Origin of the sequence: Bacillus sp. LK2, from assembly GCF_001043575.1 — a bacterium.
In the GTDB taxonomy this organism is placed as follows: domain Bacteria; phylum Bacillota; class Bacilli; order Bacillales; family Bacillaceae_G; genus Bacillus_A; species Bacillus_A paramycoides.
In genome coordinates this window covers 115,343-173,013 of sequence record NZ_LDUK01000004.1, presented here as the reverse complement: position 1 = coordinate 173,013, position 57,671 = coordinate 115,343, and the positions used below count along the sequence as shown (strand labels likewise).

Genomic DNA, 57,671 nt, shown 5'->3' with positions numbered 1-57,671 from the left:
GTTGTACCATTACAAATTGGTGCTCGTGACGTTGCATATCCGTTCTTAAATGCTTTAAGTTTCTGGTTATTCTTTATCGGAGCAATGTTATTCAACATCGCTTTCGTTATCGGTGGTTCACCAGACGCTGGGTGGACTTCTTACTTCCCAATGGCGGGTACAGAGTTTACTCCTGGTGTAGGAAATAACTTCTACGCAATTGCATTACAGATTTCAGGTATCGGTACGCTAATGACAGGTATTAACTTCCTTGTTACGATTTTAAAAATGCGTACACCTGGCATGAAATTAATGAAAATGCCAATGTTTACATGGTCTATTTTAATTACATGTGTAATCATTATTTTCGCTTTCCCAGTATTAACAGTAGCTCTTGCATTAATGACATTTGACCGTCTATTTGATGCTCACTTCTTTACGATGGCGAGCGGCGGTATGCCAATGCTCTGGGCCAACCTATTCTGGGTATGGGGTCACCCTGAAGTATATATCGTTATTTTACCAGCATTCGGTATTTTCTCTGAAATCATTAGTACATTCTCACGTAAACGTCTATTCGGTTACAGTGCGATGGTGTACTCAATGGTCGCAATTTCTTTACTAAGTTTCGTCGTATGGCTTCACCACTTCTTCACAATGGGTGCAGGTCCAGCGGTTAACTCATTCTTCTCGATTTCGACAATGGCGATTTCGATTCCAACCGGTGTTAAAATATTTAACTGGTTGTTTACGCTGTATAAAGGACGTATTCGTTTTACAGTTCCAATGCTTTGGTCATTGGCATTTATTCCAAACTTCGTAGTTGGTGGAGTTACAGGGGTTATGCTTGGAATGGCAGCAGCTGATTATCAATACCATAACAGCTACTTCCTAGTTGCTCACTTCCACTACGTATTAATCGCAGGTACAGTATTTGCTATGCTTGCTGGATTCACATTCTGGTATCCAAAAATGACAGGTCATATGCTAAATGAACGCCTAGGTAAATGGACATTCTGGATCTTTATGAGCGGATTTAACATCTGTTTCTTCCCAATGTACTTCTTAGGTTTAGACGGTATGACTCGTCGTATGTACACTTACTCTGAAAGTCTTGGATGGGGTTGGTTAAACCAAATCGCATCTGTCGGCGCAGTAATGATGGGTATCGGATTCGTACTTCTTTGTTACAACGTAATTTGGAGTGCACGTCACGGTGAACGTGACGTTACTGGAGATCCATGGGATGGTCGTACACTTGAATGGGCTACTCAATCTCCTGTACAACATTACAACTTCGCGAAACTTCCTGAAATTAAAGAAGCTGATGCTTTCTGGTATATGAAACAACGCGGAGAAACAGTTACACCAGCTGCAGAAGAATTAAAACCAATTCACATGCCAAGTAACTCTGGTGTGCCTATTATTGCGTCTGCATTCTTCGGTCTTGCAGGTTTTGCATTAGTATTTAGTTGGTTCTGGCTTGCAGCAATCGGCGGCGTTGGTATTTTAGCTTGCTTAATCTATCGTTCATTCGATTACGATGACGGTTACTACGTAAGTGTTGATGAAATCAAAAAAACAGAACATGTAGCATGAGAGGTGAAATGATATGGCGGCTTTAGATAAAAGCTTACCTTTGGAATATCAATCCGAGCAAAGCAGATTGAATATCCTAGGATTCTGGATTTTTCTTGGGGCTGAAATTATGCTGTTCGCAACACTTTTCGCCTCTTATCTAGTACTTGCTGGTCGTACGGCAGATGGCCCAACACCAGCACAACTGTTTGAAGTTAAAACACTTTTAATTCAAACACTACTACTTTTAACAAGTAGTTTCACATGTGGTATCGCAATTCATGAAATGCGTAAACACAACCAAAAAGCAATGCTTGGATGGTTCATCTTTACATTACTTTTAGGTGCAGGTTTCCTATTCTTCGAGATCGAAGAGTTCATTATGTACGTTGGTGAAGGCGCAACAATTCAAACAAGTGCTTTCTTATCTGGATTCTTCGTTCTTCTTGGAACGCACGGAGCCCACGTAACAGGTGGTATCATTTGGGCAACTTGTGTTATCATCCAAATTTTAAAACGAGGTTTAACACCAGTTACAGCTCGTAAAGTATTCATTATCAGCTTATACTGGCATTTCCTTGATCTTGTTTGGGTCTTTATTTACACACTAGTTTACTTGAACGGGATGGTGGCGTAAATGGCTCAAAATAACAATCAAGCAAACGGGCATGCGCATAGCGGATTCCCATGGTCACACGTTTTCGGATTTATTTTATCGCTTGCACTAACGTTTCTAGCGTTATACGTGGCACTTTACACAAGTCTGCCTCTTTCAACGATATTAACAACTATCATCATAATGGCAGTTGCGCAAGCATTATTACAATTAATTATGTTCATGCACTTAAAAGAAGGAGAAGGAAGAGTTCAAATTCTTACAATGATATACAGTTTCTTCGTTGCAACAGCAACAGTTGGTCTTACTGTATGGATTTTCTTCTCAATGTAATTTGCATGAAAAAGACTGCTGAGGAATCTCAGCAGTCTTTTTTTATTCCCTCCCCTATTGCATCCACATTACGGAATTAACAACAGAATCATGAAAAATATACTTATTATGACAAATGTTAAGAAAACTCTTTCTTTATGAAATCGAACCCATATGCGTTGATTTTCTACCTATAGTATGGCTAAATAGGTACTATATTTATTTGAAGGGAGAGAACGCAATGGAACATCATTCTTCTGTTCTATCACTTATGGTTGTCGTTGCAATCGCGTTTTTCGTTCCCCTTTTGTTACAACGCTTTAAATTAAAAGCACTTCCTGTCGTTGTCGCAGAAATTATCGCAGGAATCTTTGTAGGTAAAAGTGGATTTAACATCATTGAGCCAGATCATTGAGCCAGATATGTGGCTTCAAGTCTTATCAACACTAGGTTTTATCTTCCTAATGTTTTTAAGTGGTTTAGAAATTGACTTTTCTATCTTTAAACAAAAAGGGAAAAAGAATACGACAAACGAACCGAACACATTCCAAGCAGCAAGCATTATCTTCTTATTTATTTTCATTTTATCTTATGCCCTATCGTTAATATTCGTATGGCTAGGATTCGTAGACAATGCAATGTTCATGACTTTAATTATCTCAACTATTTCCTTAGGTGTTGTCGTACCAACATTAAAAGAAAATAACTTAGGAAAAACCGCAATCGGGCAAATCATTTTATTAGTCGCTGTTATTGCAGACTTAGTTACAATGATTTTACTCGCTGTATTCGTCGGATTAAATTCCGAAAGTGGCCAAAGTATGTGGCTTCTACTTCTTCTATTCGGCGCTGGTATTATAATTTACTTTATCGCAAGACGCTTTAAAAATATTCCATACCTAGAAAGCTTAAAAGCCGGTAGTGTACAAATTGATACACGAGCTGTTTTTGCACTCATCTTAATATTAGTTGGATTATCTGAATCCGTTGGAGCAGAAAACATTTTAGGAGCCTTCTTAGCAGGTGTACTCGTATCTTTATTATCACCAAATGACGATATGGTTGAAAAACTCGATTCCATCGGATATGGTTTCTTCATCCCTATTTTCTTCGTAATGGTTGGTGTAAATTTAGAAGTATGGTCTATTTTTAAAGAGCCTTCTAGTATGCTAATGATTCCAATTTTAATTGTGGGACTCTTTATTTCAAAACTATTGCCATCACTCGTCTTACGAAAATGGTACCCACGCAATATCGTACTCGGAAGTGCTATTTTGTTAACATCAACACTTTCTTTAGTTATTGCGGCTGCACAAATCGGTGAAAAGCTAGGTATCATTAGCCCAAGTTTATCAGCATCCCTTATTTTAAGTGCAGTTATTACTTGTATTTTTGCACCTATATTATTTAAAAAGATGTTTCCAAAAGTGGAAACACCAAAACCGAAAGTATCTATTATTGGCGCGAGCAGAATTACCCTTCCGTTATCACTTGATTTGAAGCGCGAAGATTATGACGTAACGCTATATATGATACGCCAGAATAAAATAAATGATGAGGAAGTAAAATCTCATGACTTCCCTATCGTGAAACTAGATGAAATCACAATCGAATCATTAACTGAACAAACAGCATTTGATGCAGACCGTGTTGTTGTTGCGACAAGTGATGATGACCAAAACTTATTATTAGCAGAACACGCAAAAGAATTAGGTGTTGAACACGTCATCGCAAGTGTAGAAGATCCCCTTCTACAAGAAAAAGCAACGCAAGAACATATCGCTGTATTCTCAACTATTAACTCTACACGTATTTTATTACGTGCACTTATTGATAAACCAAGTCTCGTCCGCTTAATTACAACAGCGAATGAAACAGTGCGTGAGGTTGAACTACGTAGCAATAAATATAATGGCTTAGCACTTCGTCGCCTTCCGTTTTTAGGTGATGTACTTGTCATTCAAATTTACCGTGGTAATAAAGCATTAATACCACATGGTGATACGAAATTACAACACGGTGACATTTTACTTGTAACAGGTTCAAAAGAGCATATTGATACAATGAAAAACATACTAGAGTAGAAAAATGCCCCTCACATAATTGAGGGGCATTTTTCCAATTTCATATGGTAAAATGTTACTATCACATATTATGGGGATGAATCACATTATGTCTATTTCAACTTTAGCTCTCTTATTATTAGCGGAAGTACTCGTCGCCATTATTCTCATCGGTATTAGCATTGAAATTTGTAGTTACGGATGGAAAAAATCAAATGGAGTCAAATACACTTGTCTCTTGCTTTCACTCCTTCTTGGAACCGCTAGCATACTCGGACTTTTCGCTGCACCTGCCTATTTCTTTATACAGCTAACAGAAAAAGGCTTATAAGAAAGGATGTTAATATGATTACCGTGAAAAATATTGATGGATCTGAAACTTACGTATTACGTCAAAAAATTTTGCGCCCTAATCAGCTATTAGCAGATTGTAAATATTCTTCCGACTACGAAGTAGACACCTTCCACTTGGGTGCCTTTGTAAACGATGAACTGATTAGTATCGCTTCCTTCTCAAAAGAAATATATCCTGACTTACCAACAGGTGTTCATTATCGACTACGTGGAATGGCAACATTACCAAACTTTCGAAACAAACACGCTGGAAGCTCCTTAATCCATAAAGCCGAGCAAATCTTACAAAAGCGTAACGCAAACATTTTATGGTGTAATGGCCGAATTACTGTAGCTGACTATTACAAACGATTAGGTTTCCACGAACATGGTGAAATCTTTGAAATTGAACCGATTGGCCTTCATAAAGTTCTGTATAAAAAGATATAAGAAAAGCTTTCCTCAATACCGGAAAGCTTTTCTTATATTTCAATCTTCATTTTTTATCTTTTTCATATATATGTATATAAACAAGCTAGGAACTAAAAAACAAGCAAATATAATAAGTCCTGTTATACTAATTTTCTTTATCGAAATATCTGGTGTTACAATGATACAAATAGCTAAAATCCCAATAACAATCCCAACTGGAATGAATAATAATTTCATGAAATAACTACGAGATACTCCCCCTGTATGCTCATACACTTCCACTGAATTTTTTAAGTTTAAAAAGTTAATAACTACTATCCCGCTGATAAATATCATTAATAAATCCGAAATACTTTCATATCCTGCCCCTTGCAAAACGTAGCGATAAAAAACAATACCTAGTATGACAATATTCTGTAAGATGAAAGCCAATCTAACATGTTTTAACCCTTCAATCATTAAACGTTCATCTTTCACGATTTTCACCCTATCACTCCTTTTCCTCCCAAAACAAATCATTCAATGTTTTATTTACCGCATAACAAATTTTTAAACATAAATCGAGAGACGGATTATACTTCCCCTTCTCAATTAAACTAATCGTTTGCCTTGTAACGCCTACTTTTTCTGCTAATTGTTGCTGTGTTAAATCTAACTGAACACGCGCGACTTTTATTTTACTTACAGCCATTCATGTTCCTCCTTCACCCTTATTGAAACATATATATTCCATTTAGTAATTTATAATTTACAAAACAAATTTGAATTTTACCTTATCCCGCATTAACGCCCGATTGGTTCAACTAATAATAAGTGGGGGATGCCCCCCTCACTTATTATAGTTTCACTTTATTATACACAAAAAAGGAGCCTCTCATAAGAAGCCCCCTTTCCTATCTCTATATTATAAGAATAAATGACATCCAAATAAAATTGTAAATAAGTATAGTAACGGATGTACTTCCATCCCTTTCCCCTTCACGATTTTTAAGATTGGATACACTAAAAATCCGATTGCAATTCCATTCGCAATACTAGATGTTAACGGAATACCTACGAAAATTAAAAATGCTGGTAATGCATCTTCAAATTCATTCCAATTAATATCACGAATGCTTTGTGCCATTAAGCTACCTACTATAATTAATGAAGGAGCTGTAATAGCTGCTACACTTGATAAAGAGGCAACAACAGGGCTAAAGAATGCCGTTATAATCGTTAAACAAACGACTACAATACCTGTCAATCCAGTTTTACCACCTGCCGCAATTCCGGCTGATGATTCAATTGTCGCTGCTGTAGGGCTTGTCCCAAAGATGGAACCTGTCGTTCCGCCAATTGCATCTGCAATGAACGCCTTACCAAAGCGCTTTTCAGTGTTATCTGTATTTAAACCTGCCTGTTTAATTAAACCAAGCAAAGCCCCTGTTGTATCAAATAAAAGTACAAGTAAGAATGAAAAAATAACTCCATATAACCCGTATTGAATTACATCTGAAAATGCATTGATAGGGTTTGAAACAATAATTCCTTCTGGTAAATGTGGCATTGCCACAATCTTATCCTCAAACTTCAATTGCCCCGTAAAGAAAGCAATAATCCCTGTCACAATCATACTAATAAACAACGCACCACTAATGCGTAATACCATTAATACCGCCGCTAACACTAAACCAACTAATGTTAAAATAACAGCCGGTGAATGAAAGTCTCCGATTGTAACTAAGTTAGATGGATGGTCAACGATAATACCTGAAAGTCGCAATCCGATAAAAGCAATAAATAATCCGATTCCACCTGCAATTGCATGTTTTAAACTGTCAGGAATTGCGACAATTAGCTTTTGCCTAAACGAGGTGAAAGATAATAAAAGAAAAATAATACCTGTTACAAATACTGCCGAAAACGCAATGACATATGTAATCCCCTCTGCCTGTTGAACAACAGAATAAGCAAAATATGCATTCATTCCCATAGCTGGAGCAATAACAATTGGATAGTTAGCTAAAAACGCCATACATAGCGTCCCAACAACTGTCGCAATAATAGTTGCCGTAAATGCTTGATCAAATGGTACACCTGCATCAGATAATATTTTCGGATTGATGACAAGAATATACGCAAATGTAAAAAAAGTTGTGATGCCAGCTAAAATTTCTTGCTTCACAGAAGTGTTATACTTTTGTAATTGAAACATACTTATGTACCCTTCCTACACCTGAATTATTATCACACATTCTTTTCTTATTAGTATGTGAGAAAATGTAACACTTAATCTTAACAATCAATAAAAAGAAGCGTCAATATATTCCCTAATAGTTAGAATTTTAAGTTTAAGTCTGACAAATGCAGATGTAGTACAGTGTATTATGATTATTTTTGTAGCATAACAGATATAAATGTTTTATAATTTGAAATAGTTAAATATTTAGTAAACACATTTAATTATTGTTCACTCTACAGGGGGGGATTCTTCTTATGCAGCAAACAAACAAATCTGGATCTTTAAACCGTGGCTTAAAAGAACGACATATTACTTTAATGTCTCTCGGTTCAGCTATTGGCGTTGGACTATTTTTAGGATCAGCTTCCGCTATTAAACTAGCTGGCCCATCCATTTTACTAGGCTATATGATCGCCGGACTCGTTATTTTTTTCATTATGCGTGCACTCGGAGAAATGGCAATTGAACAACCGGTTGCTGGCTCTTTTAGTAAATATGCAAATGATTACATCAGCCCACTAGCTGGGTATATTACAGGCTGGAATTACTGGTTTTTATGGGTTGTTACTTGTATGGCGGAAATTACAGCTGCAGGAATTTACATGCAGTATTGGTTCCCAGATATCCCGCGCTGGATTTGGGCATTACTAGCTCTTTTATTAATGAGTGCTTTCAACTTCTTATCTGTAAAAGTATTTGGAGAACTTGAGTTTTGGTTTGCTCTCATTAAAATTGTCACAATTATCTGTATGATAGTGATCGGTGCTGGTATTATTCTATTCGGATTTGGAAATGGTGGCGTTGCAACTGGTATTTCAAATCTTTGGGAACATGGCGGCTGGTTCCCAAATGGATTCTCTGGATTACTACTTTCCTTACAAATGGTATTATTCGCTTATTTAGGAGTCGAACTTATCGGTGTCACAGCTGGTGAAGCTCAAAATCCAAAAAAGACACTCGCAAAAGCAATTGATAACGTATTTTGGAGAATTTTACTGTTCTACGTTGGAGCTCTATTCGTTATGATGGCAATTTTCCCGTGGAACGAATTTGGCGAGAAAGGAAGTCCGTTTGTCTTAACGTTCCAACAAATCGGTATCGCAAAGGCAGCGGGTATTATTAACTTCGTTGTGTTAACAGCGGCTCTTTCATCTTGTAACGGTGGTTTGTTTAGTACAGGCCGTATGCTATTTACATTAGCACAACAAAAGAAAGCACCTGAACGATTCGGGCGTTTAAATAAAAATGGCATTCCGAGTCAAGGGATTATAGCAACTGCGATTGTTTTACTCGTTGGCGTTATATTAAACTATCTCGTTCCTGCAAAAGTATTTACTTGGTTAACTAGTATTTCAACTTTCGGTGCAATTTGGACTTGGGGGATTATATTAGTCGCTCAAATTAAATTCCGCAAAGGATTACCAGCACAAAGCAAGCAAAAGTTAACGTATAAAATGCCACTATACCCATTAAGTTCATATTTCTCACTCGGCTTCCTTGTGCTTGTACTAGGTATCATGGCCTATTCAGAAGATACACGAATCGCATTAATCGTCGGTCCAATTTGGCTTATCGGCTTAGCTATCGTGTATTATATGAAAGGTTTTCATAAGATTGATGAATCATCTAATTCAAAAATTAGTTAACTACGAAATCCCTTCCTTATTGATTGGAAGGGATTTTTTATTGTCTATACAAATATTTCTCAACAAAATTCACGGTATTTTTACAATTTTTTAATATATTTTATATTTTCCGCCTTTATTTTTACAGAAAAATAAATTACATTATTAAGGCACATATATTTATTATTAGGGGGATTCTTCTATGAAGAATAAAAAATGGATTCAATTTTCTTTAGCAACAGCAATCACAATCAGTTTAGGAAGCGCCTATGTTCCATCTACTTATGCCGAGAGCTCAGTAGATCCTGCTCCTGAAATTGCAGCGAAAGTTGTAAATCAAAACAATGGGAAAAAAGTATTATTCGATAATACTCACGGTCAAACAGCTGGGACAGCTGACTGGGTTATTGACGGAGGATTTTCTGATTTCGGAAACGGCATTGCCCAAAACGGATATCATGTAAAAGAACTTCGTAAATCAACACCTATTACATACGACGATTTAAAAAATTACAATGTTTTTATCATCCCTGAAGCAAATATTCCTTATAAAAAATCTGAACAAGACGCGATGTTACAATACGTAAAAAATGGCGGCAGTATTTTCTTCATTGCCGATCATTATAATGCAGATCGTAATAAAAACCGCTGGGACTCTTCAGAAGTATTTAATGGATATAGACGCGGGGCATGGGATAATCCAGCGAAAGGAATGTCTAGTGACGAAACAAATTCACAAGCTATGCAAGGGGTAGAAAGCTCTGATTGGCTATCCGATAATTTCGGTATTCGCTTCCGTTACAATGCACTTGGTGATGTTTCTGCTAAAAATATTGTCTCTCCTGAGCAATCATTTGGAATTACAAATGGAGTTTCATCTGTAGCAATGCATGCCGGTTCTACTCTTGCGATTACAAATCCAAAACTAGCAAAAGGGCTTGTATACCTTCCAGAAAACCCATCAAAATGGAATAACGCTGTTGATAGCGGCGTTTATAACGGCGGTGGTGTTGCAGAGGGGCCTTATGCTGCCATTGCAAAAGTTGGTCTTGGAAAAGCAGCCTTTATTGGCGACTCTTCTCCTGTTGAAGATGCATCGCCAAAATATGTTCGTGAAGATTCAGGTCAATCCAAGAAAACTTATGATGGTTATAAAGAAGAAAACGATGCTGTTCTATTAGAAAACATCGTGAATTGGTTAGCGAAGCAAGAAACATTTACAAGCTTAGATCAAGTGAATGGTTTACAGCTTGATGCACCTACAGCTTTACAAACATTTGAACAACCAAGTTTATCAACAGAACCACAACCAGAACCTTGGAGCGCGCCAGATCAAGGTTACCAATGGTTTAATACCAATACTTTTAAACCAGGTTCATACGGATACAACGGCGCAGTGACAGCGCGTGATTACGTAATTACACACCCTAGCATTCTACCAAACAATGAAGTGTTCCAAATAAAAATTCAAGTAAATAACTTATTACCAAATACAACATATAATAATTATTCTTTAGGTATATTCACTTCTGGCGGGACACAAGTGGCAAAAGTTCAAAATACAAACGGCACTTGGCCATCTACTTTCGGATATAGTAGTGCATTCTCTTTCACAACAAATAGCTTAGGTTCTGCTGAAAAAATTGTAAATGTGCAACTTGATTCAAATACAACTGGACAAGCAACACTTCGTCTACGTCAAAATACAACAGCGAAATATAATGAAACTGTAACGATTAATAAGAAGTAAAAGAAAAGGCAATCCGTATACGGATTGCCTTCTCTTCACTTCTCTTCTTTTGAGAAAAACATTCTTGAAATAACGATACCTATACTACCAACGATTAAGAATAACACCGCTCTGATCATCATAGACACCTCTGGTAAGTCGAGAAGGAACAACTTCCCTACTGTTACTACTAATACGACTAAACCAGCATATAATATTTCATTCATATGTCTATTCCGGCCAAACCAAACTGCAAATAATGCATATACCATCCATAATAATGATACATATACGCTAATTATACTTCCATCGGTAGAAAGAACTTCACCGATTCTAGTAATTGTAATAAATACAATTATCATTAGCCAATAGAGCGCTATAGAATAAATATATTTTCCAAAACTCGCTAACATATGTTTCGCTTTTATCATGCCATAATAAAATGTCACTATTAAAATAATATGAGCTACAAAACCTGCTGAAATGAACTGATCAAACGGACTAAAGATTGTCTGTATCATCCCGATTGCATAAATTGTTGCACTTATATACAATTTCATGTTCTGTTTTACTTTAATAGAAGTAGCCACTCCTAGGAAACCTTGTAACAATAATACGATTGCTGCATTCACTAAACTGTACTCGTATAAAATCGCTAAACTAAATGATCCCATTGCAAAACCAAATAAAAGATTTGTAAATACAGAATGTCTATTCTTCCTATATTCAAGTACGAACATAGCGGTATGCACAAATGCACTAATAACTAGCCCCCACGTTGTAAATTCAGGTATTTTTGAAATGGCTAATATAAAGAAAACTGCGTTAGTACTAAATATTGCCAAGCGTGGTTCTTGTATAAAGTTTCTCTCCGTAAACGTATGCCAAAATAATAGTAAATGAATTATTCCGTATACAACCGTTAACTGCACTTGCAAATTCCCTACTAATATTGACATAACAGCAAAGAAAACAAATAGGACAATTGCAGCAACAACATAAGAAATCATATATAAGTACTTATAACGGTTTCTCAATGCATACCATAATAAACTGATTGTTAATATCGTCTCATAGCTAAAGAAAACATACGTATTAGGAGTCGTACTATTTAACAAGAAAGGAACGAAAAATGCCCCTACCGCTACGAAAATAGCAAGGTATTCCGATCTATATCTTTTCGCTAAATAAATCCCTAAAATGACCCATATAATGTTGCAGATAAACGCAATACTTGCGGGAATAAACTCATATAAATAATGTGCTGCAAACGTCGTTAAAACAATACCTGTAATACTTCCACCAGCTAATACTAACCCTAATGCTTGCCGCTCTCTTTTAATTTGTATATCTCCTACATAATACAAACCGATAGATAGTGCTATACCAAACACAATCCGTATCGCTGGTGTTAACAACCCAGCATCTACTCCCGCTTTAAACAACCAAATAACCCCAAGTAACATAATACCGACAAATATGCGTGGTAACCATGTTTGGCAAAACTTTATAATATTAAATGGTTCTGGTTTAAATACAGATATATCTACTTGTTTTACCTCAAGTTCTTGTACTGGCTCCCTTATCGTAACTGCATCCTCTTGTAGCTTTTCATCCGTTACCGTTTCAATATATTCTTGCTTTTCCTCACTAACATTTTGTTGAACTTTATCTACTTCTATTTTTCTTTGCTGCGCTTTCAATTCAGAAAGTGTCTCTTGAATTGTTTCAATTGCTATTTCAAGTGCTTCTATTTTCTTATTTAAATCCTCCTTCATACACTCCCACCTCATCATTCATTTTAAACCTATATATTTCCAATTACCTTTATCATACTCTTAGTCTATTCATTTTCAATACTATTTTTTCCAAAAAGAAAGGTGTTTTCCTGAATTGGAAAACACCTTGTCACTTATTTATCCCGATTGGTAAGGGATAATAATCAGTGGGGGATGGACAAAACCCACATTGATTAAAGTTTCACTTTATTCTTATTTATAGCAATACTAACGATTATACCGAGGCAAACACCTACAAACGCTGGAATAATCCAACCTACACCTTCTGTATAAAACGGAAGATTTTCTAGTAACGGTGTCCACTTATTCATCAATACACTTTTATTTAAAATATCCATTGCACTAAATAACGCTACAATCCCAATTGTTACCGAATATACGTAGACATACTTCCCCATATATTTATGAAACAACCCTAAAATAATGAGCGTTAATGCGATCGGATATATGAATCCAAGAATCGGTACCGATACTTTTAAAATTTGTGTTAATCCTAAATTAGCTAAAACCATACTAACAAAACTTAATATAAATGCCCAAACTTTATAAGATACTTTTGGAAATACACTAGCGAAAAACTGACTACAAGACGTAACAAGTCCAATTGAAACAGAAAGACAAGCGACAGTAAAAATAAGACCTAATAAAACTACCCCGCTCTGTCCAAATAATGTCGTCATAACTTGTGCTAACACTTTCGCACCGTTATCAAATGTACCTAATGAACCACTTATTGAACCAACATATCCAAGAATGACATAAATAATAGATAATAAAAGGCCTGCTCCAATACCAGCAATACTCATGTATTTCGCTATACCTTTATCATCTTCTACACCTTTTGCACGCAAAGCATTTGCAATAACAATCCCAAAGATTAAAGCCGCTAACGCATCCATCGTTAAATATCCATCTAAAAATCCTTGGAACATAGGAGCTTGTCCATAATTTCCAGCAGGCTCTTTTACACTACCTACCGGCGTAAACATACTCTTTATAAATATAAGGGCAATCATACATAATAATAAAGGCGTTAAAACCTTTCCAAACAAACCCATTAATTTAGATGGTGATAAACTTAACCAATAAACAACACCAAAGAAAATAACCGTATAAAATAATAAAACTACGCTACCCGCTTCAGGGAACAACTGACCTGGTCCCATTTCAAAAGCTAAACTTCCTGCACGTGGTATACCAAGCCCAGGTCCAATAAATAAATACACAATACATGGAAAAATAATTGCAAATGAAGAATGAACTCTACCTGCTAACGTTTGAAAGCTTCCTGCTTTCGCAATAGCAATAACACCTAATATCGGAAGACCTGTTGCTGATATAATAAAGCCTAACAACGCAATCCACACATGTTCTCCCCCTTCGTATCCAAGGAAAGGCGGAAATATAAGATTACCCGCTCCAAAGAACATAGAGAATAACATAAGACTAATAAGTAAAATTTCTTTTTTCTGTAACAATTTCATTTCTTTCTCCTTCTTCAATTTCATCTTGCGTGAAATCAATTCCACACATAAGAAAAACGCAATAATCCGCTTCCTTACAAAGAAAACATAGTCCATAGTCTACCACAAAAGAAACACCCATTCTATAGCTACTTCCCTTTTCCAAGTTCTTCTGAAAAATCAACCTTAATTGACTTTCAATAGTTAATAAAGTAAAATATTAAACAAATAAAACTATTAACTTTGTTTTTGTTTGTGTCAGGAGGAAAATAACATGGAATCAGCGATACAACTAGAAAAAGAACAACAAAGAAAAAAGAAACATCCTCCCGGTTTATACTTACTCTTCTTTACAGAAATGTGGGAAAGATTTAGTTACTATGGATTACGAGGATTATTAACATTATATTTAACAACAGCTTTAGTAAGTGGTGGTCTTGGGTTTAGTCCAGCGTGGGCACTCTCTATTTACGGATTTTATACTGGAGCTTGTTATTTCACTCCATTAATCGGTGGATACTTAACAGACCGTTTTCTAGGTAGACGAAAAGCCATCACAATTGGTGGTATAACAATGGCAATCGGTAACCTTACACTATTTGCCCTGCAAAACCAAGTCGGCCTATACCTCGGATTAGCGCTTATTATTATCGGTAATGGATTCTTCAAACCGAATATCTCTACACTTGTTGGAGAATTATACGAAGAGCACGATCCAAAACGTGATAGTGCATTTACAATTTTCTATATGGGTATTAACGTCGGTTCGTTTTTAGCTCCACTCGTTTGTGGATTTTTGTCAGAAAATTTATTCAAAACAACAGTTGATGGTGTTGTTCATTACGGATTCCGTTACGGTTTCTTAGCAGCTTCAATCGGAATGATTATTGGACAAATCTTATTTACAACACTATCTAATCGCTTCCTTGGTGATATCGGTAAAAAACCAACTCGCGATTTACAAACAACAGATGGGCAACCAACAGTAGGAAATACACCATTAACAAAAAAAGAAAAACAACATACAGCAGTTATCGTCATTTTAACGTGCTTCGTTGTCTTCTTCTGGGCTGGTTTTGAACAAGCTGGTAGTTCGTTAACATTATATACAAATAAGTTCGTTGACCGCTCCATATTCGGATGGGAAGTACCAACGTCTTGGTTCCAATCGGTCAATCCATTATTTATTATTTTACTTGCACCAGCCATTTCAGCATTATGGGCAAAACTTGCAACTAGAAAAAGTGGTGACTTAAAAATCCCAACAAAAATGGGACTTGGTATGATCTTACTCGGTATCGGTTATATCATTCTCGTTATCGCTACATTAAAAACAGGCAGTGATGAACATAACATCACAGAAAAAGCAAACTTACTATTTATCGTCTTTACGTATCTTTTCCATACGTTAGGTGAGCTATTCTTATCACCTGTCGGGCTATCAATGGTTAGTGCTCTCGCTCCAGTAAAACTTGCTTCTCTACTAATGGGCGTATGGCTAGCAAGCTCAGGAATCGCCAACATTTTAGGTGGACAGCTTGCAAGCTTTACAACTTCACTTGGATATGCTGAAGTATTCACAGTTATCGGCGCTGTGGCGATCGTTTTAGGTTGTGTTTTATTATCGATTTCTAAAAAATTAGTAAAGTGGATGGATTAAAAAAAGATGAGGGATTTCCCCTCATCTTTTTTTATTTCTTCGCCTTTGTTCCGACCAAATCGCCTGTAACAACAAAACGCTTAGAATTATCCTTAACAGATACACATGTAATAAGCGTTATCTCATCTTTCCCATGATCCTCTACAACTTCCCACTTATCAGGAGTTACTTCAGATACACCTGTAACAGCATACTCATACTCATTTTCATTGTCATATAAATAAATTTTATCATTCTTCTTTACAGTTGATACATCACTAAATAAAACACCCTTTTTTGACATATTATGTCCTGCTAATGCATAGTTTCCTTTTCCCATCACTTGATTCTCTTTTACAGTTGCCGCACCTGACAGTAAATTTTTCTCAGTAGATGATTTTAAAACAGGAAGCTCTAGCGAAAGGCTCGGAATAGAGATTCGACCAATTACTTGTTTCTTATCTAATGATGCATTCGCTACTTCTGCCAAGTCTGGTTGATTAATTTTCGAAGCATCTACAAATTCCGTATCATGCTTTTCATAATTCATCTTTTGAACAGCTTGCACATTTTCAGTCTGTTTCTTTTCCGCCTGATATCCATCATAAAATGGCTTTCCGATTAAAACACCACCTACAACAAATAGAAGGATTGCTACTATACTATAAATTCTTTGCTTGTTCATATACAATTCCTTTCCCTTACAAAATCTTACTCTATATAAAATGATAAAATAATATCGCTATATGTACAAGTATAAGCTGAAAAGAAACCTTCTTGTTTGTGCAAGAAGGCTTCTTTTTAAGCTAATTTATTTCTGTATAGTGATACGTGGAAGACTGTCATTTGAATAAAGAAAATAGAAAATATAATATACAGTGGGTATTCAGGAAGATATTCATTAATAATAGGCGAAAAAGTTAAAAATCCAACTGCACAAGGTAACACATACCATAACGAAACAAAAGTTGTTCGACAAGCTTTCTCCGTAATCGCTTTTTCACGTTCATCTTCTAGTGGAAATAGTAATGGATACATCCAAAAAGATAAATTCTTATATTTCTTCTTTTGAATTCTATAAAAAATAGTAACTATAATAGCTCCAATAAATAATAAAACAAATGGTACTCCATTAAACCATACTTCAAATGGGAACTTCTCGTTTTTTATTATATCTGCTAGCTCTGTAGTAACACTATAAAATTCAACAAATGTCCAGCATGCTAATGCAGTATAAAGTACGTTTACGATATAAGAAAAACCAATTCTATTCATCCTCTTCCCCCTCCTTATTTAAAACAAACACATCTTCCATCTTTAACTCAAACACATCACAAATCGTCAAGGCTAATAGCAACGAAGGAACGTAATCCCCTTTTTCAATTGCTGCAATTGTTTGTCTTGTCACTCCAACTTTTTCTGCTAATACACTTTGCGTAAAATTAAAGCGAGCTCTTAATTCCTTCACTCTATTTAAAATGGTCAAATTTACCACCTCTCATCATCATTGTATGCTATCCTTAACAAAATGTAAACTCAACTTAACATTATTTTCACAAAAAAATCCAACTTCACTTATTGTAAAGTTGGATTTTGATTTAATTTAAAATTGTAACTTTAACTGTTCTTCTGCCCCAATTATTAGCTGTTGCTGAATCTGGCATTAATAAATCGATAATATGACCTTTAATCGCACTACCAGTATCTCCAGCAATCGCTGTTCCATATCCTTCTACATATACAGTAGAACCTAACGGTATAACAGCTGGATCTACAGCAATTAATTTCATGTTTGGATTTGCAGTTAAATCATGTCCTAACTTAGATTTTACAGTTTCACCCGATTTATAGCCATTTTCAGATGGATCAGCTGTATACGCAGTTGCTGTTACATAAAATTCTTTTCCACCTTGAGCTGGTTTAGGGTCTGGCTTAGATTCTGGTGCTGTATTTTTTGCTACAGGCTCTGCCGGCTTAGCTGTCTTTTCCTCTTTTTGCTTAGCTGCTGCCTTCGCTTTTGCTAACTCTTCTTGCTCAGCCTTTGCAGCTGCTTCAGCTTTTGCACGCTCTTCTGCTGCAATTCTTGCTGCTTCTTGTTCACGAGCAATTGTTTCTTGTACTGCTTTCATATTTGCTTCAACTTTTGCTTTTTCTTCTGCTGCTAAATTAATTTGGTTTGCAATCTCATTATATTTAGCTTGAACTGTTTGCAAGTTATCTTGACGCTTTTTCAAGTTATCTTGCAAATCAGCTTGTGCTTTTGCAAATTTTTGCTTATCTACTACTAAAGATGCTTCTTTTTCGTCGATCACTTTTTTATCTTCTTCAATTTGACGAAGATCTTGTTCTTGTAGACGTAAAATTTCTTTATCTGCATCTAAAATGGTAGATACTGCATTCATACGTTGTATGAAATCAGCAAAGTTTTTTGATTCCACAACAACTTCTACTACTAAACTCGTATTTGAGCTATTTTGAACAGAAACCATACGTTTTTTCATAATATCCTTACGAGCAAGGACTTTATCTTCTAAAACGACAATATCTGCTTTTTTTTGTTCAATCTGCTTATGTGTTTCATCGATTTTACGTTGAATAGCAGCTTGATCCTCTTTATTTTTTGCAATTGTATTATTTAAATTATGTAGTTCATTTTCGATACCTTGAATTTCTTTACTAACAGCTTGCTTCTCTTGCTCTTTCTTCTGCATATCTGCATTGTTTTGTTGCAATTGCTGTTGCATGTTGTTAAGTTTCTCGTCGTTTGACTCTGCTTTTACAGCGACTGTACTAGAAAGACCGATAATTCCTGCTAATACAAGACTACTGATTCGCTTAAAATAGTTCATAATCCGACTCCCTTCTTATACAGTTATACATGATTTATTTTACAGTTTGTTTACAAAACCATTAAATACAGTTTATATTTCATGACAAAAAAAGGGAATTACGGATGAAATGTAATAGATTCTTAAATATTTAACAATTACTATATTTAAAAATTATAAAAAATGCTAAAATCCAAATATAGAGAAATTAAAAATCTTAAAGGCGGTTGAATGAAATAAAATGTTTACTCAAAAGAAATCACTCCAACATAAAATCGATCAACTAGAAACTCGTATACATGAACTAGAAACAGAATTAAAACAAAAAGATGTGGAAAAACAAGAAATTATATCTTCTATCCATAATCGTGTACAAAGCGTTATGCAAGAGCATGAAGTTGTAAATAACCAACACCATACACTCCAAAACTTAATTCAACAATTAAATGCATGCTTTGAGAATGTTTCGACTCGTACTACACATTCCAATGAATTAAATAACGAAATGCTACAAAAAGAACAAAGCTTAATTCAATCTATTGAAGAAATTATTGATTGCTCTAATGAGGGAAAAGAATCCGTTCATCGCTTACTCATTGTAATTAATAAATTAGGGGAACAATCTCAACGCACTTCTAATAGTATGAATCATTTAAGCGAACGCTCTAAAGAAATTGAACAAATAGTAGAAGTAATTCAAAACATTGTAGCACAAACAAATTTATTAGCGTTAAATGCAAGTATTGAAGCTGCACGTGCTGGAGAGCATGGGAAAGGATTCGCTGTTGTTGCCAATGAAGTAAGAAAACTAGCAGAAAGCACAGCAGAGAGTACAAAAAATATTGGCAACTTAACGAAAAAAATTCAAGAAGAAATTGAAAAAGCGTACGAAAATACAAAAGATAATTTACATTTAGTTGATGAAGGTGTGGAAATGAGCGCCGATACTAACGCTAGAATTGAAAATATTTTAATGATGATTCAAACATTACAAAGTGGCGCTACAAATGTTATTAAAGCTATCGAGAACCAAAAATCTTGTAATGATGATATATTACGAGAATTTACAAATACACAGCAAATGTTCCAAAAGTTAAATACTACTATTATGAACCACATTCATGATGCGGAAAAAGTCGATGTCCAATTATCGAAAAGTATTCAAGAAATAGTAGTTTCTCAGTAGTGTTAAAAATCTCCTATAACGCAATAGGGGATTTTTATTATATTTCGAATATTATTTTCTTCTCAATATTCGTCCTTTCTTTTGTTATAATAAAACAATTGTTTCTTTCGACTAATAAACAAGGAGGATGTTATGGAACAATTTTATTACATTTTAAAATATTTAATTCTTGGCCTGTTCCAAGGACTAACAGAACCAATTCCGATTTCTTCGAGCGGTCACCTCGTTTTAGCACAACATTTGCTAGGACTAGAAATAGAAGGGTTTAGCTTTGAGCTACTTGTTAATTCAGCTTCATTATTAGCTGTATTACTTATTTATAGAAATGACTTAGTTCGTCTAACAAAAAATGGTCTATCTTATATATTTACAAGAGCAGAAGATGCAAAGTCAGATTTCTTCTTTATTATTTACCTTATTATTGCAACCATTCCTGCAGGCGTAATTGGAGTTTTATTCAAAGATTATATCGATCAGTACTTAAAAGGTGTTAAAATGGTTGGAATTTCTCTCCTCATTACTGCTATCGGTCTTTGGATTATTAGAAACTTGCGTGGACGTAAAAATGATGGCGATCTTTCTATGAAAGATGCAATCATTGTCGGTCTAGCACAAGCTTGCGCACTAATTCCTGGCATAAGCCGATCTGGTGCTACAATCGTAGCAGCAATGTTACTTGGTATGAAGCAAGAAACCGCTCTTCGCTTCTCATTCTTACTATATATTCCTGTTAGCTTAGGTGGTTTATTGCTAAGTATTACAGATATTGCAAAAGATCCAAATTTAGATACATTATTTGTACCTTATCTTGTTGCGTTCATCGCGACATTTATCATGACATATATTTCATTAAAATGGTTTATGAACATTATGGCAAAAGGCAATTTAAAATATTTCTCTTTCTACTGTATTATCGTAGGTGTACTCACTATCATTTTCTTATAAAGTGAAACTTACACTCTTTAAAGCAAGTCATTCTATTAAAATAGGATGACTTGCTTTTTATATTTCAAATTAAAATAAGTTTCATTATTTACTTTGAATTTTCTGAATAGTATAATTTTAATTATCCTCACTACTTTCCCTTACATGTATAAAGAAAATTAAAGCTCTCTCTTCTCTCTTGTTTTTTATTATTATCGAAAAAGAGGTGTTCGTATGTTTATTGTTACTAAACTTATTCATATTAAATATGGCTATGAAAATGAAATATTTCATTCGCTTAGACAGCATTATCCATCGTCTGGCACACAAGGTTTTATTAACATAGAATTTTCGCACATGCATCGTACAGATGCTGGCGCTGAATATATGGTTCGTATGTTATGGAAAACACAACAAGATTATCATGAGTGGCTGCCTCAAAGAAAGAGCGGTGAAACGTGGAAGCACCAAGTGCAAAATTATATCCTTTCTTCAAAATCCAATGCTTCCTATATGAAATAGAAAACCTCTTACTGCCCTCATACAGTAAGAGGTTTCTCCTTATGCATAAACTTTCTTTTCCTGACAATACAAGCGAATAACATGTGTATTTTTTTGAAATAAATCATGTGTTAAGCGAATAATAATAAAGTTTCGTTTTGTATTATCATCATGGACAAAAATCTGTTCCCCCTCCTGAAAACGCCATGCGCTTTCAAAAGTCGTAATATGATCCCCACTTATAGAAAAAAGCTCATATTGCATATCATGTACCCTCTCTCGATTTATATTATCATAATATACTTATATTAAAGTTATTATAACTTAATATGAGTTTAATTTGTAATTTTTTCTATTTCAAACTATTTTAACTTTGTTACAAACTCCTTTTAGCGCTATAATGATAGACGGATTTTAATTGAAAGGAGTTTCATTTTGACGACATATTTATTCCCAATCAAAACAGCATTTATTTTATTCCCTATTTTAGCAATGTTTCTCTTAATCCCCTTTTTAATATTTAATTATCGAAAATACGGTTACTTAAATAAATGGCGCTCATTTATTTTATACTCTTTATTACTCTATTTATTAAATACCTATTTTCTTGTTATTCTGCCATTACCACAAACGTATGATACTTGTAGCCTACAACCGGCCAATACACAACATATACAGCTCTCACCATTTTATTTCGTACAAGAGATTCGTAATCATACATCGGCAATTTTAACGAAACCAACTACTTATTTCTATTTATTAAAAGAATCTGCATTCTTACAAGTAGCTTTTAATGTTCTACTAACCGTTCCATTCGGTATTTACTTACGTTATTATTTCCGACGTAGTTTCCTACAGACAATTTGCATCTCTTTTTGTCTTTCACTATTTTTTGAAATAACACAAGTAACTGGATTATACGGTATATATAATTGTGCATATCGCTTATTCGATATCGACGACCTGTTTTTAAACACATTAGGAGGAGTAATTGGTTTTATTATTGCACCAATATTTACTTACTTCCTTCCGAAAGCAAGCGAATTAGATAGTCATATTAATCTAGAAACGAAACCAGTCGGATTCGTTCGTCGTCTCATCGCTATGCAAATTGATTGGATTTTCTTATCTATCGTTGTACCTGTCATTAAAAACAAAGGAAACTCTCTCTTTATTTCTAGTATTCAATCTTATACCAATGTATATGAACTCATTTTCATTACATGTTCGATCTTTATTTACTTTATTATCATTCCATACTTTACGAACGGAAAAACGATTGGAAAAGCTTTGCTTCGTATTTACATTAAAGGAAAAACGGAGCGTATTACAATGAAAGAACTATTCATTCGTTACGGTATATTCTACTTTGTTTTAGGTGGGATTAATTATGTTCTTTCTAGCAGTTCTATTTTAAACCGTACAGAACCTTTAATATTAATGGTTATATTACTATTCTTATTCGTAATTAACGGTCTATTTATTATTCATGTTTTATTGCATGTATTTAGCCGTGATAAATTACTATTTTACGAGCGTATTAGTCATACAAGAAATGCAATTACACTTAAAAAAGCTGACAAATAATTATTTGTCAGCTTTTTTCATAATCGTAAATAACTTTTCTGCATAAGGATTAAAAAACATTCCCGTTTCGTCTAGTAACTTCCTCACCTTTAAAAACGAATGAAATTCTGGGTATATATACTGTAATTGTTCATACGTTAATGTATGCATTTTCCCCCAATGTGGGCGCCCTTCATACTTTCGAAAGATTTGCTCCACCTCACCAAAATAAGCGGCATACTTCATGCCTTTATACATATGAACAGCAATATATGCTGAATCCCTTCCGTACGCCGGACTGAGCCATATATCATCACCATGCACATAGCGACATTCAATTGGAAAATGCACTTTATACTTTTTCTTTTCAATAAGATTTGAAATCTCTTCGACAGCAGCCCTCATATACTTTGAAGGGACACTATACTCCATTTCATAAAAAGGAACTGTACGCGATGTAGCAAACACTTCATAGCTTGGTCCAATTATTTTTGTATTAGGTACAGCCTTGGCTGATAATTGACTTACTCCTTTACTAATAGAAGGAAACCACTTACACCCTTTAGATAATAAAGAAAAGATCCTATTCTCAAGTAGTTCCACCTTGAGTTTATGCCACTTCAAATCGGTTCCTTTACTCGTTGTTTCATTTGTAAGTTTCACTTGAACTTCATCTGAATAAGGAAAAACGAAAAATTCAAAATGACGATTTCGTTTATATTCTTCCAGTTTATCCATTACTACAGAAAAAGACTGTTTTTCACTTTTGTAAACAAGTGAGTACGCTGGAATAACTTTCAGTTTAACCTTCACAATGATACCGAGCATTCCAAGTGATAACTGGAACGCTTTCCAATATTCATAGTTCTCTCCTTCAGAGCAAACAATACTCTCACCTGTAGACAAAACTGCTGTAATTTCTATCACTTGTGTTGATAAACTTCCAAATGTAGCACCGGTCCCATGAGTTCCTGTACTAATTGCCCCTGCAATAGATTGCGAATCAATGTCCCCTAAGTTCTCTTGCCCATAACCTTTCTCCTCAAGTAATTTTCCTAAATCATGTAGTTTTGTTCCCGCCCACACTTCTACTGTCATCTTCTCTGAATCCACATTCGTAATCCCACTCAATTCATCTAAAGAAATTAAAATTTCTTCTGTTTGAACGAGGGGTGTAAAAGAATGTCCTGAACCAACAACCCGGATTTTCTTCCCCTTTTCTTGTGCAAGTCTCACCACTTCTACTACATCTTGTATACTTTCAGGATACATCGTATACAGCGGAGTTCCTTCTATATTACCTGTCCAATTTTTCCATTTTTGTCCCTTTACAGAAAGCATTGGTTATCCCCCCGATATGTTGAATACTCTCCAACAATTTCCCCTTGTTTAATACGATACAAAACAGGAAAGCGCTCACATAATTCCCCAGCCTTACTATGACGAAGCAATATAGTATCTCCTATATACAATTGTTCCTCACCGTTGTAATAAACCGGCGTTTGCACTTCGCCAGCGCCTTCTAACGCTAATAACTTTGCACCATCTGGTTTCCAAACCTCAGGCTCTTTATCCTTACCAACTGCACCTGAAGCAATATACCCTCCACCTAGGCAAGTATAAATATACCGGTCAGGTTTACGTACAACTTGTAAAGCAAATCCAACGGCTGGCTGAAATTTTACTTCTTTATAATAATCAAACAGTTTGGGCGAATAAAAAGCAGAGCCTACAGTAATCTCCGTAACTGAGTGATCTTGCTCGGTTGATTTTATACTTCCGGTTCCTCCTCCATTTACAAACCTTAGTTCAACACCAAGATTTTGTATTTCTTTTACGATATTCCCTCTTCTTTTATTAATTTCTAGTACTGATTTCCTCTTTAAATACGAAATAAGTTTATTTTGAAGCCATTGTTTTGGCATATCATCTCCAACCCCAGCGATTTGAGCTTCATAGCCCATTACACCATCTAAGATTAAATATGGTGATGCCTTCACCTTTTCTACTATTTTTAAAGCATTCTGGACATCTTTTACCGGAGATCTTCTTACACCAAAATGAAATCGAAAAAAACGACTACTCATATCAATATCTAAACAAACTCGAAAACACCCACTAGACTTCTCAGCAATTTTTTCTAAATAAACAATATGCTCTTCGCAATCCACCATACAAGTAATAATAAAACCTTGCTTTGTAAGTAGACTTATTTCATATAAAGCTCTTTCATTATAAGCAGGATACCCTAGCAACAAATCATTAAATCCTTGTTCAATTAAAAATAAAGCTTCTCTAGGTGAAAAGCACATAATACCTTGAAAACAATCATTTGTAGCTAAAATCTTTTTCATAATTGAAACAGAACGTAATGATTTACTCGCTATACGAATCTTTTTATGACCACTTAACTTAATAATAGATTGAATATTTCTCTCTAAAGCCACTTCATCTAAAAATGCACACGGTAATGGAAGCTCTTTAAAAATACTTCTATCCACATCTTTCTCTCCTCTTCTATATATGTCTTATACATATTGGAAAGAAAGATTGATTTTCCTGTTTTCAAATAAAAAAAGTTTCTTCTTCACGAAGAAACTTTTTTGACTACTTCATAGAAATAGTCGCCTCTACTGGATAATGATCAGAGTAATCATTATACGTATATTTTTGGAACCATGATGTAACAGACCATTCTGGAGACTTTGGCTGCAACACTTTATTTTCTATACGTACTGGATTTGCATGGTCTTTACTAGAAACAATGTAATCTAAATATTCTGCTGGAGCATCTGGGAAATTATACTTTGCAATACTATTTGTCGTTGCATCCCAAGTTGCTGTATGTCCTGCATAAGATGGTACAGACGCATTTAATGTTTTAAACATAGATGCATACTCTGAATTGCTATTATTCTCAGCATTTATTTTATTCACATTCATATCGCCACCAATTAACACATACTCATTATTCGGTATATTTTTATTCTTAATAAACTCTTGAACTTCTTGTAGCTGTTTTGTACGTACAGATGCTGGCGAAGTTTTTCCACACATACTATCTTCAGCTTGTAAATGCGTCCCAATTACATGAACGAAACGATCATTTTTCTTAACTTTTGTGTATACGAATCCTTTATTTGATAAGTTATCTGGCCCGCATCCTTTTTCAAATACATATTGAATCTTTTCAACGATCGGCCATTTACTTACAATAGCTACACCGCCATCTTCAGGGGTCGAAGATGAATAGTTTCCTAACGTTTTATCCCATTCGTTTCCATTACTACGACCTAATACCGCTGTTTGGTTTGGATATTCTTTCTTTAAATTCCCTAACAAACGATCTGAAGCGCTATTATCAAATACTTCATTTAATATAACAACATCTTGATTTTTCATATAATCCGCTGCCCCAATTAAATCAGCACGCTGGCTTTGTCCCCAGTTCGGATATAAATTCGTTGATAACATGTATACATTATGAGTCATCACTTTTAATGTATCATTTTGATTTGTAGACATTTCCGCTTGAGCAGAAGATCCGCTATATAAAGCTCCTAGGCCAATCCCAAAGCTAAGTACACCTTTTAGCAACTTACTTTTCACGTTTCATAACCTCCATGTACTGTATATTGATAAAAAGGCCAAATACTCTATTCGGAGATTTGACCTTTTTCAAATACTTAACTATTTACATACGTATCAAACCAAAGCTGAATATATCCAGCAGTTACACGTTGTGCATCCATTAAGCGCTTACCTGTCGTTGGTGTAACTTCAGCGCGCCATTTATCTGCATAGTCTTGTGATACAGCTGCTTTCACGAACCAATCTTTCGTATTATCATTTACAATACCAGAGTAATCTTGTTTCGCTACTACTGCCGCTCCATGGATCCAATCTTCAGGGTTAGTACCTTTCCAGTTCCAATATCCATTTCCATCCGTTACTTTATAATTATCTTTTATCGTATCTACAAAGTTTTCATATTTAGAATGGAATCCTTGTGGATACGAAAGATTTGTAAAGTTTGCCGCGTGCATCGGTTGATTTACATCTCCTAAATAATGAAGAGACAATCCTAAATAGAAGAATGCTTGTTTCATATCTTTATTTTTGTATGAATCACCAGCTAGTTTAAAATATTTAGCTCCTGTTTCCTTTGCCTGTTTTGCAAATGGAATATACGTTTTCCCATTGTCAGGATCATAGAAGTGTGAAGCAAATGTACTATTATCATAATAAGGATTTTCATAGTCAGCAGCATAAATACCGTTCTCTAACTCCGTACGCCATTCATTTAATAGTGCAACTTGATCTTGTTTTACGAGTGTTGTATTACGAGACATAATATCAATTGCACGGTTTACAATCCATAAATGAGAATTTACACCTTCTTTATGTTTATCTTCAGCAGACCAGCGCGGAACAACTCCAACTCTTTGTCCTCCATCGTTTTCATGAGCAAATGCCACGCTTTGTAATGGCGCTACTAACGTAATAGCTGCTGCTAAAGCAAGAACTTTCTTTTTCATCTGAAATCCTCCATTTTATAATTGAATTATTGTAAGTATTTTGTTAGGATCCTATGATGTCTTCCGGTTAACCTATGACTAGAATATCCCACCTTTCACTAAAATTCTATTAATAAATTAAAATATGCAAATCTTCATATCATTATAACTTTATACATAGTGAATATAATGATTGAATGCACTTACATTGTAATAAAGTATTGTTAAGCTACTGCAAATACACATATAAACTATTGTAAAAAAAGAGTAAAGCAATTACATGCTTTACTCTTTTTTTCTATTCGATAATATACTTGGCAATTGTACATTAACTGCCAATTTATGAATAAATCCAAACACTAATCCAATCCCGATAAATATGTATATTATCGTAAATACCTTCCCAAAATCAGTTTGAGGACTAAAATTCCCATCACCGACAGTAGTCAACGTCACGACACTAAAATATAAAGCATCAAGAGGACGTAATCCTTCAACTGTGCTATAAAAGATCGTACCAGATATTAAGGTCAAGATTGTTAATACGAATAAAACTTGAAATTCTTTATCTTTCCACGCTCGTAAACAGGCTCTTAGCATCCGCTTCAATGTTAACACAAATGAAAGCATTAGACTCCCCCTTCCAAACAAGAATACCTTTAGTTAAAGGAAAGTCTATCACCTTTCAGTGTATAAAAAAAGTAGCCCTCTTCTATTTCTAGAAAAGGGCTACTTTTTTCGATTCTCTATTATTTAGGTGAAACAAGAATTTTCACTTGTGTTTTATCTTTTACAAGCGCTTCAAATCCTTCTTCAACAACTTGATCCACTGTAATTTTTTTCGTAATTAATTTCTCTGCTTGAATTTGACCAGAGCTAATTAATTTAATAACAGCCGGGAAAATATGACGGTATCCAAGAATACCGATAACTTCTTTTTCTTTTAATACAAGGTTATTCGGAGTAATTGTTGCATCTTTTTCCCACACACTAACAATTACAGTTTGTCCTTCGAAGCTTGTACTTTCAATTGCTTGACGTAGTACAACCTCAACGCCTGTTACTTCAAAGCTAACATTAACACCTAAACCATTTGTTAAGTTACGAATTTCTGCTAGTACATCTTGAGTTGCTGGGTTTAATACGTAATCAGCACCTGCTAATTTAGCTAGCTCTTGACGTTCTTTAGAAAGTTCCACTGCGATAACAGGAGTTGCCCCTGCTGCTTTTGCTGCTTGGATGACAAGAAGCCCGATTGGACCACAACCAAATACCGCTACAGCTTCTCCCTCTTTTAATTTACTTTGACGTACTGCATGAACTGCTACTGCTGCTGGTTCTACAAGCGCACCTTGTTCATACGTCATTTCATCTGGAATATGATGAACCATATCTTCTGGTACTACTGTATATTCAGAGAAACCACCGCCGTCTCCACCAAGACCGTGGAAAACAAGTTGTTCACAAACATTGTAATGTCCATGTTTACAAGCTTCACATTTACCACAAGAATAAATTGGTTCTACAACAACGCGGTCTCCCACTTTATGAGATGTAACTCCTTCACCAATTTCTACTACCTCACCGCTAAACTCATGACCTAAAATAACCGGTGCTTTCACATGTGTTAATGGATGTTCTTCTGTTGGAATAAAAATAGGTCCTGCTAAATATTCATGCAAGTCTGTTCCACAAATACCACACCATTTAACTTTAATCTTAACTGCTCCTGGTCTTATAGTTGGTTCTGGTACTTCTTCTACTCGTACATCACGTTGATTATGCCAAAGTAATGCTTTCATTTTATACATCCCTCTCTATGTATATACTTAACCTGGTGAAGTTTACAAATCTATTATAATACTCCTATCCATATATTTCAAAAAAACAATCTCATTTCCACTAATTTTTAACAAATAACGTTCAATATTTTGTCACTTTGTACTTTTTTCCACATCTGTTAATTCAATTTCATTGCAGTTGAAATTAGCATTATGCCATAATAGCATAGGAGAGGTGAATATCGCTTGAAATATTTTATTTACTTTATTGTTATCGTAGCGTTTTTAGATACATTTTCACAATTACCTATTATGAGTACTTTCGCTCAAAGTCTTGGAGGAACCCCTCTTATTATCGGGCTAGTTGTCGGTATGTACTCATTCGCTAATATGATTGGTAATATTATTGCTGGAGCTGCCGTCGATAAATTTGGTGCAAAAAAAATACTTTATATAAGCATGGGATTTACGAGTTTCATAGTCTTGTTATACACCGTTGTTCAAAGTGGTGAACAACTATTAGTTATGCGCTTTATGCACGGTTTTAGTGACGGATTTTTAATCCCTGCCGCATTTACATTTTTATCAAAACAAACGAATTCAGCACGACAAGGAAAAGCTATGGCTCTGTCTGGTGCTGCTGTTGGAACAGCGGCAATCGTAGGACCTGCTTTCAGTGGCATTATGAAAGCAACTGCTGGCATAGAATGGGTTTTCATTACCATTTCTATTTTAATGGCCCTTGGTACAATCGTATCTCTATTCTTCTTACCAAATAACGTATCAAGAAAAGATACATCAAGAACTCAAATGATGAACAAAGAAGATATGATTGAACTATTGAAATCAGAACCATTATTACAAGCATATATTGGTGCTTTCACACTAATGTTTTCACAAGGAATTGTCACGTATATGCTACCAGTAAAAGTTGAGGCATTAGCACTTAAAGCGTCTACAACAGGCATGATGTTAAGTGTATTCGGAATTACCGCTATCCTCTTCTTCTTACTTCCAACAAATCGGATTTACGATCGATTCAATCGTTCAAAACTAATGTTAATGGGGATTACAGTAATGGCATTAGCATTATCTTTACTCGGATTATTTACAACAAAAGGCATGCTCTTTATCGTTATGATGATCTATGGAACTGGATTCGCTATCCTCTTCCCATCGATTAATGCTTTACTTGTTGAAAATACGACAGATAGTAATCGAGGAAAAGCATTCGGATTGTTTTATGCATTCTTCTCGTTAGGTGTTGTTGCTGGCTCATTTACAGTCGGAGCCATCGGCGCATCCCCTAGTGCAAGCTTCGTTATCGGGACGGCATTCTTATTAACATTTGCCGGAATGATTTATGTAAGAAGCAAAGTAAAAAAGACAATGATGGGATAACTCCATCATTGTCTTTTTTTTAAATGCATATTGATATAACCCGTAATATAACGGAAGAGTTGGGATAATGCCAATTAATTTAAATACAAAAGGCAACGATACTTCGACAATTTCCTCGGAAATATTTCCTTTCCCCACATAATTTGATACACTACACATGGATAAACAGTTGTATTACATAAGCTAAAATAATAACTTAATGTATAAATAAAAGCACACTCTTCATATGAAGAGTGTGCTTTTATTTTATTAACGTCTAATCCAAACAGCCCCTGCCGATTTATCCTCTGCTTGTCCAACAACTTGGAATTTAAGTCCAAGGTTTGGAACTTTGCGTCCTGCATCAGCAATTTGTTTGTTACTATACACTTTAGAATCATCAAAAGTTGTAACACCTTGTAACCCAGCATAATTAAACTGCCCGCGTGTTAATGAATTCACATTCCATGCCGGCGTTTGATCAAATGAAAATGCAGCGTCTGCAATTTGCATTCCAGTATTACCGTACGCTGGTTTCCCGTTTAAATTACCAACAAGCGCTTCCGGATGAGAGTCCACAACACCAAGGAACCCTTCACCTGGATGTACCCCAACCCAGTTATCTTTGAAACTATCATCTGCATACCAAACGACAAGACCTGTATTATACACCGGACCTCTTCCCGCTTTTAATCCATTATCTGATCCGGCATAGTTTCTCCACTCTAAATAATAATAATGTGGCTTCTGTTCTGTCCCATCAGAAACAACGAATCCATTTAACTTCATTTTAGACTGTCCTTCTACATCATCTGAAAATACTACTTGTCCATCAACTGTTACATTTACATTATCCATTGCGAAACCTTTATATGTTAAAGCTGGATCTGTAATATAATCGAATTGTAGTTTAACTTTCTTCCCTTTAAATTGACTTAAATCGTATGATTTATCAATCCATTTTCCATCTGTTGTATCTTTATCTTCTTTGACTACCTTTTCTCCCAATCTATCAATTAATGTTTTCGTTCCATCTTCAGTTACAGCATGCACTTCGATGAAATCACACTCTGCTTCTAGTTCATAATTTGCTTTATAATCAAATTTTGCATTTGTTCCTTTTGTTAAATCGAAGAACGGTGTTTCTAATGTCGTATGAATATCATCGCCTCTCGTACTATAGTATGCATACTTTCCAAATCCAGGTTTAATTGTTTCAATACTCTTACCTGGTAAATTGACACGTACGACACCTGGAAGATTTGATTTTGTAACACTTTGATCAATATATGTAGGAACTCCTACACCACTCTTAATTTTATCGTAATCTACTTCTAAAATTTTTGCCCAGTTTCCACCCATATTCTTTTGTAAGAAGTCTTTATTTTGTGGTGAAAAACTAGTTGGCTCTGTTCCAGCGATTTTCCCTGCCCAACTACCTCCACTCATTAACGACCAAGCTTCAACAGGTGATCCAGCTCCCGTATACTTCGTATCATACTCATCTGGTAAACCAAGGTCATGTCCGAATTCATGTGCAAACACACCTACTGCACCATCTTCTGGTTCGATTGTGTAATCATGAGCCGCTACTTTTCCACCCCAATAAGGTACTTTAGATGTTGTTCCTTCAATCGCTACTGGATCTCTTGCTAATTTTGAACGATGTGACCAAATTGCATCATCTCCTAATTTACCACCGCCAGCTTCTTGACCAACACCAGCATGAATTACCATTAAATGATCAATTACACCGTCCGGTTCATTAAGATTGCCATCGCCATTTGTATCATAACGGTCGAACTGATCAAATTGTGATAAATCTAATCCTTTATCCGCTGCAGCTTTTAATGCTTCTTTCACTAAATCACGCGCACCTTTTGGTCCTTTATTATCGTGACCACTACTACCATCAGCACCGTAATCAGCAGCTTTACCTGGAACAGTTAACCACTCTGTTACATATCCATCTGTCGTATAACTACCACCAGACTGTTCTTCATAATATTGCTTAAATGTTTTTACTTTCGAACCATCAAATAATGTGTAAGGCTCATTACCAAATAACATTTTTTGATAATGTTCTCTACTAAAATCTTTCGAATACATATAACCCGGCGTTTGCTCAATATTATTATGTTTATAATCACTAAACTCAACGAGTAACACTAGCACTTTATCCGTACGAACAGGTCCATTATATGGGGCTTGTTTCGCCTTAGAAGTTGGGACTTTCCCATCTAATTGTTTTTTATTTGGCTCTGGCTTTTGCTCTGGGCTAACATTTTTTTCAGCTTTCTTTACCTTTTCCTTTTCTTCCATCTTTTTCTCTTTTACCTTTTTTACGAAATCAGATGCTTCTTTGGCAGCATCATCTGGAAGAATTTCTTTATTTGCCTGATCCCCTTGTTTCTTTTCAATATATTGCTCTACAGCTTTTTTCGTCTCTTCTTTTGATGATGCTGGATTAATTGCTCCTCTTTCTTTCAACGCTTCCGCTAAACGATCTTCTTGAATTAAATTATGATCAATTGGCGTCGTAGACACATTTTCTTTTGCTTTCACTGGCGTTTCTGCGTATGCTAGCGGAGCATTCATTACAGCTGTGCATCCGATGATTGTCGCAATTGCTAATGACGACAATACTTTAAATGGTGCTTTTCTTCTCATTTTAACCATCCCCTTATATAAATCTTAAAATTCAGATAAAAATACGTAATCTATCCTCCCTTGTATATAAAAAGGCATAATTCTATAAACGTTAAACCTTCTGTTATAGAATCATGCCCTCCAGTTTTCTGGTCAGACCCTCTATCCCTTTATCCCGCTATTTGCGGGCAGTAAGACTCCCACCTCAAAATTCGGCGAATGCGAGGAAGTTAGGTGGGAGATAACTGCCCGTAAAAGCCCGATTGGTGAGGGCTGATAATCAGTGGGGGATGGACAAAACCCCCACTGATTAAAGTTTCACTTTATATCGAAATATGAAAAATAAAGAGTGATTTGTATATATTAAATAGCCTATATTAAAAATTTGAAAGATAATATGCAAAATTGCATGAAAATTCTTTTAAATAAAAAAAGAACCCAAGTTATTTAAACTTGGGTTCTCCATTTCTTATTATTGCCCTTGTGTTTTCTCCCAATCAGCTAAGAATTTCTCAATTCCTTGATCTGTTAATGGGTGCTTCACTAATGAAGCAATTACGTTTGCTGGGATTGTTGCAATATGTGCACCATTTAATGCTGCGTCAGTTACGTGAACGCTGTGACGTACAGATGCTGCAATGATTTCTGTTTCAATACCATGAATTGCAAAGATTTCTGCGATTTGGCGAATTAAGTCCATACCGTTATGACCGATATCATCTAAACGACCTAAGAACGGTGAAACGTATGTCGCACCAGCACGAGCTGCAAGTAATGCTTGAACTGCTGAGAATACTAATGTAACGTTTGTACGAATTCCTAAATCAGAGAATGCTTTTACTGCTTTTAAACCTTCTGTTGTCATTGGAACTTTTACAACAACGTTTGGAGCAATTTTAGCTAATTCTTTTCCTTCTTCGATCATTTTATCAGCTTCTAAGCTAATTACTTCTGCACTTACAGGACCTTCTATAAAGCTGCAAATTTCACGAATACGCTCATGGAAATCTACGCCCTCTTTTGCTACAAGTGATGGGTTTGTCGTTACTCCAGCTACTACGCCTAATGCATTTGCCTCTTTAATTTCGTTAACGTTTGCTGTATCAATAAAGAATTTCATTTGTTATTCTTCCTTCCTAATTTTCATTTTATATTTATTTATTTTTTCTTAATAAGCTCTAATTCAATCGGAATAAATTTGTCCACTTTTTTCCCTTGTGTTATCTCTTTTGCTGTTTCCATCGCCTTCTCTCCGATTAATTCCGGTTTTTGAGCGACTGTTGCTGCCATGCGTCCATCTTTAACCGCTTTCACAGCATCGTCTGTTGCATCAAATCCAACAACGACTACATCCGTTTTACCAGCAGATTTTAATGCCTCAAGTGCACCTAATGCCATCTCATCGTTATGAGCAAATACTGCTTTTATATCGCTATTTGCTTGCAAAATATTTTCCATAACAGATAATCCTTTTGCACGATCGAAATCAGCTGCTTGTTTTGCTACTACTTTTAAAGACTTATCAGCCACGTTATGGAATCCTTTCCCACGCTCACGAGCAGCAGACGATCCAGGGATTCCTTCTAACTCAGCTACATTTGCTCCTTCACCAACTAATTCCCGAATGTAATCACTAGCCATTTGACCACCTTCTATATTGTTGGAAGCAATGTGAGAAACAACTTTACCTGAATTTGCAACTCGGTCTACTGTAATAACAGGAACATTCGCTGCATTGGCTGCACTTACCGCTGAAGCAACGGCATCTGAATCAGTTGGGTTAATAACAACTACATCGACACCTTTTTGAATTAAATCTTCAACATCGTTTGTTTGCTTCGCTGCATCATTTTGTGCATCAACAGCGATTAATTCAATGCCGCTATCTTTCGCTTTCTTTTCTGCACCTTTTTTCAACGTGACGAAAAATGGATTATTTAAAGTTGAAACAGAAAGTCCAACTTTAATAGTTTTATTTCGACCTTTATCGCTAGAATCCTTTGCCCATTCTGGTGGTTCCATTGAACAACCAGCAGTAACTACCATGATGCATGCAACGAGTATCAGTAACCATTTTTTCATGAATTGCCCCTCCATTACGCTTCTTTTCGACGATCAATTAGTACAGCTAGTAAGATTACAAGTCCTTTTACAACTTGTTGGAAGAAAGAAGATACACCTAATAAATTTAAACCGTTATTTAGTACACCAATAATAAGTACACCGATGAATGTACCAACAATCCATCCTCTTCCACCTGAAAGACTCGTTCCTCCTAACACAACTGCTGCAATTGCATCTAATTCGTAAGAAGTACCAGCAGTCGGCTGTGCAGAATCTAGTCTTGATGTTAAGACAATACCTGCAAGCGCTGCCAAAATTCCGGAAAGACCGTAAATCATTACTTTAATTCTCGTAACATTAATACCTGATAAAGCTGCCGCTTCTTCATTTCCACCAATCGCAAACGTACGGCGACCAAACGTTGTTTTCTTTAAAATAAAGTACAGTACTGCAAAAGCGATCATCATTGTAACGGCTGGCACAGGAATACCAAGGAAATAACCACGGCCAAACATTTGGAACATTAAATGATCACCAAGCCCAGTGATCGGACGTCCGTCCATGTAAACAAGCGTCAACCCGCGAAAAATGGTCATTGTTGCTAAAGTTGCAATAAAAGGAGCTACTTTTCCCTTCGCAATAATAATACCGTTTACAATCCCCATTACAAGACCTGCTAATAATCCAACTGCCATTGCAAGTAACGGATCCATGCCACTTGCCATCATTCCGGCAACAAGTGCACTTGATAATGCTAAAATAGAACCTACCGATAAGTCAATACCCCCTGTTAAAATAACGAAGGTCATTCCAAATGCAATGAGTGCATTAATCGATACTTGGCGCAGTATATTAAATAAATTTGGAATTTCAATAAATGCTGGATTTAAAGCTGTAATTACTACGATAATCAACACTAAACCGATTAAAGAACCGAGTTGTTGTAATACATTCCCCTTCTTAGCCATATCTTACTCTCCCCCTGTAGCTAGTGCCATAATAGACTCTTGTGATGCCTGATCTTTCTCTAAAATACCACCGATTTTTCCTTCATGAATGACAAGAACACGATCACTCATTCCTAAAACTTCTGGAAGCTCAGACGATACCATAATAACGGCATCTCCTTGCTCGGTAAGCTTATTCATAATAGAGTAAATTTCTTTTTTAGCCCCAACATCTACACCTCTCGTTGGTTCATCTAAAATGAGTAACTGCGGATGAATACCTAGCCATTTTGCAATTACAATCTTTTGCTGATTTCCACCAGAAAGAGATTTTACAGCTTGCTCTCCGTCTGCTGCTTTCACCTTAAGAAGCTTCATCATATCCTCTGTAAATTGTTGTTCTAAGCCTTTATTAACAACGCTTCCCTTGGAAAGACTCTCTAAATTTGGTAAAGCTAAATTTTCACGAATCGAAAAATCTAACACAAGCCCTTCAGATTTTCTATCCTCTGTAATAAAAGCAATTCGTTGCCTAATCGCATCTATTGGACTATCAATTTTCACTTCTTGTCCATTCATAAAAATTTGTCCTGAATCAAGCGGTTCATATCCAAATATCGCTTTCATAATATCCGTACGGCCAGCTCCCATCAAGCCAGCAACACCAAGGATTTCACCTTTTCTAACTTGAAACGAAACATTTTCAAATTTCCCCTTTTTCGTTCCGTTACGCATTTCAAAAATCACTTCACCAATTTGGCTATTTCGCTCTGGGTAACGTTCACCAATACTGCGGCCTACCATCATGCTAACTACTTCATCAAATGACGTTTCTGGAATTAATCTCTTCCCTACATATTCTCCATCACGCAAAATCGTAATGGCATCACATATTGAAAAAATTTCTTCCATCCGGTGTGAGATATAAACGAATGAAACGCCCTCTTTACGTAATTTATTAATAACAGTAAACAGCGTTTCAATTTCGCGATCTGTTAATGCAGCTGTAGGTTCATCCATAATAATAACGCTTGCATTTGTCATTAATGCTTTAGCAATTTCAATAATTTGCTGTTGTCCAACTGATAATTCACCTGCTAGCATAGCGCCTCTCACATGTAGACCAAGATTTGCTAATTGCTGCTGGGCAATCGCATTCATTTGACGCGTACGTAATATTCCTGTTCTCCCATACATTAACTCTTTTCCAAGAAACATATTTTCAGCTACCGTCAAGTTCGGTAATATGTTCAACTCTTGATGGATAAATGCAATACCGTACTCTTCTGCTTCTTTTGCATTTTTAAAAGTTCGTTCTTTCCCATCAATCGTGACGGTTCCACTGTCTTTTTTATATACACCTGTTAAAATCTTCATGAGCGTCGATTTCCCCGCTCCGTTTTCCCCCATCAATGCATGGACTTCTCCTGTTTCAATCATAAACTGTGCGTTTTTTAAAACAGGATTACCATTGAACGCTTTTGAAATATTTTTCATTTCAATATGCATTCTCATCACATCCCTTTATTAAAAAATCACGCCTGCATGTAAAATAACATTCGCATAAGGCGTTGCTTCTCCTGTACGAATAATCGCCTTCGCTCTCTTTGTATGCTCTTTAAATTCCTTATGAGACACATATTCAAATGCTGGCTCTGTTAATCGCATTTCAACTTCTTTATTTACCTCTGCATTATTCATAATGACTTCTTCTGCTAACGTCACTTTTTCAATTGCCATATCATCAGCAACAACTTGTAATACGTCTAAAAAGCTAGGCTTTCCAATTTCGACTGCTAAATCAATTCGTTTTACTCCATCAGGAATAGGTAACCCACAATCAGCAATTACAATCGTATCTGTATGCCCAAGTTTAGCAAGGACTGCCGCGATTTCACTATTTAATACACCATGCTTTTTCATCCGACAATCACCTGCACTTCACGTACTCTATCTCTCGTTGGCATACCGCCCTGTGCCCCAAGTTTCGTTACAGAAAGACCACCAGCAATATTTGCAAAACGAATAGCCTGCTGAAGTGTTTCTCCTTCAGAAAGTGCAACTGCTAGCGCGCCGTTAAATGTATCACCAGCTCCAGTCGTATCCACTACATCTACAGCAATACTTGGAACTTGAACAACTTCCGTTCCGTTATGGAATCGAACACCGTTAGACCCTTCAGTCATTAATAACTTATTTGGATATTTCGCAAGTAACTCTTCAATTGGTGATGTGAAATCATTTAATACAATGCGACATTCATGTTCATTCGGCGTAATATAAGTTGCTTTTTCTAAAATATCTTCTGATAAAACTTGTGCTGGAGCTGGATTCAACATAACTGGAATTTTATGCTCCTCACAAATAGCCAGAACGTATTTTACTGTTTCAAGTGGAATCTCTAGTTGAAGAACAACCATATCAGCTTTGACAAGAAGGTCTTTTGAACGATCTACAATTGACTCATCTACAAGAGCATTTGCTCCTTGTATGACCACAATACTGTTATCCTCCTCTGCTAAAACGATATGAGCGATTCCTGTCGTTCTATCTGTAACCGGTACCACATAGTCGATAAAAACTCGTTCGTTCTCTAAATTTTTTCTAACTACTGTTCCGTAATCATCATTTCCTACTGCACCAACCATTGCTACATTTGCTCCTAATCTAGCTGCAGCAACTGCTTGGTTAGCCCCTTTTCCTCCTGGGATAGTATGAAACGCTTCACCAATTACTGTTTCTCCTGCTTTCGGACGTATTTTTGAAACAGCCACTAAGTCCATTGAGATACTACCTACTACTGCAATATTTGGCATTTGTTTCATCTCCTTACTTTGTTGTATTTCGTTCTATAATTTCAATCGGTAAACGATAGTGTTTCTCTTCTAACGCATTTCCTTCCATCTGCTCTAACAACAACTCTGTTGCCATTTTCCCCATTTCATAAATTGGTTGAGCAACAGTCGTAATAGATGGATACATCATTTCTGTTAAAGAAATCCCATCGAATCCGATAACTTGTAAATCGTCTGGAATAGAAATCCCCTTTTGAAGTGCAGCCTTTACGATACCAATTGCAATTAAATCATTCCCAGCAACAATTCCATCAATATGCGGATATTCTTCTAATAATTCCATCGCTACCCGTTCACTATTAGCTGGATCGAATGTACTCTCTGCAATCATATAAGAAAGATTATTTTGCGTAATAACGTCTACAAAACCTTCAAAACGTTCATTAGCTGTACTCACATCGCGCGGTCCGCGAATATGTGCAATATGTTTACATCCTTTATCTATTAATAACTTTGTCGCAGCCTGACTCCCTGCGTAGTTGTCTGCATATACAGTAGGAATGCGCTCATTAAACATACGGTCAATTGCAACGACTGGAACAGATAAATTCATGTAATTAACACTATTTTGTGGATTCGTTGCCACAATAAACCCATCCACATTATTTTGTCTAAGTACATCGATATATTGTTTCTCTTTTTCTAAACTTTCATCAGAATTACAAAGGACAACTGTGTAACCTTGCTTATGTGCTACATCTTCTACGGCACGTGCAACTTCTGGAAAGAATGGATTCACGATATTTGGAACAACTAGGCCAATTAAACGAGATTTTTTATTATATAAAGAACGTGCTACTGTACTAGGCTTATAATCTAGCATTTCAATTGCTCGCTCTACTTTCTTTAACGTATCCTCATGAACATATCCATTTTTATTTAACACTCTGGAAACGGTCGCAACAGATACCCCTGCCAATTTTGCAACGTCTTTAATCGTACTCATTCTCTTTTCTCCTCATTTCATGTAACCGTTTACAGAAAATAATATAACGTATTTATATAAATACGTCAATCATTTCTCACTAAAAAGCTTTTAAGGTTATACTCAAAAAAGCACCGCCATAAGGCGATGCTTTTTCATTACGAATTTGATGCAGTTCGTTCTTTCTCTTCCACAGCAGGCTCTTCAGCACCTTTTTTACGATCAGACAGTTTAATCTTCTGTAAGAAAATCGTGAAGATGGCACCTACTACGATAAATACTAATCCTGTTAAGAATACAGTATGAAGTGAGTCTACTAAAGAACTTTTCAAAATTGGTACGATGCTATTAGAGAATGCTTCTGGCATTTGTTTTAATGCTTCTGGATTAAAGAGCATCGAATATAAACCTTGTGGGTCTGTATGAATCATATCTTTAAATTTTGTTACCATTTGTCCCGCTTCTTTAGGGAACGTATCTAATACAGGTACTAATTTATTTGTTAATGTTGTACCTGAAGTGTTATTCATAATTGATCCTAAAATTGTAATACCGAATGTTCCCCCGATTTGACGGAAGAACTGACTTGATGAAGTTACTACACCAAGATCTTTTTTCGGGAAGCTTTCTTGTAACGCCAATGTCAGTGTTGGCATAACAAGACCCATTCCTAAACCGATAACCATCATATAAGAAGTAGCGGTAAGCTTAGTTGTGTGCATATCCATCGTTGTTAATAACCAGAATCCACCAGCCATAACAAGCATTCCTGTAATAATTTGTGGTTTCACACCAACCTTTAATACAAGTTGACCACCGATAATACTCATAACGATCATTGTAATCATCATCGGTGTCATAATAGTTCCTGATTCAGCAGCACTAACGCCTACAATTCCTTGCATGAAGAACGGTACGAACATAATAGCGCCAAACATTCCGATACTCATAAAGAATCCAATCGCATTTAGTAATGTAAATGTACGATTTTTAAAGAAATGCATCGGTAAGATTGGTTCTGCTGCTTTTGTTTCAACGATAATAAAGCTAACGATACCAATTAGAGCTAATGCAAATAACCCGATAATTTGCCAAGAATCCCACGCATAATCTTTCCCGCCAAACGTTAACGCAAGTAATAAACTTACAACACCGAGAATCATCGTAAAGATTCCAGCGATATCAATTTTAATTGGTCCCGTTTGTTTATGTGATTTTAGTCCCATTGCGATAAAGATTGTCGCTAAAATACCAACCGGTAAGTTAATGTAGAACACCCATCTCCAATTCACTGCGTCTACAATCCAACCACCAACTTGTGGTCCAATTACAGAAGCAAGACCGTATAGAGCTCCAAAAATACCTTGCCATTTAGCACGTTCTTTTCCCGTAAACATATCTCCAATAATAATCATAGCCATTGGCATCATAATACCGCCACCAAGACCTTGAATACCACGGAAAATAATTAATTCTGTCATACCATTTGCCATACCACATAACGCTGAACCAATCATGAAAATAACTAGCCCTGTTATATATACATTACGACGCCCAAGTAAGTCCGCTAACTTACCTGCAATTGGTACGACTGTCGTTGACGTTAACATGTAAGCTGTTGTTAGCCATGTCATTAAGCTTAATCCGCCAAGTTCACCAACGATACGTGGCATTGCTGTACCAACGATTGTTCCGTCTAACGCAGCAAATAGCATCGCGATTACTAAACCGATTAACAACAACCTTCTATTCTGATTTTCTTGTTGCTCCATGTAATCTCCTCAATTCCTCTTAGTTTTTCTCTTTTTTCTCTAGTGACCCGCAAATAATTGTTTCTAGCTTTTCAAAGAGGCGTAACAAATCTTCTCGTTCTTGTAATTCTAATTGTGAGAAATATTTTGCGATATGCTCATTACGAGCCGCCATAGCCTCTTCTACTGTAGCTTTCCCCTTTTTCGTTAGCTCAATGACAACAACGCGGCGATCATTATTGTCGTGATAGCGCTCTACTAACCCATGATCAATTAAACGATCAATCATTACTGTAATTGCGCTTGGTTTTACGTACATTTTCTCCGCTAATTGTGTCGCTCTTGAGGCTCCGTAATGATCTAAAATCTTCAAGATATAAAACTGCGGTGGTGTAAGTCCTGATGCTTGCATTTGTTCCAGTAGCTCTGTTTGCATTTTCTTTCCTATAGCAAATGTAAGAGCTTGAATTTTATCAATATGAGTCATATCATTTGGCATGTTATCCACCTCTTATTTAAACAATAAAATATTTAACGTATTTAAATATTAATCCCGCAAACAAAATCCGTCAACACCTTTATTCATAAAAACGTTTACAATTTTGTCACAAAGTTGTATAATTTTTGTCGAAGTTAATATTGACAGTCACGGAGAATCAGAGTATACGGCTATGAATCATAAAAAAGGAAACTTTTTTATATTTCATGGCCTTTTTATATTCTCACTGTCTTAAAACACTTCCAATTAATCAGAGGAGGATTTTCAGTTTATGTTTTTAACACAATTATTTAAACCTGCCCCCCATGCAGAGCGCCTACCAGCTGATCGCATTGACAGCGAATACCGCAAGCTTCGCTTACAAGTATTTCTAGGCATCTTCATCGGTTATGCAGGTTACTACTTTGTTCGAAAGAATTTTTCACTGGCAATGCCATATCTTATCGAGCAAGGTTTTAGTAAAGGAGAACTCGGTGTTATCCTTTCAGCGGTATCTATCTCTTACGGATTAAGTAAATTTCTTATGGGTATCGTATCCGATCGTTGTAACCCTCGCTATTTCTTAGCAACTGGGCTATTTTTATCAGGTATCATTAATATTATTTTTGGTTCATTTTCTTTCATTACAACGAGTATTATGCTCATGTTTGTACTTCAGTTTTTAAACGGATGGGTACAAGGTATGGGGTGGCCTCCTTGTGGGCGTACAATGGTTCACTGGTTCTCTATTAGTGAACGCGGTACAAAAATGTCTATTTGGAACGTCGCTCATAATGTCGGCGGCGCACTTATGCCTTCTCTCGTTACATTAGGGTTATATTTCTTTGCAAATGACTGGAAAAGTATATTTTACTTCCCAGGTATTCTTTCAATTTTAGTTGGGATTTATGTATTAATTGCGATGAGAGATACACCCCAATCTTGCGGATTACCTTCTATTCAGGAACATACTGGGGAATATCCATCAGATGAAAAAGTAAAAGATCGCGAACGCGAACTTTCGGTAAAGGAAATTTTATTTACATATGTATTAAACAATAAATTTTTATGGTACATCGCTATCGCTAACGTTTTTGTTTATTTCGTTCGTTACGGTGTTGTAGACTGGGCTCCTACTTATTTAGTAGAGGAAAAAAGCTTTACTCATAGTAGCTCACGTACAGCTTATGCTCTATATGAATGGGCTGGTATTCCAGGTACACTTCTTTGCGGATGGATGAGTGATAAACTATTTAAAGGGCGCCGCGCACCTGCTGGTATTTTATTTATGGTTGGTGTATTCATTGCCGTTCTCGTTTACTGGCTAAACCCTGCTGGTCACCCAATCATTGATAGTATCGCACTTGTTTCCATTGGATTTTTAATTTACGGACCTGTTATGCTAATTGGCCTACACGCTCTTGACTTAGCACCAAAGAAAGCTGCTGGAACTGCAGCTGGTTTAACTGGCTTCTTCGGTTACCTAGGCGGAGCTACTTTTGCTAGTGCAGCTATGGGCTTTATTGTAGATGCATTCGGATGGGATGGCGGCTTCATTTTGCTACTTGCTTCTTGTGTGCTTGCAATGTTCTTCCTTGCTCTTACTCTAAATACAGGATCTGCAAAGCAAAAACAAGCTTAAGTACTATTATTATACTTACAAAAAAAAAGAGAGACAGTTCTTTCCAGGACGCCTCTCTTTTTTCTACATATACTACTTTTTTCTTACAAAAAATTTATTCTCCTCCCTTTTGTATGTTAGCGTTTTCAAAACACTTCAAATCCTTATATAACAGCATTCAATCTCTGCATAGAAAGATTTTTGAATATTTTTTCAACTTATTCTTGTCAAACAATGTCAATTTATATTAAAATAACAACACACAAAATATTTAGTCTTTTCAGAAAAAGATGGAGGGATAGCCATGAAGAATCCACTTCTTCGCATTGAAAACTTACAGACTTCCTTTCGCATACAAGATCAATATCATGCAGCAGTTGATAACGTTTCATTAACTGTCCATGAAAATGAAATTGTCGCGATAGTTGGTGAATCAGGTTGCGGAAAAAGTGCACTTGCCCTTTCCATTATGCGACTGCATAATGAAGCAAATACAAAATTACAAGGGCAACTTTACTATAGAGATAAGGACTTACTAACTATGTCTACCGCAGAAATGAATAAAGTACGCGGATCAAACATCGGTATGATTTTCCAGGAACCTCTTACAGCTCTAGATCCTCTTATGACAGTTGGAAAACAAATCGAAGAAAACTTAGACTACCACACAAGCCTTTCAAAAGCAGAAAAGAAAGAACGCACCTTAGAACTACTCCATCAAGTTGGTATTCCAAAACCAGAACTTACATATAAACAATACCCACACGAATTATCTGGCGGAATGAGACAAAGAATTGTTATCGCAATTGCAATTGCTTGTAACCCAGGACTCATTATTGCTGATGAGCCTACAACCGCTCTAGATGTAACAATTCAAGCTCAAATACTAGATCTACTAAAATCTATTCAAGAACAAACCAAAATGGGCATCATTTTAATTACACATGACTTAAGTGTTGTTGCAGAAACAGCTGATCGCATCGTCGTTATGTACGCTGGACAAGTTGTAGAAACAGGAACGGTTGAAGAAATTTTTAATAACCCTCTTCATCCATATACTCGTTCCTTATTAAACTCAATCCCATCTGCGTATGCTGAAAAAGAAAAATTACACGTGATTCAAGGGGTTGTTCCTTCGTTAGCGAAGATGCCTCGCACAGGTTGTCGCTTCCAGGCCAGAGTCCCGTGGGTTAGACCAGACCAACATGAAGAAAATCCAGTTTTACATGAAGTAAAACAAGACCATTGGGTACGTTGTACTTGTTATAAACATTTCAACTTCCAAGATAAGAAAGGAGATGACGTAACTCATGGCACTGCTTAAAGTAGACGATTTAAAAGTACATTTCCCAATTAAAGGTGGTTTCTTCGGACGCACATTAGATTACGTGCGTGCTGTCGATGGTGTAAGTTTTGAATTACAACCTGGTGAAACATACGGAATTGTTGGTGAATCTGGTAGTGGTAAATCAACAACCGGTAAAGCAATTATGCATTTAACAAAAGCGACAGACGGTAGCATTCACTTTAATAATAAAGATTTAACAAAATTAAGTCGCTCTGAGCTACGTGAACAACGAAAAGATATCCAAATGATTTTCCAAGATCCATATTCATCGTTAAATCCGAAGAAACGTGTTCTCGATATTATTGCCGAGCCTCTTCGAAATTTTGAGAAGCTCTCACCTGATGAAGAACGTAGAACCGTTCAAGAGTATCTTAGTATAGTTGGATTAAACCCAGAGTCTATTTATAAATATCCACATGAATTTTCCGGTGGACAAAGACAGCGAATTGGTATTGCACGTGCACTTACATTAAAACCGAAGCTTATTATTGCTGACGAACCTGTATCTGCACTTGACGTTTCCGTACAGGCTCAAGTATTAAACTTCTTGCAAGATTTACAAGCTGAACTAGGATTAACATATTTATTTATTAGTCACGATTTGGGCGTAATTCGTCATATGTGTGACCGTATCGGTGTTATGTACCGCGGGCGTATTGTAGAAGAAGCAACTAGTGCAGAAATTTATAATAATCCACAACATATTTATACGAAGCGATTAATATCAGCAATTCCTGATATTCGTCCTGAAAACCGAGAACAGCAACGTAAATTACGTCAGCAAGTAAGTTCTGAGTACGAGAAATCATACGAAAATTATTTCAATGAAAATGGTCGTGCTTATGATTTAAAACCAATCTCGCCAACGCACCGGGTGGCATTACCATAAGGGAGTGATAAAACATGTGGAAATTTATATTACGCCGAATCTTAATTATGATTCCGCAATTATTCATATTAAGCGTGCTCGTCTTTCTACTAGCTAAAGCAATGCCAGGTGATGCATTAACTGGAGCAGAGATGGCAAATCCGAAATCAGATCCAAAAGTCATTGAAGAACAACGTGAAAAGCTAGGATTAAACGATCCTGTAACAACGCAATATGTACGGTGGATTAAAAACGCTGTGCAAGGTGACTTCGGTGTTTCCTATGCGCATAAAATGCAAGTAACTGATTTAATTGGTGAACGTCTCGGAAATACGATTTTATTAGCAGTTGTTATCCTTATTCTCACTTATATTATTGCCATTCCGCTTGGAGTAATAAGCGGCCGCTGGAACGATACTTGGGGTGATCGACTCATTACGCTCTATAACTATTTAGGATTTGCTACACCGCTCTTTATTTTCGGATTAATTATGCTCTTCCTTTTCGGATTCCAGTTTCCAATTTTCCCAACTGGGGGTAGCGTAGATCCACAAGTTGAAACAGGTACATTAGCTTATTATATGAGTAAGTTCAATCACATTCTATTACCAGCTTTATCAGGAGCTTTAATTGCCACTGTCGGTACTGTGCAGTATTTACGTAGTGAAATTATTGATACAAAACATAAAGACTTTGTACGAACAGTCCGAGCGAAAGGTGTTCCTGAATCTAAAGTTTATTCACGACATATTTTACGAAATTCCTTTTTACCAATTGCAGCCTTTTTAGGTTATGAAATTACAGGTTTAGTTACTGGAGCACTCTTCTTAGAGAATATTTTTAGTTATCCAGGGATTGGACAATTATTCATCCAATCTATGGGACAGCGTGACTTTAGTGTAGTAACTGCAATTGTTTTATTTACTGGATTCGCAACGTTACTCGGAACACTTCTTTCCGATATCATTTTAAGCATCGTTGATCCACGTATTCGAATCGATTAATGGGAAGGAGGAAAAAATCATGTTAGCAAATCCTGAAAAACAAACTGAAGTCATTCATTACGAGAAAAGCCCCTCTGGTTTCTCCATTATGTGGCGCGAATTTCGTAAAGATAAATTAGCAATGTTTTCACTAGTCTTTCTAGCAATATTACTATTAGCAGTCTATGTAACATCTTTTATTATGAAGCAAGAAGATATTGTACGCGTGGATTTGTTTTCCATCTACGCACCTCCCTCTGCTGAACATTGGTTGGGTACTGATTATGGAGGCCGTGATATTTTTGGACAACTTATCATTGGTACACGAAACTCATTTACTATCGGACTGGCAATAACAATCCTTTCTTGTTTAATTGGTCTTTCTGTCGGATTAATTGCAGGCTATTTCGGAGGAAAAGTTGATAATGCTATTATGCGATTCATTGACTTCATAATAGTACTACCAACGTTAATGCTTATTATCGTATTTATCACACTTGTACCTACTTTTAATATCACAACGTTTATTCTAATTATGACTGCTTTCTTATGGACAGGAAAAGCAAGATTAATTCGCTCAAAAGTATTAACTGAAAAAGAGCTCGATTATGTTGCTGCATCTAAAACTTTAGGCACACCTAACTGGAAGATCATCCTTTTCCAAGTGTTACCTAACTTAAGTTCCATTATTATCGTAAGCGTTACATTAAACCTTGCAGGGAACATCGGTATTGAATCTGGTTTAACTTACTTAGGATTCGGTCTACCAGAAAGTACACCTAGCCTTGGTACACTCGTAAGTTACGCAACAAATCCAGATGTACTGCAAGAAAAATGGTGGATTTGGTTACCTGCATCAATCATGATTTTAGTGTTGATGCTATGTATAAATTTTATTGGTCAAGCGTTAAAGCGTTCGGCTGATGCAAGACAAAGAAAAGGATAAGGGGTGGAGAAGTTATGAACAAACCAAAATTGTACAAAGTATTAAGTACACTTGCTGCTTCAACATTATTACTATCTGCATGTGGGGGTGCTGATAGCGGAAGTAAAAAAACTAGTACTAATACTAATCAAACAGATACGAAAAAATTTAATGCTCTTGTAAAAAATGATAAAAAAGAAATTCAAGACGGATCATTAACATACGCTCTTGTTTCAAATACACCATTCGCAGGTGTGTTAAGTAGAGTTGTATATGACGGTGCTCCTGATGCTGAAGTTATCGATTTCTTTGATGAAGGCTTATTATATACAGATAAAAACTGGGAAATCAACAACGAAGGACCTGCAACTTATACAATTTCCGAAGATAAGAAAACAATTACAATTAAAATTAAAGATAATGTAAACTGGCACGATGGTAACCCTGTAACAGCTGAAGATTTAGAATTTTCTTACTTAATTATTGGTAACAGTAAATATGCTGGAGTTCGTTATGATACACAAATGCAAATGATCGAGGGAATGGAAGAATACCACGCTGGAAAAGCTGATAAAATTTCAGGTATTAAAGTTGTTGATCCAAAAACGATCTCTATTACTTATAAAACTGTAAATCCATCTTTAAAAACTGGCATTTGGACATATCCTACCTCTAAAAAATATTTAGGCGATGTACCAATTGAAAAATTAGCTGAATCCGATAAAGTTCGTAAAAATCCAATTGGATTCGGACCATTTAAAGTGAAGAAAATTGTTCCTGGTGAATCAGTTGAATTTGAACGCTTTGATGGCTACTGGGGTGGTAAACCGAAATTAAAAAATGTAACTTTAAAAGTAGTAAACCCAGCAATCGTAAATGCATCGTTGAAAAAAGGTGATATTGATATCGCAAAAGTTACTGCAGATCAATATCCAAATGTAAGTAAACTAAAAAATACACAGTTAATTGGTAAAACAGATCTTTACTATAGTTACATCGGATTTAAGTTCGGACATATGGACAAAGGGAAAAACGAAGCTGTAATGGATAAAGATAAATTTAAAGACGTTCGTCTACGTCAAGCAATGGCATATGCAGTAAATCGTGAAGAGCTTGGACAGAAAGTATATCATGGACTTCGCTTCCCTGCTAACTCACCAATTCCACCATCTATGCCAAAATATCACAACAACAATGCTGGTGCATACAACTTCGATGTGGAAAAAGCGAAGAAATTATTAGATGAAGCTGGCTATAAAGATAAAAATGGTGATGGATTCCGCGAAGATCCAAAAGGTCAAGAATTCAAAATTAATTACTTAGCTAGTAGTGGTAGCGATACAAGTGAACCACTTGCAAAATTCTTTATTCAATCTTGGAAAGATATCGGCTTAAAAGTAGAGCTTGTAGATGGTCGTCTACACGAGTTTAACTCATTCTACGATATGATTAAGAAAGATGATCCAAAGATTGATATCTTCGGCGGTGCTTGGAATACTGGTTCTGACCCTGACTTATCTGGTCTTTGGGCAAAAGATGCAAGTTTCAACTACGGCCGCTGGGTAAACGATGAAAATACTAAATTATTAACTGAAGGTTTATCAGAAAAAGCTGGTGATGAGAAATATCGTAAAGAGGTATACGATAAATGGCAAAAATTAATCCATGATGAGGCACCAATGATTCCACTTCACTATCAATTTGAATTAACAGGCGTAAACAATCGTGTGAAAAATTATGATGTTGCTCCTGGTGCAAAATTAACATGGAAAGACGTTGCAGTAACAAGCGATAAAGCAGAAACAGAGAAATAAAATAAAAAATAGCTCCTAGCCTATACTTTTTTCGCTAGGAGCTATTTTTTATTTATCTCTAAAGTGTAAATTTTGTAGTTTATAATAACCATTTCCTTTCTACTTATACAATACGATTAAAACATTTGCTGAAACATCTTTACTAAAACAGCTAACGTAACAGATCCCGCAAATCCTCCTAAACAAATAAGACCCACACCTTGGCTATATGATAAATTTTGGAATGCTTTCATCTTTTTCATCCTCCCCTTCGATACTCTTATTTTACCAATGGAATAATTTTCATAACATCGATTTCGCTGACAACTAACTTACAAATTTGTAAGTTAACAATTTCCCTCTAAACTTATATATCTAGTATGTCCACGCTTCCCCCTTTTATACATCAAAAAAGACCTTGAATTATATCAAGGTCCTACTTACACTACAGAATATCTCACTCAATTTATTTTATAATCATCACCGGGCATTTCACACGCTTTGCTATTTTATGACTTACACTACCAAGCACCATCTCTTGCAGTGTATTTAACCCTCTACTTCCTACAACAACAAGGTCAATATCTCCTGTATTTACATATTGAACGATTGTATCTCCAGGATCACCGTGTAGAATCGTAATTTTGTAGGCAATTTTCTCTTTCTTTAATAACGTCTCAATCTCTTTTAATTTATCTTTTCGACTTGCTGAAATTGTCTCTAAATCTGTTTGTCCCTGTATAATATCTGATTTTGCCGTTCTATTATCTACTACGTACACAACTTCAACATTTGTTTCTTCGTTAAATTTCGCAATATATGTTGCATGCTCGGCTGCCCGAAGTGCATGCTCAGAACCGTCACATGCTAATATAATTTGTTTGTACATATGCTGAATCCCCTTTTCGTTATCCTACTCGTATTATATAATAAAGCCTCCTAAAAAGGAGGCTTCTAACTAGCAATTCTCTTATTATAAGTAGCTAAATTTGAAACAATCTTCGAGCTACGTTCATTTAAACCTGTGATCCTTACTTTCACACCACTTTGTTCATATTTCATTATAACTTTATCAATTGCTGCTACAACTGAATCATCCCATACGTGTGCGTGAGTACAGTTCATCTCAATTTCTTTCGCTTCTTCATTGTATGGAAATGTATTTATAAAATTTGTCGCAGATGCGAAGAATAGTTGGCTGTGAATTTCGTATATTTTCTTATTTTCAATATACAAATGTTTCACGTGAATCTTTGCCATGTACTCCTCTACTCTTTAATTCTTTGATTCTTTGATTTTCTCCATAAGAAAATCAAAGCCGACTGCACGAAGGCTATTATATAACGAGTAGAAGATTTTTTGCTATGTAAAAGTTTCCTAAAAAAAGACGCTACCTCCGCAGCGTCTTTTCCTATTTAATGTCCACCATGCCCCTTTCCATTTTCTTGAACAATCTCTAACCTCTCATCCAATATACCTTGCGTTTCAAATGAAATATTTTCAGTATTCCCTAATAAGAATCCATGATTGTACGGACCGATTGTTGGATCATCTTTAAACTTCGGTTGAATGCTAGCAAGGAAATCATATACTGGTTGCGAAGCTTTACCTTCTTCTAAAAATAATACCGGAGCATGTTTACCCATATGTGAAAACGGTGCTCCCGCAATTGCTAAGTCTGGTGTTTTGCTTGAAACAAATGACAAACCGTGACCTGGTTTTGTGAACCCCCAGCCAAATTTCGTTTTTTCATCTTTAAATTTCGCAAACGCAACAGAATTTTCTGTTGGAGTCTCCCCACTAATACGTGTTACTTTTCCGTATTTACTTAACTCCTTTTCTACTTCTTTCGAAATGATTTTTTCTGGTCCTAACACATATATATTCGCTTTATCTTTTCTCATTTTTAGCGCCTCGATTGTCGCTTCTGACACCTTTTCTTTTTCTACATATAGAAGAGGTTCTGGCATATGAGAAATCCAATTTACAGCTGGTGTTGTATATAAGCGCCCTTCTTCTTCAGACGAACCGATAATAACACTATTTGGATAATTCCCTGTTATATCGGCATATTCTTTATCAACATCTTTAGCAAATTTAGCTGGATCCGTTTCTTTTATTTGCTTTACTTTATAGTCTTTTAATTGCTCTAGTGCTGAAGCACCTACATCCCCCATCACCATAATTTGCGTTCCATCTTTTGTTCCGAGGGGATTTAATCGTTTTATTTCTTTTAACGTCATTTCCGGCACCGCTTCTTTTTCTATAAATAAAATCGGCCCATTATTCGGATGATGAATAAGATCCGCACTTGCAATCCCTAATTGCCACTCGTCCACCGGCACTAAAATAACCGCACCTGGCTGATTCTCTTTATGAGTTGCTGGCCATATTGTTTGCGAAGTTAATACTGTCATTTGCAGAGGATCATTTGTATTTAATCTCGTTATATTTTTTAAACTTGTCGTTAATAAATCATTCGATGCTCCTTTATTCATTTCTTTCGGCGCAGTCACCTCTTGATTCATTTTCATTTCCTTTTGCTCTGTTTTCTTCTCTTTTGTAGATTCATGATTTTTATGATCTGTGTTCGTTTGCCCACATGCCGCAAGACCGGCTGCCGTAATTATTGTTATCCCAAGGATTCGGGTCTTTTTCTTCACTATATCGCCTCCGCTTCATCGTTTTCGAGCCAATATTATTACTTAAAATGGAATTTCACCTTTACGATAACAAGCAATTCTGAAGAAATTATGCAGATGCATTATAATCTGCACCATTTCTTCATGATTTTGACTTACAATTTAAGTAATAACTACAAATGCGGAGGTACTCTATGATCGATATACTACTCGTAGACGATGAACCGAGAATGCTTGAATTATTAACTCTTTATCTTACTCCAATCGGATATAACTGCGTATGTGCGGTATCTGGAGAAGAAGCTATTTCACATATAGAAAATCGAAACTTCAAATTTGTTTTACTCGATATTATGATGCCAAAGACGGATGGATGGGAAACGTGCAAAAGAATTCGTTCATTTAGTAACGTTCCAATCATTATGGTAACCGCTCGTGATCAAACGGTAGATGTCATTCAAGGATTAAAACTTGGAGCAGATGATTATGTGACGAAGCCTTTCCATGAAGAGGAGCTTTTCGCAAGAATTGAAGCTGTTTTACGGCGTACGAATCAACATACGCAAATCCAATATCACGGCATTTTATGGGATGAGACAAAGCATTTCGCTTCTGTACATAATGAAGAACTTCTTCTCACTCCGATCGAATTCTCTTTACTCGGATTATTCTTACGCCATGTGAATTACGTATTAAGCCGTGATCAGCTCATTGAACGGATTTGGGGTTTAAATACAAATACAGAAGATAGAACAGTCGATTCACATATTCGTAATTTGCGTGATAAATTACGAAAAGTAAATTTCCCTATTGATCACCATTTAAAAACTATATACGGAGTAGGTTATCGATGGATTGATAGCGAAAATTAAGGAGCAAAACAATGAAGCGAATTTCTATTCAACTCGGATTTTATTTTCTAATTGTTACACTTTTAATCGAAAGTGTTCTATTTGTCTTGCTCTATTATAGCCTTGTAAACGCTAGAGTAAATGAAGAAATGACAGCTTTATTAAAGCGCGGAAATAGTCACCGAGATGTCCTTGAAAAGTATTTTGACAGGCAAACAATCTCTCACGTCGCTTTAATGGAATCCGAAGCTGAAACAACCGTTGTTATTACAAATGCAAATAAGGAAGTACTAGCAAAGTCTAACGAACCAGATAAGACTATAAAAAAGCATATTGCCGAGATGAATACGAGTACAGATCATAACGGATCTATTATAGAAAATCATTGGAAAACATCTAATTATATATGTACAGTTAGTCCCATTGTAGTAAATGGAAAATTAGAAGGTTATGTTTATATGTTTCTCAGAACAACATCAATCGAAGAAATGATTAATGGCTTAACAAAACAATTTATTATTGCCGGCATCGTGACTTTCCTATTAACAGTCGTCACAATTTTTCTATTATCCCGCTTATTAACAAAACCATTGTTACACATGAAACATGCCACTGAAAAAATGAGTAAGGGCGATTTATCCGTTTCTTTAACTACTACTCGAAATGATGAAATTGGTGAACTTGCAGAATCCATTCAAACTCTTGCAAATGATTTACATTATATGAAAACCGAAAGAAGTGAATTTCTAGCGAGTGTTGCTCATGAATTACGAACACCTTTAACGTACGTAAGAGGTTATGCTGACATTGCATTAAAAGAAAGTACAGCTCCTGAGCAACGTTTACGATATTTATCCATTATAAAAGACGAATCTGATTACATTACGAACCTAGTCCAAGATTTATTTGTACTTGCTCAAATGGAAAAGCATAGCTTTTCTATTGAAGTAAAAGAAGTGTATTTACATTCTTTTCTTACTCGTATAACAGAAAAAGTAAACGCTATGTATGAGAAAAAACATATTGCAGTTTCTTTCACATGTCCTTCTTCACTCTCAGCAAACCTTGATGAACAACGATTTGAACAAGTGATGATGAACATCTTAAATAATGCTTATAGGCATTCGAAAGAGCATTCTCAAATAAAAATCTCTATTACCAAGGAACAAACACATATTATATTTCTCATTCAAGACGAAGGCGAAGGTATTCCGCAAGAAGACCTCCCTCACATCTTCGACCGCTTTTATCGCGTTGACAAAGCAAGATCACGTGCAACAGGAGGAACTGGTTTAGGACTATCCATTGTGAAAGAAATTGTAGAACTACACGGCGGGAATATTACCGTAACAAGTGAAGTTGGTCATGGATCTTGCTTTGTGATTTCATTACCATCCTTATAATAAAACACGACTATACATTCATAGTCGTGTTCTATTAGCATTTAGGCTTTTCTTTTATAATATAAGTTTACAAACTGTCCAAAACGCTTTGTATCCGTTAAAGTTAAATCAATTTGCGGACTCTTTTCTTTAAATAACGGAATACCAGAACCTAATATATGAGGTGTAATCGTAACAATATATTCATCAATTAAATTACTCTTAAAAAATTCTCTCAGTAGACTCCCTCCACCGACCATCCATATTTTAGATCCCTCCTCCTCTTTTAAACTTTTTGTAAACTCCACTACATCTTCATTTACAAACTCTACATGTTCGTTTGAACCTTTTTCTGAATTAGAAAAAACATAACATTTTTTATCCAGGTATGGGAATGTTTCCGTATGCTCTATCACATAATCATACGTTCTCTTCCCCATGATTATTGTATCAATCGATTCATACATTTCTGTATAACCGTTATCGCCCTCTCCTTCAGTTTCCATTAACCACTGTAAATCATCATCTTCTTTCGCGATAAATCCATCCAAACTAGCTGCAATAAATAAAACAACTTCACGTGACATATTTTTTCCTCCTCGCATCTCATATTGATAAGATTATGATGTAAGCAATATACTAACAATAAAACATGACAATTAATGTCATGTTTTAAAAAGAAAAAGGTGATATCCTTGTCAAAAGCAAAACGTTTATTAGACATTCTTATATTCGCTTCTGCAAAAAGGAAATTTACAGCTCAAGAAATAGCTGATGAGTTCAATATATCTATTCGTACTGTTCATAGATACATTTTAGATTTGAGTGATATGGGGTTACCCATTTACGCTGAACAAGGTCGCAATGGAGGATATAAAGTATTAACGAATAGAGTAATTCCACCTATTTTATTCACTGAAGAAGAAGCTGTCTCCATCTTTTTTGCTTTTCAATCTTTAAGCTACTATCGTAACTTGCCTTTTAATACGGAAATCAATTCCGTTACACATAAACTATATGGCTCTCTACAAAATGATGCGAAAGCTAAAGTTGATACAATACGTTCTTATATCGCTTTTTGGAATCCGAAGAGGACAATTGATACACCACTTTTAAAAGAAGTGTTAACAGCAGCTATTGAAAATAAAAATTTACACTTTCAATACGAATCTAAATCTGGAATAAAAACAAAACATGTTCATCCTATCGGTGTATATGCTCACGATGGTTTATGGTATTTGCCATCCTATGACTTTAGTAGAAAGAAAGTATTACTGTATCGTGTCGATCGTATTCTTTCCATATTATCAATGGAAGAAAACGAAGATACATTCATGAATTTAGAAGAATGGTTTGCCTCTAACTCTAACGTAATAATCATTCCTACTCAGTTACATGTTTTATTAACGACAGAAGGCGTGCGCCAATGTAAAAGCGTTCCTTACCTTGAAGAGTTCGTTGAAGTAAACGAAGATGGGACAGGGTATATAAATTCAACAATTGATAAAGGAGAAATTAATTTTATTACCCCTTTATTTTATCGGCTTGGAAAAGATGCAAAAGTTTTAGAACCGAAAGAATTAATAGATGGTTTACGCATACGTGCGAAAGAAGTTTTAAATATGTATGGAGACTAAAAAGACGTAAGAGAATTCCTCTTTCAAAAACATAAAAACGTGAGCGCCCTATTCTCACGTTTTTACATCTTACTTTATCCCGCATTAACGGGCAGTAAGACTCCTATCTCAAAATTCTGCTGTAAAGCAAAGGAGTTAGATAGGAGATCAACTGCCCGTAAAAGCCCGATTGGTTCAACTAATAATCAGTGGGGATAAACACCCACTGATTAAAGTTTTACTTTATTAATTCAATTGTTTCTGTAACCTTTATACTATCTTTTACAGATTGAACAATCGTACAATTCTTCACTGCAAGTTGCAGTGCCTTGTCTAATTGCTCCTCTGTAATGTTTTTCGCTTTAATTTTATAGTGCAAATGAACACTTTCAACTGGTTTTGATAAAGCTTCACTTCTCCCAATTTCAGTTTCAATTGTAAACGTATCGTATGTAATACGTTTCTTTTCTAAAATCGTTCGAAAAACAATTGCACTGCATCCCGCAATAGAAGAAACGAGTAATTCTAACGGTGAATACCCATCTTCTTTTCCGATTGCTAATTTGTCATACGATAAATCTGCTCGAATATTATCATGCTTGATTTTTATTTTCATACTTCGCTTCCATCTCCACTTTCATCGGTTTCTGCCGTTTCTTACTCATATAATAATATATGTAACAGAAAATGATAAATGGAATACCACAATATAACGCCATTCGTTGCTCAGGAATAAACGCTAAACTAATAACAACGATACTATTTGTAATTAAAGCTAAAATTGGGACAATTGGATATAGTGGTGTTCTATACTTTAAGTCCTCTAACTTTCCTCCGCCTTTTATATACTGACTTCTAAAACGAAGTTGTGATAAAGCAATAATAATCCAACTTGAAACAGCGGATAAACCAGCTATAGATAATAAGTACATATATACTGTATCTTCTGCAAGGAAGCTTGTTAATAAAGAAAGAGCAGCAACAGCAATTGTTACGACTAGCGCTGTAATTGGAATACCTCGTTTATTTACCTTCTTAAAGGAAGTTGGTGCCATTCCTTCATTTGCAAGTGACCATAGTATACGTGTTGCTGCATATAATCCTGAGTTCGCTACAGATAATAAAGCAGTAATAATAACGAAGTTCATAATATCCGCTGCATATGGAATACCAATTTTATCAAATACAACTACGAATGGACTTTCAATTACTCCTGCTTCTTTCCAAGAAATTAATCCTACTAAAATTGTCATTGTTAAAATGAAGAATAACATAATGCGCCATACTGTATTACGAATTGCGCGTGGAATTGTTTTTTCAGGCTCCTGACTCTCTCCTGCTGCAATCCCGATTAACTCTGTTCCTTGGAATGAAAAGTTAACTGTAATCATCGTAAGAAGTACTGCAGCTAGTCCATTTGGGAATAGTCCGCCATCACTTACAAAGTTAGAGAAAAGAGGCGCTGCTTCTTTTCCGTCGTATGGTAAAAATCCTAGTA

52 protein-coding genes and 4 pseudogenes (2 of these 56 running past the window's edge) are annotated in these 57,671 nt (G+C 35.8%); 23 read left to right on the top strand and 33 right to left on the bottom strand.

Translation table 11 applies throughout. The features are described 5' to 3' along the window. From qoxB to VK90_RS04760, 6 genes and pseudogenes are all read left to right on the top strand, one after another. Positions 1–1,578, top strand: partial view of a cytochrome aa3 quinol oxidase subunit I gene (gene qoxB, locus VK90_RS04785; RefSeq protein ID WP_002174915.1) — the 3' portion only. It extends 357 nt beyond the left edge of the window; only the last 1,578 of its 1,935 coding nucleotides appear in the window; its start codon lies off the left edge, out of view; the stop codon is at positions 1,576–1,578. A gap of 13 nt (positions 1,579–1,591) precedes the next feature. Next, a complete protein-coding gene (gene qoxC / locus VK90_RS04780; protein ID WP_002174913.1) occupies positions 1,592–2,194 on the top strand; it encodes a cytochrome aa3 quinol oxidase subunit III in 603 nt (200 codons plus the stop codon). Beyond that, the gene (gene qoxD, locus VK90_RS04775) at positions 2,195–2,506 is read left to right on the top strand and encodes a cytochrome aa3 quinol oxidase subunit IV (RefSeq protein ID WP_002174911.1); all 312 of its coding nucleotides are present in this window, start codon (positions 2,195–2,197) and stop codon (positions 2,504–2,506) included. Positions 2,507–2,726: 220 nt separating this feature from the next. Beyond that, positions 2,727–4,569 (top strand): annotated as a pseudogene (locus tag VK90_RS04770) (monovalent cation:proton antiporter family protein). 52 nt (positions 4,570–4,621) lie between these two features. Continuing rightward, positions 4,622–4,879 (top strand): DUF4022 family protein, encoded by a 258-nt coding sequence (locus tag VK90_RS04765; RefSeq protein ID WP_071717603.1) that lies wholly within the window; start codon positions 4,622–4,624, stop codon positions 4,877–4,879. 14 nt (positions 4,880–4,893) lie between these two features. Then, positions 4,894–5,331, top strand: a complete 438-nt coding sequence (locus tag VK90_RS04760; RefSeq protein ID WP_048370820.1) for a GNAT family N-acetyltransferase — start codon at positions 4,894–4,896, stop codon at positions 5,329–5,331. 39 nt (positions 5,332–5,370) lie between these two features. Here the strand turns inward: VK90_RS04760 and VK90_RS04755 are convergent, their stop codons facing one another. From VK90_RS04755 to VK90_RS04745, 3 genes are all read right to left on the bottom strand, one after another. After that, positions 5,371–5,799: a hypothetical protein gene (locus VK90_RS04755; protein WP_048370817.1), complete on the bottom strand. Its 429-nt coding sequence runs from the start codon at positions 5,797–5,799 to the stop codon at positions 5,371–5,373. Between the two features lie 4 nt (positions 5,800–5,803). Continuing rightward, positions 5,804–6,004 (bottom strand): helix-turn-helix transcriptional regulator, encoded by a 201-nt coding sequence (locus VK90_RS04750; protein WP_025149845.1) that lies wholly within the window; start codon positions 6,002–6,004, stop codon positions 5,804–5,806. 213 nt (positions 6,005–6,217) lie between these two features. Further along, complete coding sequence (locus VK90_RS04745) at positions 6,218–7,510, bottom strand: NCS2 family permease (RefSeq protein WP_048370815.1); 1,293 nt, start codon at positions 7,508–7,510, stop codon at positions 6,218–6,220. Positions 7,511–7,791: 281 nt separating this feature from the next. On the opposite strand from VK90_RS04745, the gene VK90_RS04740 reads away from it, so the two are divergent. Further along, positions 7,792–9,183, top strand: coding sequence for an amino acid permease (locus VK90_RS04740; protein ID WP_048370813.1), 1,392 nt, complete (start codon positions 7,792–7,794; stop codon positions 9,181–9,183). 181 nt (positions 9,184–9,364) lie between these two features. Then, positions 9,365–10,912: a DNA-binding protein gene (locus tag VK90_RS04735; RefSeq protein ID WP_048370810.1), complete on the top strand. Its 1,548-nt coding sequence runs from the start codon at positions 9,365–9,367 to the stop codon at positions 10,910–10,912. 35 nt (positions 10,913–10,947) lie between these two features. Here VK90_RS04735 and VK90_RS04730 read toward each other — a convergent pair whose 3' ends face one another. Together VK90_RS04730 and brnQ1 are read right to left on the bottom strand one after the other, a co-directional pair. After that, entirely contained in the window at positions 10,948–12,669 is a 1,722-nt protein-coding gene (locus tag VK90_RS04730) for a DUF2339 domain-containing protein (protein ID WP_048370808.1), read from the bottom strand. A 194-nt stretch (positions 12,670–12,863) separates the two neighbouring features. Then, positions 12,864–14,174, bottom strand: coding sequence for a branched-chain amino acid transport system II carrier protein BrnQ1 (gene brnQ1, locus VK90_RS04725; protein ID WP_082147784.1), 1,311 nt, complete (start codon positions 14,172–14,174; stop codon positions 12,864–12,866). Between the two features lie 253 nt (positions 14,175–14,427). Here brnQ1 and VK90_RS04720 point away from each other — a divergent pair, with 253 nt between their 5' ends. After that, positions 14,428–15,813, top strand: a complete 1,386-nt coding sequence (locus VK90_RS04720; protein WP_002174901.1) for a peptide MFS transporter — start codon at positions 14,428–14,430, stop codon at positions 15,811–15,813. A gap of 31 nt (positions 15,814–15,844) precedes the next feature. Here VK90_RS04720 and VK90_RS04715 read toward each other — a convergent pair whose 3' ends face one another. From VK90_RS04715 to VK90_RS04700, 4 genes are all read right to left on the bottom strand, one after another. Then, on the bottom strand, positions 15,845–16,477 hold the full coding sequence (locus VK90_RS04715; protein ID WP_048370804.1) for a class A sortase: 633 nt from the start codon (positions 16,475–16,477) through the stop codon (positions 15,845–15,847). A gap of 116 nt (positions 16,478–16,593) precedes the next feature. Beyond that, positions 16,594–17,067: a hypothetical protein gene (locus tag VK90_RS04710; protein WP_048370802.1), complete on the bottom strand. Its 474-nt coding sequence runs from the start codon at positions 17,065–17,067 to the stop codon at positions 16,594–16,596. Beyond that, positions 17,060–17,278, bottom strand: a complete 219-nt coding sequence (locus tag VK90_RS04705; RefSeq protein ID WP_002167109.1) for a helix-turn-helix transcriptional regulator — start codon at positions 17,276–17,278, stop codon at positions 17,060–17,062. Before VK90_RS04705 ends, VK90_RS04710 begins: the two co-directional genes overlap by 8 nt. Positions 17,279–17,390: 112 nt before the next feature. Then, the gene (locus tag VK90_RS04700; protein WP_048370799.1) at positions 17,391–18,641 is read right to left on the bottom strand and encodes a 3D domain-containing protein; all 1,251 of its coding nucleotides are present in this window, start codon (positions 18,639–18,641) and stop codon (positions 17,391–17,393) included. Positions 18,642–19,272: 631 nt separating this feature from the next. Here VK90_RS04700 and VK90_RS31355 point away from each other — a divergent pair. From VK90_RS31355 to VK90_RS04685, 3 genes and pseudogenes are all read left to right on the top strand, one after another. Then, positions 19,273–19,806 (top strand): annotated as a pseudogene (locus VK90_RS31355) (methyl-accepting chemotaxis protein); the annotation flags it as partial. Positions 19,807–19,938: 132 nt separating this feature from the next. Further along, positions 19,939–20,751 carry an undecaprenyl-diphosphate phosphatase gene (locus tag VK90_RS04690; protein WP_002174896.1) on the top strand — a complete coding sequence of 271 codons (813 nt, stop codon included), beginning with the start codon at positions 19,939–19,941 and terminating at the stop codon, positions 20,749–20,751. A 213-nt stretch (positions 20,752–20,964) separates the two neighbouring features. After that, complete coding sequence (locus VK90_RS04685; RefSeq protein WP_048370795.1) at positions 20,965–21,252, top strand: hypothetical protein; 288 nt, start codon at positions 20,965–20,967, stop codon at positions 21,250–21,252. 39 nt (positions 21,253–21,291) lie between these two features. On the opposite strand, the gene VK90_RS04680 is transcribed toward VK90_RS04685, so the two are convergent. After that, positions 21,292–21,495: a hypothetical protein gene (locus VK90_RS04680; RefSeq protein WP_002174894.1), complete on the bottom strand. Its 204-nt coding sequence runs from the start codon at positions 21,493–21,495 to the stop codon at positions 21,292–21,294. Positions 21,496–21,666: 171 nt separating this feature from the next. On the opposite strand from VK90_RS04680, the gene VK90_RS04675 reads away from it, so the two are divergent. Continuing rightward, positions 21,667–22,818, top strand: coding sequence for a VanZ family protein (locus VK90_RS04675; RefSeq protein WP_048370793.1), 1,152 nt, complete (start codon positions 21,667–21,669; stop codon positions 22,816–22,818). Here the strand turns inward: VK90_RS04675 and VK90_RS04670 are convergent, their stop codons facing one another. The 6 genes from VK90_RS04670 to bdhA form a co-directional block, all read right to left on the bottom strand. Continuing rightward, positions 22,819–24,138, bottom strand: coding sequence for a D-arabinono-1,4-lactone oxidase (locus VK90_RS04670; RefSeq protein ID WP_048370792.1), 1,320 nt, complete (start codon positions 24,136–24,138; stop codon positions 22,819–22,821). Then, on the bottom strand, positions 24,126–25,298 hold the full coding sequence (locus VK90_RS04665) for an amino acid deaminase/aldolase (protein ID WP_048370790.1): 1,173 nt from the start codon (positions 25,296–25,298) through the stop codon (positions 24,126–24,128). The genes VK90_RS04670 and VK90_RS04665 overlap by 13 nt, the downstream gene beginning before the upstream one ends. Positions 25,299–25,404: 106 nt before the next feature. Next, positions 25,405–26,406 (bottom strand): sphingomyelinase C, encoded by a 1,002-nt coding sequence (gene sph, locus VK90_RS04660; RefSeq protein ID WP_048370788.1) that lies wholly within the window; start codon positions 26,404–26,406, stop codon positions 25,405–25,407. Positions 26,407–26,483: 77 nt separating this feature from the next. Further along, complete coding sequence (gene cerA / locus VK90_RS04655) at positions 26,484–27,335, bottom strand: phospholipase CerA (protein ID WP_048370787.1); 852 nt, start codon at positions 27,333–27,335, stop codon at positions 26,484–26,486. A gap of 264 nt (positions 27,336–27,599) precedes the next feature. Next, positions 27,600–27,944, bottom strand: a complete 345-nt coding sequence (locus tag VK90_RS04650; protein ID WP_048370784.1) for a potassium channel family protein — start codon at positions 27,942–27,944, stop codon at positions 27,600–27,602. Positions 27,945–28,063: 119 nt separating this feature from the next. Continuing rightward, positions 28,064–29,116, bottom strand: coding sequence for a (R,R)-butanediol dehydrogenase (bdhA, locus tag VK90_RS04645; protein WP_048370782.1), 1,053 nt, complete (start codon positions 29,114–29,116; stop codon positions 28,064–28,066). Between the two features lie 225 nt (positions 29,117–29,341). Between bdhA and VK90_RS04640 the strand changes: the two genes are divergently transcribed. Continuing rightward, the gene (locus VK90_RS04640) at positions 29,342–30,496 is read left to right on the top strand and encodes an MFS transporter (RefSeq protein WP_048370780.1); all 1,155 of its coding nucleotides are present in this window, start codon (positions 29,342–29,344) and stop codon (positions 30,494–30,496) included. A 249-nt stretch (positions 30,497–30,745) separates the two neighbouring features. Here VK90_RS04640 and inhA2 read toward each other — a convergent pair whose 3' ends face one another. From inhA2 to VK90_RS04590, 10 genes are all read right to left on the bottom strand, one after another. Then, positions 30,746–33,145, bottom strand: coding sequence for a M6 family metalloprotease immune inhibitor InhA2 (gene inhA2, locus VK90_RS04635; RefSeq protein ID WP_048370778.1), 2,400 nt, complete (start codon positions 33,143–33,145; stop codon positions 30,746–30,748). A gap of 451 nt (positions 33,146–33,596) precedes the next feature. Then, positions 33,597–34,244 carry a fructose-6-phosphate aldolase gene (gene fsa / locus VK90_RS04630; protein ID WP_025149827.1) on the bottom strand — a complete coding sequence of 216 codons (648 nt, stop codon included), beginning with the start codon at positions 34,242–34,244 and terminating at the stop codon, positions 33,597–33,599. Between the two features lie 38 nt (positions 34,245–34,282). Further along, complete coding sequence (gene rbsB, locus VK90_RS04625; protein ID WP_048370775.1) at positions 34,283–35,206, bottom strand: ribose ABC transporter substrate-binding protein RbsB; 924 nt, start codon at positions 35,204–35,206, stop codon at positions 34,283–34,285. A 14-nt stretch (positions 35,207–35,220) separates the two neighbouring features. Then, positions 35,221–36,156: an ABC transporter permease subunit gene (locus tag VK90_RS04620; RefSeq protein WP_048370773.1), complete on the bottom strand. Its 936-nt coding sequence runs from the start codon at positions 36,154–36,156 to the stop codon at positions 35,221–35,223. Positions 36,157–36,159: 3 nt separating this feature from the next. Next, positions 36,160–37,644 carry a ribose ABC transporter ATP-binding protein RbsA gene (gene rbsA, locus VK90_RS04615; RefSeq protein WP_048370771.1) on the bottom strand — a complete coding sequence of 495 codons (1,485 nt, stop codon included), beginning with the start codon at positions 37,642–37,644 and terminating at the stop codon, positions 36,160–36,162. Between the two features lie 18 nt (positions 37,645–37,662). After that, complete coding sequence (rbsD, locus tag VK90_RS04610) at positions 37,663–38,058, bottom strand: D-ribose pyranase (protein WP_048370769.1); 396 nt, start codon at positions 38,056–38,058, stop codon at positions 37,663–37,665. Beyond that, the gene (gene rbsK / locus VK90_RS04605) at positions 38,055–38,951 is read right to left on the bottom strand and encodes a ribokinase (RefSeq protein WP_048370768.1); all 897 of its coding nucleotides are present in this window, start codon (positions 38,949–38,951) and stop codon (positions 38,055–38,057) included. The genes rbsD and rbsK overlap by 4 nt, the downstream gene beginning before the upstream one ends. A gap of 13 nt (positions 38,952–38,964) precedes the next feature. Further along, positions 38,965–39,936, bottom strand: coding sequence for a ribose operon transcriptional repressor RbsR (gene rbsR / locus VK90_RS04600; protein ID WP_048370766.1), 972 nt, complete (start codon positions 39,934–39,936; stop codon positions 38,965–38,967). Positions 39,937–40,073: 137 nt separating this feature from the next. Next, a complete protein-coding gene (locus VK90_RS04595; RefSeq protein ID WP_048370763.1) occupies positions 40,074–41,687 on the bottom strand; it encodes an MDR family MFS transporter in 1,614 nt (537 codons plus the stop codon). 19 nt (positions 41,688–41,706) lie between these two features. Continuing rightward, entirely contained in the window at positions 41,707–42,165 is a 459-nt protein-coding gene (locus tag VK90_RS04590; protein ID WP_048370760.1) for a MarR family winged helix-turn-helix transcriptional regulator, read from the bottom strand. A gap of 271 nt (positions 42,166–42,436) precedes the next feature. On the opposite strand from VK90_RS04590, the gene glpT reads away from it, so the two are divergent. From glpT to opp4A, 6 genes are all read left to right on the top strand, one after another. Further along, on the top strand, positions 42,437–43,786 hold the full coding sequence (glpT, locus tag VK90_RS04585) for a glycerol-3-phosphate transporter (protein ID WP_048370759.1): 1,350 nt from the start codon (positions 42,437–42,439) through the stop codon (positions 43,784–43,786). A gap of 283 nt (positions 43,787–44,069) precedes the next feature. After that, positions 44,070–45,089: an ABC transporter ATP-binding protein gene (locus tag VK90_RS04580; protein ID WP_002174874.1), complete on the top strand. Its 1,020-nt coding sequence runs from the start codon at positions 44,070–44,072 to the stop codon at positions 45,087–45,089. Next, positions 45,076–46,002, top strand: a complete 927-nt coding sequence (locus VK90_RS04575) for an ABC transporter ATP-binding protein (protein ID WP_048370757.1) — start codon at positions 45,076–45,078, stop codon at positions 46,000–46,002. Before VK90_RS04580 ends, VK90_RS04575 begins: the two co-directional genes overlap by 14 nt. A 14-nt stretch (positions 46,003–46,016) precedes the next feature. Then, a complete protein-coding gene (opp4B, locus tag VK90_RS04570; RefSeq protein WP_048370755.1) occupies positions 46,017–46,985 on the top strand; it encodes an oligopeptide ABC transporter permease in 969 nt (322 codons plus the stop codon). A gap of 19 nt (positions 46,986–47,004) precedes the next feature. Further along, positions 47,005–47,910 carry an ABC transporter permease gene (locus VK90_RS04565; RefSeq protein ID WP_048370753.1) on the top strand — a complete coding sequence of 302 codons (906 nt, stop codon included), beginning with the start codon at positions 47,005–47,007 and terminating at the stop codon, positions 47,908–47,910. A gap of 14 nt (positions 47,911–47,924) precedes the next feature. After that, positions 47,925–49,703 carry an oligopeptide ABC transporter substrate-binding protein gene (opp4A, locus tag VK90_RS04560; RefSeq protein ID WP_048370751.1) on the top strand — a complete coding sequence of 593 codons (1,779 nt, stop codon included), beginning with the start codon at positions 47,925–47,927 and terminating at the stop codon, positions 49,701–49,703. Between the two features lie 116 nt (positions 49,704–49,819). Here the strand turns inward: opp4A and VK90_RS27540 are convergent, their stop codons facing one another. From VK90_RS27540 to VK90_RS04545, 4 genes and pseudogenes are all read right to left on the bottom strand, one after another. Beyond that, complete coding sequence (locus tag VK90_RS27540; RefSeq protein ID WP_082147782.1) at positions 49,820–49,945, bottom strand: DUF4027 family protein; 126 nt, start codon at positions 49,943–49,945, stop codon at positions 49,820–49,822. Between the two features lie 203 nt (positions 49,946–50,148). Then, positions 50,149–50,571 (bottom strand): universal stress protein, encoded by a 423-nt coding sequence (locus VK90_RS04555; RefSeq protein WP_025149813.1) that lies wholly within the window; start codon positions 50,569–50,571, stop codon positions 50,149–50,151. Positions 50,572–50,636: 65 nt separating this feature from the next. Further along, positions 50,637–50,942, bottom strand: a pseudogene (locus tag VK90_RS04550) (STAS domain-containing protein); the annotation flags it as partial. Between the two features lie 155 nt (positions 50,943–51,097). Next, complete coding sequence (locus tag VK90_RS04545; RefSeq protein ID WP_048370748.1) at positions 51,098–52,345, bottom strand: hypothetical protein; 1,248 nt, start codon at positions 52,343–52,345, stop codon at positions 51,098–51,100. A gap of 173 nt (positions 52,346–52,518) precedes the next feature. Here VK90_RS04545 and VK90_RS04540 point away from each other — a divergent pair, with 173 nt between their 5' ends. Further along, a complete protein-coding gene (locus VK90_RS04540) occupies positions 52,519–53,196 on the top strand; it encodes a response regulator transcription factor (RefSeq protein WP_048370746.1) in 678 nt (225 codons plus the stop codon). 11 nt (positions 53,197–53,207) lie between these two features. Then, positions 53,208–54,616: pseudogene (locus tag VK90_RS04535) on the top strand (sensor histidine kinase). Positions 54,617–54,619: 3 nt separating this feature from the next. Here VK90_RS04535 and VK90_RS04530 read toward each other — a convergent pair. Continuing rightward, positions 54,620–55,144, bottom strand: coding sequence for a dihydrofolate reductase family protein (locus VK90_RS04530; protein WP_048370744.1), 525 nt, complete (start codon positions 55,142–55,144; stop codon positions 54,620–54,622). Positions 55,145–55,252: 108 nt separating this feature from the next. Here VK90_RS04530 and VK90_RS04525 point away from each other — a divergent pair, with 108 nt between their 5' ends. Next, entirely contained in the window at positions 55,253–56,194 is a 942-nt protein-coding gene (locus VK90_RS04525; RefSeq protein ID WP_048370743.1) for a helix-turn-helix transcriptional regulator, read from the top strand. A 217-nt stretch (positions 56,195–56,411) separates the two neighbouring features. Here VK90_RS04525 and VK90_RS04520 read toward each other — a convergent pair whose 3' ends face one another. Next, complete coding sequence (locus VK90_RS04520) at positions 56,412–56,789, bottom strand: OsmC family protein (RefSeq protein ID WP_025149808.1); 378 nt, start codon at positions 56,787–56,789, stop codon at positions 56,412–56,414. Further along, on the bottom strand, positions 56,767–57,671 hold the 3' portion of the coding sequence (locus VK90_RS04515) for an amino acid permease (protein ID WP_025149807.1). Its footprint extends 520 nt past the window's final position; the window shows 905 of its 1,425 coding nt (coding positions 521–1,425); its start codon lies off the right edge, out of view; the stop codon is at positions 56,767–56,769. The genes VK90_RS04520 and VK90_RS04515 overlap by 23 nt, the downstream gene beginning before the upstream one ends.

Bases quoted from the DNA above. Each gene is read 5' to 3' on its own strand.
- qoxC (WP_002174913.1), top strand. From the start codon at position 1,592: ATGGCGGCTTTAGATAAAAGCTTACCTTTGGAATATCAATCCGAGCAA.
- qoxD (WP_002174911.1), top strand. From the start codon at position 2,195: ATGGCTCAAAATAACAATCAAGCAAACGGGCATGCGCATAGCGGATTC.
- VK90_RS04765 (WP_071717603.1), top strand. From the start codon at position 4,622: ATGTTACTATCACATATTATGGGGATGAATCACATTATGTCTATTTCA.
- VK90_RS04760 (WP_048370820.1), top strand. From the start codon at position 4,894: ATGATTACCGTGAAAAATATTGATGGATCTGAAACTTACGTATTACGT.
- VK90_RS04750 (WP_025149845.1), bottom strand. From the start codon at position 6,004: ATGGCTGTAAGTAAAATAAAAGTCGCGCGTGTTCAGTTAGATTTAACA.
- VK90_RS04745 (WP_048370815.1), bottom strand. From the start codon at position 7,510: ATGTTTCAATTACAAAAGTATAACACTTCTGTGAAGCAAGAAATTTTA.
- VK90_RS04740 (WP_048370813.1), top strand. From the start codon at position 7,792: ATGCAGCAAACAAACAAATCTGGATCTTTAAACCGTGGCTTAAAAGAA.
- VK90_RS04735 (WP_048370810.1), top strand. From the start codon at position 9,365: ATGAAGAATAAAAAATGGATTCAATTTTCTTTAGCAACAGCAATCACA.
- VK90_RS04730 (WP_048370808.1), bottom strand. From the start codon at position 12,669: ATGAAGGAGGATTTAAATAAGAAAATAGAAGCACTTGAAATAGCAATT.
- brnQ1 (WP_082147784.1), bottom strand. From the start codon at position 14,174: ATGAAATTGTTACAGAAAAAAGAAATTTTACTTATTAGTCTTATGTTA.
- VK90_RS04720 (WP_002174901.1), top strand. From the start codon at position 14,428: ATGGAATCAGCGATACAACTAGAAAAAGAACAACAAAGAAAAAAGAAA.
- VK90_RS04715 (WP_048370804.1), bottom strand. From the start codon at position 16,477: ATGAACAAGCAAAGAATTTATAGTATAGTAGCAATCCTTCTATTTGTT.
- VK90_RS04710 (WP_048370802.1), bottom strand. From the start codon at position 17,067: ATGAATAGAATTGGTTTTTCTTATATCGTAAACGTACTTTATACTGCA.
- VK90_RS04700 (WP_048370799.1), bottom strand. From the start codon at position 18,641: ATGAACTATTTTAAGCGAATCAGTAGTCTTGTATTAGCAGGAATTATC.
- VK90_RS04690 (WP_002174896.1), top strand. From the start codon at position 19,939: ATGGAACAATTTTATTACATTTTAAAATATTTAATTCTTGGCCTGTTC.
- VK90_RS04685 (WP_048370795.1), top strand. From the start codon at position 20,965: ATGTTTATTGTTACTAAACTTATTCATATTAAATATGGCTATGAAAAT.
- VK90_RS04680 (WP_002174894.1), bottom strand. From the start codon at position 21,495: ATGCAATATGAGCTTTTTTCTATAAGTGGGGATCATATTACGACTTTT.
- VK90_RS04670 (WP_048370792.1), bottom strand. From the start codon at position 24,138: ATGCTTTCTGTAAAGGGACAAAAATGGAAAAATTGGACAGGTAATATA.
- cerA (WP_048370787.1), bottom strand. From the start codon at position 27,335: ATGAAAAAGAAAGTTCTTGCTTTAGCAGCAGCTATTACGTTAGTAGCG.
- VK90_RS04650 (WP_048370784.1), bottom strand. From the start codon at position 27,944: ATGCTTTCATTTGTGTTAACATTGAAGCGGATGCTAAGAGCCTGTTTA.
- bdhA (WP_048370782.1), bottom strand. From the start codon at position 29,116: ATGAAAGCATTACTTTGGCATAATCAACGTGATGTACGAGTAGAAGAA.
- inhA2 (WP_048370778.1), bottom strand. From the start codon at position 33,145: ATGAGAAGAAAAGCACCATTTAAAGTATTGTCGTCATTAGCAATTGCG.
- fsa (WP_025149827.1), bottom strand. From the start codon at position 34,244: ATGAAATTCTTTATTGATACAGCAAACGTTAACGAAATTAAAGAGGCA.
- rbsB (WP_048370775.1), bottom strand. From the start codon at position 35,206: ATGAAAAAATGGTTACTGATACTCGTTGCATGCATCATGGTAGTTACT.
- VK90_RS04620 (WP_048370773.1), bottom strand. From the start codon at position 36,156: ATGGCTAAGAAGGGGAATGTATTACAACAACTCGGTTCTTTAATCGGT.
- rbsA (WP_048370771.1), bottom strand. From the start codon at position 37,644: ATGCATATTGAAATGAAAAATATTTCAAAAGCGTTCAATGGTAATCCT.
- rbsD (WP_048370769.1), bottom strand. From the start codon at position 38,058: ATGAAAAAGCATGGTGTATTAAATAGTGAAATCGCGGCAGTCCTTGCT.
- rbsK (WP_048370768.1), bottom strand. From the start codon at position 38,951: ATGCCAAATATTGCAGTAGTAGGTAGTATCTCAATGGACTTAGTGGCT.
- rbsR (WP_048370766.1), bottom strand. From the start codon at position 39,936: ATGAGTACGATTAAAGACGTTGCAAAATTGGCAGGGGTATCTGTTGCG.
- VK90_RS04595 (WP_048370763.1), bottom strand. From the start codon at position 41,687: ATGGAGCAACAAGAAAATCAGAATAGAAGGTTGTTGTTAATCGGTTTA.
- VK90_RS04590 (WP_048370760.1), bottom strand. From the start codon at position 42,165: ATGCCAAATGATATGACTCATATTGATAAAATTCAAGCTCTTACATTT.
- glpT (WP_048370759.1), top strand. From the start codon at position 42,437: ATGTTTTTAACACAATTATTTAAACCTGCCCCCCATGCAGAGCGCCTA.
- VK90_RS04580 (WP_002174874.1), top strand. From the start codon at position 44,070: ATGAAGAATCCACTTCTTCGCATTGAAAACTTACAGACTTCCTTTCGC.
- VK90_RS04575 (WP_048370757.1), top strand. From the start codon at position 45,076: ATGGCACTGCTTAAAGTAGACGATTTAAAAGTACATTTCCCAATTAAA.
- opp4B (WP_048370755.1), top strand. From the start codon at position 46,017: ATGTGGAAATTTATATTACGCCGAATCTTAATTATGATTCCGCAATTA.
- VK90_RS04565 (WP_048370753.1), top strand. From the start codon at position 47,005: ATGTTAGCAAATCCTGAAAAACAAACTGAAGTCATTCATTACGAGAAA.
- opp4A (WP_048370751.1), top strand. From the start codon at position 47,925: ATGAACAAACCAAAATTGTACAAAGTATTAAGTACACTTGCTGCTTCA.
- VK90_RS27540 (WP_082147782.1), bottom strand. From the start codon at position 49,945: ATGAAAAAGATGAAAGCATTCCAAAATTTATCATATAGCCAAGGTGTG.
- VK90_RS04555 (WP_025149813.1), bottom strand. From the start codon at position 50,571: ATGTACAAACAAATTATATTAGCATGTGACGGTTCTGAGCATGCACTT.
- VK90_RS04540 (WP_048370746.1), top strand. From the start codon at position 52,519: ATGATCGATATACTACTCGTAGACGATGAACCGAGAATGCTTGAATTA.
- VK90_RS04530 (WP_048370744.1), bottom strand. From the start codon at position 55,144: ATGTCACGTGAAGTTGTTTTATTTATTGCAGCTAGTTTGGATGGATTT.
- VK90_RS04520 (WP_025149808.1), bottom strand. From the start codon at position 56,789: ATGAAAATAAAAATCAAGCATGATAATATTCGAGCAGATTTATCGTAT.